At 72.2% G+C, this 56,225-nt stretch carries 55 protein-coding genes (2 of these 55 only partly in view); 26 read left to right on the forward strand and 29 right to left on the reverse strand.

The genetic code is table 11. From position 1 onward, the window contains the following. Both JYK18_RS30335 and JYK18_RS30340 read right to left on the reverse strand, forming a co-directional pair. Positions 1-194: the 5' portion of a ferredoxin gene (locus JYK18_RS30335; protein ID WP_206806855.1), read on the reverse strand. It extends 22 nt beyond the left edge of the window; only the first 194 of its 216 coding nucleotides appear in the window; it begins with the start codon at positions 192-194; the stop codon falls past the left edge of the window. 1 nt (position 195) lies between these two features. Continuing rightward, positions 196-1,380, reverse strand: coding sequence for a cytochrome P450 (locus tag JYK18_RS30340; protein WP_206806856.1), 1,185 nt, complete (start codon positions 1,378-1,380; stop codon positions 196-198). Positions 1,381-1,505: 125 nt separating this feature from the next. On the opposite strand from JYK18_RS30340, the gene JYK18_RS30345 reads away from it, so the two are divergent. Beyond that, the gene (locus JYK18_RS30345) at positions 1,506-2,069 is read left to right on the forward strand and encodes a TetR/AcrR family transcriptional regulator (RefSeq protein WP_206806857.1); all 564 of its coding nucleotides are present in this window, start codon (positions 1,506-1,508) and stop codon (positions 2,067-2,069) included. Positions 2,070-2,080: 11 nt separating this feature from the next. On the opposite strand, the gene JYK18_RS30350 is transcribed toward JYK18_RS30345, so the two are convergent. From JYK18_RS30350 to JYK18_RS30375, 6 genes are all read right to left on the reverse strand, one after another. Continuing rightward, positions 2,081-4,273 carry a helix-turn-helix domain-containing protein gene (locus JYK18_RS30350; RefSeq protein ID WP_206806858.1) on the reverse strand — a complete coding sequence of 731 codons (2,193 nt, stop codon included), beginning with the start codon at positions 4,271-4,273 and terminating at the stop codon, positions 2,081-2,083. A gap of 59 nt (positions 4,274-4,332) precedes the next feature. Continuing rightward, positions 4,333-4,482 (reverse strand): hypothetical protein, encoded by a 150-nt coding sequence (locus JYK18_RS30355; protein WP_206806859.1) that lies wholly within the window; start codon positions 4,480-4,482, stop codon positions 4,333-4,335. Between the two features lie 13 nt (positions 4,483-4,495). Further along, a complete protein-coding gene (locus JYK18_RS30360) occupies positions 4,496-7,696 on the reverse strand; it encodes a tetratricopeptide repeat protein (protein ID WP_206806860.1) in 3,201 nt (1,066 codons plus the stop codon). Between the two features lie 173 nt (positions 7,697-7,869). Then, positions 7,870-9,312 (reverse strand): alkaline phosphatase family protein, encoded by a 1,443-nt coding sequence (locus JYK18_RS30365; RefSeq protein WP_206806861.1) that lies wholly within the window; start codon positions 9,310-9,312, stop codon positions 7,870-7,872. A gap of 77 nt (positions 9,313-9,389) precedes the next feature. Next, entirely contained in the window at positions 9,390-10,082 is a 693-nt protein-coding gene (locus tag JYK18_RS30370) for a choice-of-anchor P family protein (RefSeq protein ID WP_242582234.1), read from the reverse strand. A 25-nt stretch (positions 10,083-10,107) separates the two neighbouring features. Then, entirely contained in the window at positions 10,108-10,932 is an 825-nt protein-coding gene (locus JYK18_RS30375; protein ID WP_206806862.1) for a L,D-transpeptidase, read from the reverse strand. 284 nt (positions 10,933-11,216) lie between these two features. On the opposite strand from JYK18_RS30375, the gene JYK18_RS30380 reads away from it, so the two are divergent. From JYK18_RS30380 to JYK18_RS30395, 4 genes are read left to right on the forward strand one after another with little or no spacing between them, the layout of a single operon-like run. Continuing rightward, positions 11,217-11,585, forward strand: a complete 369-nt coding sequence (locus tag JYK18_RS30380) for a GntR family transcriptional regulator (protein ID WP_206806863.1) — start codon at positions 11,217-11,219, stop codon at positions 11,583-11,585. Beyond that, on the forward strand, positions 11,582-12,445 hold the full coding sequence (locus JYK18_RS30385; RefSeq protein WP_206806864.1) for an ATP-binding cassette domain-containing protein: 864 nt from the start codon (positions 11,582-11,584) through the stop codon (positions 12,443-12,445). Before JYK18_RS30380 ends, JYK18_RS30385 begins: the two co-directional genes overlap by 4 nt. A gap of 2 nt (positions 12,446-12,447) precedes the next feature. Further along, positions 12,448-13,395, forward strand: a complete 948-nt coding sequence (locus tag JYK18_RS30390) for an ABC transporter permease subunit (RefSeq protein ID WP_206806865.1) — start codon at positions 12,448-12,450, stop codon at positions 13,393-13,395. Positions 13,396-13,416: 21 nt separating this feature from the next. Then, positions 13,417-14,235: a phosphotransferase family protein gene (locus JYK18_RS30395; protein WP_206806866.1), complete on the forward strand. Its 819-nt coding sequence runs from the start codon at positions 13,417-13,419 to the stop codon at positions 14,233-14,235. Here the strand turns inward: JYK18_RS30395 and JYK18_RS30400 are convergent. Next, entirely contained in the window at positions 14,202-14,945 is a 744-nt protein-coding gene (locus JYK18_RS30400; protein WP_242582237.1) for a hypothetical protein, read from the reverse strand. The genes JYK18_RS30395 and JYK18_RS30400 overlap by 34 nt on opposite strands. Positions 14,946-15,047: 102 nt before the next feature. Here JYK18_RS30400 and JYK18_RS30405 point away from each other — a divergent pair, with 102 nt between their 5' ends. Beyond that, positions 15,048-16,289 carry a phosphotransferase gene (locus tag JYK18_RS30405; protein ID WP_206806867.1) on the forward strand — a complete coding sequence of 414 codons (1,242 nt, stop codon included), beginning with the start codon at positions 15,048-15,050 and terminating at the stop codon, positions 16,287-16,289. 3 nt (positions 16,290-16,292) lie between these two features. Continuing rightward, the gene (locus JYK18_RS30410) at positions 16,293-16,598 is read left to right on the forward strand and encodes a hypothetical protein (protein ID WP_206806868.1); all 306 of its coding nucleotides are present in this window, start codon (positions 16,293-16,295) and stop codon (positions 16,596-16,598) included. A gap of 162 nt (positions 16,599-16,760) precedes the next feature. Here the strand turns inward: JYK18_RS30410 and JYK18_RS30415 are convergent, their stop codons facing one another. Further along, complete coding sequence (locus tag JYK18_RS30415; protein WP_206806869.1) at positions 16,761-17,573, reverse strand: pentapeptide repeat-containing protein; 813 nt, start codon at positions 17,571-17,573, stop codon at positions 16,761-16,763. A gap of 43 nt (positions 17,574-17,616) precedes the next feature. Continuing rightward, positions 17,617-18,222 carry a TetR/AcrR family transcriptional regulator gene (locus JYK18_RS30420; protein ID WP_206806870.1) on the reverse strand — a complete coding sequence of 202 codons (606 nt, stop codon included), beginning with the start codon at positions 18,220-18,222 and terminating at the stop codon, positions 17,617-17,619. A 75-nt stretch (positions 18,223-18,297) separates the two neighbouring features. Here JYK18_RS30420 and JYK18_RS30425 point away from each other — a divergent pair, with 75 nt between their 5' ends. The 7 genes from JYK18_RS30425 (at position 18,298) to JYK18_RS30455 (ending at position 23,272) form a co-directional block, all read left to right on the forward strand. Then, positions 18,298-19,098: an oxygenase MpaB family protein gene (locus JYK18_RS30425; protein WP_206806871.1), complete on the forward strand. Its 801-nt coding sequence runs from the start codon at positions 18,298-18,300 to the stop codon at positions 19,096-19,098. A gap of 19 nt (positions 19,099-19,117) precedes the next feature. Further along, positions 19,118-20,218, forward strand: a complete 1,101-nt coding sequence (locus tag JYK18_RS30430; protein WP_206806872.1) for an acyl-CoA dehydrogenase family protein — start codon at positions 19,118-19,120, stop codon at positions 20,216-20,218. A 111-nt stretch (positions 20,219-20,329) separates the two neighbouring features. Continuing rightward, a complete protein-coding gene (locus JYK18_RS30435) occupies positions 20,330-20,698 on the forward strand; it encodes a hypothetical protein (protein ID WP_206806873.1) in 369 nt (122 codons plus the stop codon). 16 nt (positions 20,699-20,714) lie between these two features. Continuing rightward, complete coding sequence (locus JYK18_RS30440) at positions 20,715-21,260, forward strand: TetR/AcrR family transcriptional regulator (RefSeq protein ID WP_206806874.1); 546 nt, start codon at positions 20,715-20,717, stop codon at positions 21,258-21,260. Positions 21,261-21,324: 64 nt separating this feature from the next. Then, the gene (locus tag JYK18_RS30445) at positions 21,325-21,792 is read left to right on the forward strand and encodes a DUF1348 family protein (protein ID WP_206806875.1); all 468 of its coding nucleotides are present in this window, start codon (positions 21,325-21,327) and stop codon (positions 21,790-21,792) included. A 79-nt stretch (positions 21,793-21,871) separates the two neighbouring features. Continuing rightward, positions 21,872-22,069, forward strand: coding sequence for a PspC domain-containing protein (locus JYK18_RS30450; protein WP_206806876.1), 198 nt, complete (start codon positions 21,872-21,874; stop codon positions 22,067-22,069). A 90-nt stretch (positions 22,070-22,159) separates the two neighbouring features. Continuing rightward, positions 22,160-23,272, forward strand: a complete 1,113-nt coding sequence (locus JYK18_RS30455) for an NAD(P)/FAD-dependent oxidoreductase (protein ID WP_206806877.1) — start codon at positions 22,160-22,162, stop codon at positions 23,270-23,272. On the opposite strand, the gene JYK18_RS30460 is transcribed toward JYK18_RS30455, so the two are convergent. The 5 genes from JYK18_RS30460 to JYK18_RS30480 all read right to left on the reverse strand — a co-directional run bounded on the left by JYK18_RS30460 (position 23,269) and on the right by JYK18_RS30480 (position 29,757). After that, positions 23,269-23,973 carry an FHA domain-containing protein gene (locus JYK18_RS30460; protein ID WP_206806878.1) on the reverse strand — a complete coding sequence of 235 codons (705 nt, stop codon included), beginning with the start codon at positions 23,971-23,973 and terminating at the stop codon, positions 23,269-23,271. The two genes, JYK18_RS30455 and JYK18_RS30460, sit on opposite strands and share 4 nt — an antisense overlap. A 73-nt stretch (positions 23,974-24,046) precedes the next feature. Then, complete coding sequence (locus JYK18_RS30465; protein ID WP_206806879.1) at positions 24,047-25,630, reverse strand: amidase; 1,584 nt, start codon at positions 25,628-25,630, stop codon at positions 24,047-24,049. A 92-nt stretch (positions 25,631-25,722) separates the two neighbouring features. Further along, positions 25,723-27,159, reverse strand: coding sequence for a S1 family peptidase (locus JYK18_RS30470; RefSeq protein ID WP_206806880.1), 1,437 nt, complete (start codon positions 27,157-27,159; stop codon positions 25,723-25,725). A 79-nt stretch (positions 27,160-27,238) separates the two neighbouring features. After that, a complete protein-coding gene (locus tag JYK18_RS30475) occupies positions 27,239-28,222 on the reverse strand; it encodes a LysR family transcriptional regulator (protein ID WP_206806881.1) in 984 nt (327 codons plus the stop codon). 170 nt (positions 28,223-28,392) lie between these two features. Continuing rightward, positions 28,393-29,757: an MFS transporter gene (locus tag JYK18_RS30480; protein ID WP_206806882.1), complete on the reverse strand. Its 1,365-nt coding sequence runs from the start codon at positions 29,755-29,757 to the stop codon at positions 28,393-28,395. A 371-nt stretch (positions 29,758-30,128) separates the two neighbouring features. On the opposite strand from JYK18_RS30480, the gene JYK18_RS30485 reads away from it, so the two are divergent. Next, positions 30,129-30,719 carry a TIGR03086 family metal-binding protein gene (locus tag JYK18_RS30485; protein WP_206806883.1) on the forward strand — a complete coding sequence of 197 codons (591 nt, stop codon included), beginning with the start codon at positions 30,129-30,131 and terminating at the stop codon, positions 30,717-30,719. Here JYK18_RS30485 and JYK18_RS30490 read toward each other — a convergent pair. Further along, complete coding sequence (locus JYK18_RS30490) at positions 30,716-31,609, reverse strand: RNA polymerase sigma-70 factor (RefSeq protein ID WP_206806884.1); 894 nt, start codon at positions 31,607-31,609, stop codon at positions 30,716-30,718. The two genes, JYK18_RS30485 and JYK18_RS30490, sit on opposite strands and share 4 nt — an antisense overlap. 260 nt (positions 31,610-31,869) lie before the next feature. On the opposite strand from JYK18_RS30490, the gene JYK18_RS30495 reads away from it, so the two are divergent. Further along, positions 31,870-32,961: a S1 family peptidase gene (locus tag JYK18_RS30495; RefSeq protein ID WP_206806885.1), complete on the forward strand. Its 1,092-nt coding sequence runs from the start codon at positions 31,870-31,872 to the stop codon at positions 32,959-32,961. A 111-nt stretch (positions 32,962-33,072) separates the two neighbouring features. Beyond that, entirely contained in the window at positions 33,073-33,960 is an 888-nt protein-coding gene (locus tag JYK18_RS30500) for a hypothetical protein (RefSeq protein WP_206806886.1), read from the forward strand. Here JYK18_RS30500 and JYK18_RS30505 read toward each other — a convergent pair. Together JYK18_RS30505 and JYK18_RS47670 are read right to left on the reverse strand one after the other, a co-directional pair. Next, the gene (locus JYK18_RS30505) at positions 33,957-34,733 is read right to left on the reverse strand and encodes an FHA domain-containing protein (protein ID WP_206806887.1); all 777 of its coding nucleotides are present in this window, start codon (positions 34,731-34,733) and stop codon (positions 33,957-33,959) included. The genes JYK18_RS30500 and JYK18_RS30505 overlap by 4 nt on opposite strands. A 71-nt stretch (positions 34,734-34,804) precedes the next feature. Next, a complete protein-coding gene (locus JYK18_RS47670; RefSeq protein WP_307796127.1) occupies positions 34,805-35,284 on the reverse strand; it encodes a protein kinase in 480 nt (159 codons plus the stop codon). A gap of 166 nt (positions 35,285-35,450) precedes the next feature. On the opposite strand from JYK18_RS47670, the gene JYK18_RS30515 reads away from it, so the two are divergent. Then, on the forward strand, positions 35,451-36,356 hold the full coding sequence (locus JYK18_RS30515) for an alpha/beta fold hydrolase (RefSeq protein ID WP_206806888.1): 906 nt from the start codon (positions 35,451-35,453) through the stop codon (positions 36,354-36,356). Here JYK18_RS30515 and JYK18_RS30520 read toward each other — a convergent pair. The 4 genes from JYK18_RS30520 to JYK18_RS30535 all read right to left on the reverse strand — a co-directional run bounded on the left by JYK18_RS30520 (position 36,342) and on the right by JYK18_RS30535 (position 40,118). Beyond that, on the reverse strand, positions 36,342-36,983 hold the full coding sequence (locus JYK18_RS30520; protein ID WP_206806889.1) for a DUF742 domain-containing protein: 642 nt from the start codon (positions 36,981-36,983) through the stop codon (positions 36,342-36,344). The two genes, JYK18_RS30515 and JYK18_RS30520, sit on opposite strands and share 15 nt — an antisense overlap. An 80-nt stretch (positions 36,984-37,063) precedes the next feature. Continuing rightward, positions 37,064-38,125 carry a hypothetical protein gene (locus tag JYK18_RS30525; protein WP_206806890.1) on the reverse strand — a complete coding sequence of 354 codons (1,062 nt, stop codon included), beginning with the start codon at positions 38,123-38,125 and terminating at the stop codon, positions 37,064-37,066. Positions 38,126-38,298: 173 nt separating this feature from the next. Next, the gene (locus tag JYK18_RS30530; RefSeq protein WP_206806891.1) at positions 38,299-38,955 is read right to left on the reverse strand and encodes a response regulator transcription factor; all 657 of its coding nucleotides are present in this window, start codon (positions 38,953-38,955) and stop codon (positions 38,299-38,301) included. After that, positions 38,952-40,118, reverse strand: coding sequence for a sensor histidine kinase (locus JYK18_RS30535; RefSeq protein ID WP_206806892.1), 1,167 nt, complete (start codon positions 40,116-40,118; stop codon positions 38,952-38,954). Before JYK18_RS30535 ends, JYK18_RS30530 begins: the two co-directional genes overlap by 4 nt. A 131-nt stretch (positions 40,119-40,249) precedes the next feature. On the opposite strand from JYK18_RS30535, the gene JYK18_RS30540 reads away from it, so the two are divergent. From JYK18_RS30540 to JYK18_RS30555, 4 genes are all read left to right on the forward strand, one after another. After that, complete coding sequence (locus JYK18_RS30540) at positions 40,250-40,864, forward strand: class I SAM-dependent methyltransferase (protein ID WP_206806893.1); 615 nt, start codon at positions 40,250-40,252, stop codon at positions 40,862-40,864. Further along, entirely contained in the window at positions 40,836-41,327 is a 492-nt protein-coding gene (locus JYK18_RS30545; protein WP_206806894.1) for a DedA family protein, read from the forward strand. Before JYK18_RS30540 ends, JYK18_RS30545 begins: the two co-directional genes overlap by 29 nt. Before the next feature lie 118 nt (positions 41,328-41,445). After that, the gene (locus JYK18_RS30550; RefSeq protein ID WP_206806895.1) at positions 41,446-42,318 is read left to right on the forward strand and encodes an NAD(P)-dependent oxidoreductase; all 873 of its coding nucleotides are present in this window, start codon (positions 41,446-41,448) and stop codon (positions 42,316-42,318) included. 20 nt (positions 42,319-42,338) lie between these two features. After that, entirely contained in the window at positions 42,339-42,836 is a 498-nt protein-coding gene (locus tag JYK18_RS30555) for a DUF1992 domain-containing protein (RefSeq protein ID WP_206806896.1), read from the forward strand. On the opposite strand, the gene JYK18_RS30560 is transcribed toward JYK18_RS30555, so the two are convergent. Beyond that, positions 42,802-43,452: a hypothetical protein gene (locus tag JYK18_RS30560; RefSeq protein WP_206806897.1), complete on the reverse strand. Its 651-nt coding sequence runs from the start codon at positions 43,450-43,452 to the stop codon at positions 42,802-42,804. The genes JYK18_RS30555 and JYK18_RS30560 overlap by 35 nt on opposite strands. A 258-nt stretch (positions 43,453-43,710) precedes the next feature. On the opposite strand from JYK18_RS30560, the gene dinB reads away from it, so the two are divergent. From dinB to JYK18_RS30580, 4 genes are all read left to right on the forward strand, one after another. Continuing rightward, positions 43,711-44,907, forward strand: coding sequence for a DNA polymerase IV (dinB, locus tag JYK18_RS30565; RefSeq protein WP_206806898.1), 1,197 nt, complete (start codon positions 43,711-43,713; stop codon positions 44,905-44,907). Between the two features lie 47 nt (positions 44,908-44,954). Next, positions 44,955-46,163, forward strand: a complete 1,209-nt coding sequence (locus tag JYK18_RS48085; RefSeq protein WP_206806899.1) for a sensor histidine kinase — start codon at positions 44,955-44,957, stop codon at positions 46,161-46,163. Next, entirely contained in the window at positions 46,160-46,813 is a 654-nt protein-coding gene (locus tag JYK18_RS30575) for a response regulator transcription factor (RefSeq protein WP_206806900.1), read from the forward strand. The genes JYK18_RS48085 and JYK18_RS30575 overlap by 4 nt, the downstream gene beginning before the upstream one ends. Positions 46,814-46,906: 93 nt before the next feature. After that, positions 46,907-47,953, forward strand: coding sequence for a glycosyltransferase 87 family protein (locus tag JYK18_RS30580; RefSeq protein WP_206806901.1), 1,047 nt, complete (start codon positions 46,907-46,909; stop codon positions 47,951-47,953). On the opposite strand, the gene JYK18_RS30585 is transcribed toward JYK18_RS30580, so the two are convergent. The 5 genes from JYK18_RS30585 to JYK18_RS30605 form a co-directional block, all read right to left on the reverse strand. Beyond that, complete coding sequence (locus tag JYK18_RS30585) at positions 47,928-53,405, reverse strand: biotin carboxylase N-terminal domain-containing protein (RefSeq protein WP_206806902.1); 5,478 nt, start codon at positions 53,403-53,405, stop codon at positions 47,928-47,930. The genes JYK18_RS30580 and JYK18_RS30585 overlap by 26 nt on opposite strands. 143 nt (positions 53,406-53,548) lie before the next feature. Beyond that, the gene (locus JYK18_RS30590; protein ID WP_206806903.1) at positions 53,549-54,256 is read right to left on the reverse strand and encodes a response regulator transcription factor; all 708 of its coding nucleotides are present in this window, start codon (positions 54,254-54,256) and stop codon (positions 53,549-53,551) included. Continuing rightward, positions 54,253-55,434: a sensor histidine kinase gene (locus JYK18_RS30595; RefSeq protein WP_206806904.1), complete on the reverse strand. Its 1,182-nt coding sequence runs from the start codon at positions 55,432-55,434 to the stop codon at positions 54,253-54,255. Before JYK18_RS30595 ends, JYK18_RS30590 begins: the two co-directional genes overlap by 4 nt. A gap of 12 nt (positions 55,435-55,446) precedes the next feature. Next, the gene (locus tag JYK18_RS30600; protein ID WP_206806905.1) at positions 55,447-56,160 is read right to left on the reverse strand and encodes a hypothetical protein; all 714 of its coding nucleotides are present in this window, start codon (positions 56,158-56,160) and stop codon (positions 55,447-55,449) included. A 2-nt stretch (positions 56,161-56,162) separates the two neighbouring features. Next, positions 56,163-56,225, reverse strand: the 3' end of a protein-coding gene (locus JYK18_RS30605; RefSeq protein ID WP_206806906.1) for an ATP-binding cassette domain-containing protein. 837 nt of this gene lie beyond the right edge of the window; only the last 63 of its 900 coding nucleotides appear in the window; the start codon falls outside the window, past its right edge — the gene reads right to left on this strand; it ends in the stop codon at positions 56,163-56,165.

Here is a 56,225-nt window from a genome sequence, read left to right on the forward strand (position 1 = left end):
CGGTCGCCGTCGCGGATGAGGATTGCTTGGACCGGGCAGGAATCGGCGGCGTCGAGCAGGACCTCGTCGGGGTCCACCTCGCTGGTGATCGGTTCCGCGTGCTCGGTTTCCAGTTCGAAATATTCCGGCGCCAGCGCCGCGCACATGCCCGAAGCGATGCAGTCCGCGCCCGAAACCTCCACGTGCCAGGTCATTTCACCACCCCACCGGCATGGTGCGCGGACCCCGCACGATCATCTGGCTCTTCCACACGATGTCCCCGGCGAGGCGCAGGCCGGGGAACCGGTGCACCAGCGCGCCCAGCGCCTCCTGCAACTCCAGCCGCGCGAGCTGGGCGCCGAGGCAGTGGTGCACCCCGTGCCCGAAACCGAGGTGCTGCCCCACTTCCCGGTCGATCCGCACCTCGTCCGGCGTGCCGAAGCGGAGCGCGTCCCGGTTGGCCGCGCCGACCGCGACCAGCACCGGCTCGCCCGCCCGGACCACCACCCCGCCGACTTCCACGTCCTCCGTCGCATAACGCGGGAACGCCGCCCCGGCGCCGAGCGGCACGTAGCGCAGCAGTTCCTCGACGGCGTTGTCCAGCAACTCCGGATTCGCGCGCAGTTTGGCCAGCTCGCCGGGGTTCTCACACAGCACGTAGACGAAGTTCGGGATCTGCGAGGCGGTGGTTTCGTGCCCCGCCACCAGAATCCCGACGCACAGGTCGACAAGTTCCAGCTCCGACAACCGATCGCGGACGTCGCGCGCCTCGATCAACGCGGTCATCAGGTCGTCGGCCGGCTCGGCGCGGTGCAGCTCGATCAGTCCGGCCATGTACTCGCGGATCTCTTCCTGATTCCGGTCGAACTGCTCCAGGGTGAGCCCGGCGGTGGACAGCAGCCGGTCGCTCCACACCCGGAAGCGCGGCCGGTCCTCGGCAGGCACGCCGAGCAGTTCGCAGATCACCGCGACCGGGATCGGCAGCGCGTAGTTCTCCACCAGGTCCACCGGCGGGCCCGCGGCCTCCATCTCGTCCAGCAGGGAATGGGCGAGCTCCCGGACCCGGGGCCGCAGCGACTCGACCCGGTGCTTGGTGAACGCCTTCGCCACCAGCGTGCGCAGCCGCGTGTGGTCCGGCGGGTCCATCGCGAGGATCCCGTTGGTGCGCTGGGCGGGGGCGCTGCGCGGCGCGTCGTGGAACTCGGCCGCGGCCCGGCTGAACCGGCGGTCGCCGAGCACCAGGCGCGCGTCGGCGTACCGCGTGGCCAGCCAGGCGGGCTCGCCGTAGGGCAGTTTCACCCGCAGCAGGCCCTCGCTCTCGCGGGCCGCGGCGTAGGCGCGGTCGAGGTCGAGGCCTTCGGACTGGTTGAAGGGGTAGGCGACGGGTTCGAGGCTGGTCATCGGTGGACCCCCGTTGATCGTTGTTGTAAGCACCTGCTTACAACGTACGACCGGTCACGGATCGCGTCAACGTGATCACCGAAAGCAGACGCGTTACCGTGTGCGCCTGAGGTGGAGGGGGTTCGGTGACCGGACGGCAACGACGTCGCCGCGACGCGACGGCGACCCGGCGGGCCCTGCTCGACGCAGCCGAGCAGCTCTTCGCCGAGCGCGGTTTCGACCGCACCACGGTGCGCGAGATCGCGCGGCAGGCCGACGCGAACCAGGCGCTGCTCTTCCGCTACTTCGGTTCCAAGGAAGCCCTGTTCGAGGCCGTGGTCGCCCGCCGGGGCAGGCAGCGGCTGGCGAAGGGCGCGCCGGAGACCCTGGTCGAGGACACGCTGCGCGGCATCCTGTCGCGGGAGTCGACCGCGCACCACTCGCTCGAGACGCTGCTCCGCTCCACCGGCAACGACAACGCCGCCGCCGCCATCCGGCGCGAGGTGGGGGAGGAGTACAGCCACGCGCTGGCCGCCCTCACCGAAGCGGACGACGCCGACCTGCGGGCGGACCTGGTGCTCGCGTGGATCCTGGGCATCGGCCTGCTGCGGCACGTCGCCCAGAAGGACCCCCTGGCCGACGCCGACCCGGACCGGGTGGTCGACCTCGTCCTGGCCCCGGTGCGCACCCTCCTGGAACGCTCCGGCTGACCGCCCGGCGCCTAGCGGGATTCCAGGGCGCGCCTGCGGGTTTCGGCTTCCGGCACCATGAGCGGGTCCAACGCCGGGTGCAGGTCGGCCGCGCGGCGCCAGTGTTCCGCGGCGTCCGCCTCCCTGGCGTCCGAGGCGGCCACGTTCCCGAGGCCCGTTTCGGCGCGGGCGGCCTCGTAGGTGCTCCCGCATTCGAGGCTCCGGTCGCGCGCCGCCGAGTACGCTGCTGTCGCTTCGGGGAGGCGGCCCGCCAGGTGGTGGATGTGCGCCCGCGCGTTCAACGTCATCGCGGCGTCCATGTCGAGGCCGAGCCGCTCGAAGGCGGCCAGCGCGTCGCCGGTGTTCTGCAGCGCGCTCGCGTAGTCGGCCAGCGCGGTCTCGACGATCGCGATGCCGCGTGTGGTGATGGCGGCGTTGCGCTGGTTGCCGATCCGCTCGTAGTACTCGCGCGCCGCGAGCAGTCCGCGCAACGCCGCGTCGTGGTCACCCCGGTAGTGCTCGACCCAGGCGAGGTTGCTCAGTCCGGTGTGGACACCGTGCTGATCGTCGATCCGTTGGTGCAGAGCCAAAGCACGACGATAGCTCTCCGCGGCCTCGTCGAGCTCACCGCGATCGCTGAACGCCGTGCCGAGGTTGTTCAGCGTGACCGCTTCCGCCCAGCCGTCGCCGTCGGCGCGCGCGGAATCCACCGCACGCAGGCAGGTTTCGATCCACGGATCCCAGAGCTTGGCGAGGAAGAAGTACCCGCGCAGGGCGAACGCGAGCCGCCAGCAATGCGAATGGAAGCCGCGTTCGCCGGCCAGCAGGCACAACGCCACCAGGTTCGGCCATTCCTCGCGCAGCCATGCAACGGCCGCCGCCTCGTCGTGGATTTCCGGCGCGGGTGGTTCCGGATCGAAGGTGCACTCCGGCCGGAACCGCTGGGGCGCGACGAAACGGTCGGCGCGCATGGCGGCGAAGAGGCCGGCGTCGAGCAACCTGCTCAGCGCGGCATCGCTTTCGGCGGCGGGGATTTCGGTTTGGGCGCGGACGAAGGTGCGGAGGAGGTCGTGCATTCGGTACCGTCCATCGAGTTCGCTGAGCAGGTGGGAGGCGAGCAGGTGCTCGAGCGCGCCCTCCACCTCACCCCCGGCGAGCGCGGCGGCGGCCCAGTGACCGATTTCGGTACCGGGGAACAGGGTGAGCAGCTCGAGCAGGCGCCGCCGGGGCGCCGGGAGGTCTTCGCAGGAGAGCCGGAACGCCGCGGCGACGTCCCGTTCACCGTCGTCGAGCACGGCCAGGCGGGCGGGTTCGTCGGCCAGGCGCCGGTTCAGCTCGGCCACCCGCCACGACGGCCGCGTGCGCAGCTTCGCCGCGGCGATCCGGATGGCCAGCGGCAGCCTGCCGCAGCGTTCGACCACCGAACCGATCTCGGGGCTCGCCCCGTCGCGCGGGCAGACCGCGCGGAACAGTGCGGCCGCTTCAGCCGGAGAGGGCAGGTCGAGCGCGACGTGGTGCGCCTCGTCCAGCGCCGCGAGCTGGTGGCGGCTGGTGACCAGCACCCGGCAGGCGGGTTCGGCGGGCACCAGCAGCCGGACCTGTTCGGCGCTGCGGGCGTTGTCCAGCACCAGCAGCAGTTCCCGGCCGCGGGTGCGGTCGCGGAAGAGCGCGGCGCGGTCGTCGGTGTCGGCGGGGATCTGCTCGCCGCGCACGCCGAGCAACCGGAGGAACCGGTCGAGCGCGGCCCCGGCCCCGACCGGCGTTGCCCCCGGCGTGTGCCCCCGCAGATCGAGGAACAGCGTGCCGTCGGCGAAACCGCCCTGGATCCGGTGTGCCGCCCGGATGGCGAGCGCGGTCTTCCCCACACCCGCCATCCCGTGCACCACGCACACCGGCGGCCCGCCGAAAACCGGCTTCTCCAGCGCGGTCTCGATTTCGGCGAGTTCGGCCGCCCGCCCGACGAACTGCGCGGTCGCGGGTGGCAGGGTGGACAGCGCGGCCCCGGGCGCGACCGGGAGCGGTACCAGCTCGGCCAGCGTGCTGCCCGAGCCGAGTTCGGTGTCGCACAGGCCCGCCAGCGTGCGGTTCGGGTTCGCCAGGCCGGTTTCGACCTTGCTCAGATAACCCTTGCTGTAGTGCACCCGGCCGGCGAGTTCGGTCAGCGACAGTCCCGCATCGAGGCGGAGGCGGCGCAGTTCCGCACCGAACGCCGGATCGCCAGCCATACCACTCCCGCCCTCGCCCCTGGCCCATTATGGCCGGTGGGCCAGGGGGACGACAGCGTTCATTCCGCACCGCGCACCGAAACCCGGGTGGTTTCCGCGGGCGCGGAGGCGGCGGGTTCCCCGCTCAGCGCGACCCCGGCCACCATGCCGAGCGCGGTCAGCCAGACCGCGATCCGGACCAGCGTGGACAACGGGCAGAGGATTTTCATCGCTCACTCCAGACTAGTGGGAAGATCCCAGCGTCCCGTCCGGAGTGCTTGGCGCAGAAGGGGTTTCGTGTTTCCAGCTGGACAGGAAACGGGCCCGGTCGCCGAGGCCGAGCCGGTGGTAGGTGACCACCGCGTCGTGCAGCAGCCGCTTGCCGTCACCACCGCGGCCCGCCATGGTCAGGCACCGCCCGAGCCCGGACTGCGCGTCCGCGATGGACATCGCCGCGCCGATCTGGCGGGAGAGTGCGAGCGCGTCGGTGAAATCCCGTTCGGCGGCGGCGAGTTCACCCAGGTCCAGGCGGATGCTGCCGAGGCGGCACAGCACCTCGGCGTGCCCGGCCCGGTCCCCGCCGAACAGCTGCCGCGCCCGGGCGAGCGCGGTGAGCGCGGCGTCGAAGTCCGCGGTCGCGTGCCGTACCCCGCCGAGGTAGGTCAGCGCGTTGGCCTGGCCGTTGAGCGAGCCGACCTCCTGGTAGATCTCCAGCGCCTCGGTCAGGCAGCTGATCGAGTTCTCGTAGTCGCCGAGCGCCACCGCGGTCCGCCCGAGGTTGCACAGCGAATGCGCGCGCCCGATGCGGTCACCGAGCTCGGTGTGCAGCACCAGCGCCCGGATGTGCTTGGCCGCGGCGGCCGCGTACTGGCCGAGGCTGTGCTGGACGCGGCCGAGGTTGTTCAGCGACTGCGCCTGCCCCAGCCGGTCACCGAGCTTGCGGTAACCGGTGTAGGCGCGGCGGTGGTGCTCCAGCGCGGTGTCGAAGTTGCCGGTGCGGTGCTGCAGCCGCCCCATCGTGGTCAGCGTGTGCGCCTGGCCCTGGCGATCGCCCAGCTCGACGTAGAGGTGGTAGGCCAGGGTGACCCCGGCGCCCGCCTTGGCGTAGCTGCCGCTGCGGCCCTGCACGTTGGCCAGGCGGTCGAGCGAATGCGCCTGCCCGAGCCGGTGCCCGAGCTTGCCGAACAGGCGGTAGGCCTCGGTCAGGCAGGTGGTCGCCGCCTCGAAGTTCTCCACCCGGTAGTACACGTGCCCGAGCTCGATCAGCACGTGCCCGGTGCCCGGCCGCTCGTGGTGCTCGTCGCACAGCTTGAGCGCGTGGGTGAAGGTGGTGATGGCGTCCGGGTAGTCGCCGCGCCGGTAGTGGGCCCGGCCGAGTTCGGTCAGCGCCTGCGCGTGCCCGAGCGGATCGTTCAGCTCGGCGAACAGCTCGCAGGCGCGGAGCAGGCCCGTGGTGGCCGCTTCGTAGTCACCGGTGAGCACCTGCATCGCGCCGAGATCGGTCAGTGCCCACGCCTCGCCGGCGGGGCAGCCGTTGCGGCGGGCCACGCGCACGGCCGTCCGGTGGATCGCCAGCGCGCGGTCCCAGTGCCCGTAACGGCGCAGGAACGGGTGCAGCGCGTGCGACAGGCAGATCGCGTACTCGGCGCACCCGTGCGTGGTGGCGTCCTCCACGCAGACCGCGAAGTTCGTCAGCTCGGCGGCCAGCCACTCCGCGGCCCGCCGGTCCGAGCGCAGGTCGGGCTTGCTCGCTGGCCGGTCGAAGGCGACGGCGTAGGGCGGTTTGCGGTGCGGGGCCATCGCCGCGCCCGCCTCGGCCGCGGTGTGGGCGTAGTACCCGAGCAGGCGGCCGACCGCCGCCGAATCCGCGGTGTCCGTGCCGACCAGCGACTCCGCGTACTGCCGGATCAGGTCGTGCAGCCGGTAGCGGCCGGGGCTCGGCTCGTCGATCAGGTGGTTCAGGTACAGCGTGTCGAGGCGGAACCGGGTCTCGTACGGATCGGCGTCGTCGAGCGCGGCGGCGGCGTAGACGTCGAACTCGGTGCCGGGGTGCAGCCCGAGCCTGCGGAAGAGCCGCTGCTGGCCGGCGGTCAGGTCCCGGTACGACAGCTCGAAGGCGGCGCGGACCGACCGGCTGCCCGCGGACAGCTCGCCGAGCCGGTCGCGGGAGCCGGTCAGTTGCTCGGCCAGGTAGTCCACGGTCCAGCTGGGATGGCTGCGCAAGCGCCCGGCGGTCAGGGCGATGGCCAGCGGCAGGCGGCCGCACAACTGCATCAGCTCGGCCACCGCCGCGTGGTCGTACCGCTCGGGCGGGGTCCTGGTCAGCCGGAAGAACATCTCGCGCGCCTCGTCGACGCTGAGCAGGCCGAGGGTGAGCGGGTGCAGGTCGTCGAGCCCGGCGAGGCGCTGACGGCTGGTGAGCACCACCAGCACGCCCGGCGCGCCCGGCAGCAGCGGCCGGACCTGGTCGTGGCCGGCCGCGTTGTCCAGCAGGAGCAGCACCTTCTTGCCGGCCATCCGGTCGCGCCACATGCCGGCGCGGGCGTCCAGCCCGGCCGGGATCTGCTGGGCGGCCACCCCGCAGGCCAGCAGCAGCGCCTGCAGCGCGTCGGTGGGGTCCACCGGGCGCTGGGCGGCGCAGTGCCCGTGCAGGTCGAGGAAGTAGAGGCCGTCCGGGTAGCGCCCGGCGAGCCGGTGCGCGAGGTGGATGGCGAAGGCGGTCTTCCCGACGCCCGGCATGCCGTCGACGGCGAAGATGGTCACCGACTCGGTGGCCCGGCTGGCCGGTTCGGCCACGGTCGTGAGCAGTTCCTCGAGTTCGTCGTCACGGCCGGTGAACGCGGGCACGTCCCTGGGCAGGGTCACCGTGGTGGCGAGCAGCGGCTGCGGCGCGGTGCCCGGCACCGGCAGCAGTACCGGTTTCGGGCCCAGTTCGGGGCGCGGGTGCGTGGGCAGGCCGTGGAACAGGCGCAGCAGTTCCTCGATCCCGGCGCCGGTGAGTTCGGTGACCGGGAAATGGTCGGCGCAGCGGGGCTGGAGAAAGTGCGGTATTTCGGCGATCGAGCGGCCGGGCAGGACCACCGGGAACAGTTTGCGGACCCAGGTCTCGCGATCGGAGTGCAGCCGGTCGCGCAGTTCGGCGGCTTCGCTGCGGACGCCGGGATTGCGGTGGCATGCGCCGATTCCGTCCCCGGCGGACCGATAACCCGGTGACGCGATCACCACCACGAAGTCGGCCAGGTCGATCTGTTCGTGCATCCACGCGAACCAATCCCGCCGCTGCCCGCTGTACCAGGCGTCGACGTGCACTTCGACGCCGAATCGGCTGAGCAGTTCGCAGAACTCGAGCACGTGTTCCTGGTGCGCGGTGGAATCGTGCGCATAGGAAACGAATACCCTCGGTGTTTCCGGTTCCGGGCCGGTGTCCGCGTTCGTGGCGTCCACGGCGCCCCCTCGTTTTTCCCCTCGGTGCCGACGCAGCGAGGGGGAACTTAGCAAGGCAGCGGCGGCGGGGCCAATTCTTCACCGAATAACACCCACGGGTGCCGAAGCTCATCCGAATGTCGTAGTGCTTTCTGCACCGGGTCACGGGTGGCCGAGGCCGCCTGCCATTCCGGTCAGTCGAAGTGGCTGAGCACGGTTTTCACCGCTTCACCCGCGGCCGGGGTGAGCCTGCCTTCGCGGGCGGCCTGTGCCAGTGCCGGATCGGGGTGGAATTCCGGTGGCCCGCCGGTTTCGGTGCTGAGCGGCCGTTCCAGCCGGTTCTTCACCGCGCCGCCGAGGCGCAGGAGGCTGGCTTCGAAGTCGTTGAGGGTGTCCGGGGTTTCGGTGGTGGCGGCGCTCGGCGGGACCGGTACGCGCCGGTAATCCGAGCGGGGGCGGGAAAGCAGGGGCAGCGCGGCCAGCGGGTCGTTGGCGTCGCGGTCACGGGCGGTGAGCGGGGCCAGGCCGGGCGCGAACCGGTTCCGCAGCATTTTCGGGATCGACGCGTGTTCGTAGAAAGTGCTGTCGATCGTACCCCGCGGAATGAGCGGGGAGATCGCCACCGCCGGTACGCGCACCCCGCTCAACCGGAAATCGAATCCGTTGTCCGCCGGGGGCAGCGGGCTCAGGCCCTGCCGGGCCGGTACGTGGTCGAAGAAACCGCCGTGCTCGTCGTAGGTGACCAGGAACAGGGTCTTCGCGAAAACCGCCGGATTGGTGGCGAGCGCGTTGTAGATGCGCGCGATCAGGGCCTCCCCACCGGTGAAACTGGCGTCGCCGGTGGTGTTGTTCGCCGGGTGCTGGCTGTTGCCGGGGCCCGCGCCGTACCCGTGATCGGGTTCGACGAACGAATATTCGGGCAGCGCGTCGTTCTCGATGTCGTCGAGGAGGTCGCGCATGCCGTGGAAGTTGTCCCGCGTGCCGGCCCAGAGCCGCCAGAACGCCCACACCTGGGCGATTCCGTCGTGGTAGACCGACCACCGGCGCCCGGCCTCGGACAACTGCTCGAAAATCGTGCGATCGCCGTAGAAGCGGGGTTCGATGTCGACCGTGCCCCCGGAGGTGGCCGCGTGCGCGAAGTTGCGGTTCGGCCAGGTCTCGCCGGGGACGGAGGCGAACCACCTGGTCAGCACCGCGAACTCGGTGGCCAGCGCGGACAGCACCGGCGCCTCGGCGGCGGGCAGGCAGCGCATGATGTCGGTGGCCCGCGCGGGGATCGGCGCGGGACGGCCGGTGAGCCAGCGCCAGAACCGGGCGAGCGGGCCGTCCCCGCCGGGGCGGCCGAGGGTGTCCGCATAGGACTGGATGAACCCGCGCATCCTCGGCAGGCCGGGGGTGTTGGCGTAGATCTGCCGGAGCACGGCCTCGTGGGAGTGCCCGGGATCCACCCCGAGCGCGGCGGTCGCGTCCGGGGTGGCGGGCACCAGTTCGCTCCGGCGCGCGGCGGGGTCCACCGGGCACAGCGACCCGGCGGCACCCTCGTACCCGGGATCGGGGTGGTCGAGGAACCCCAGCAGGTGGTCGAAGGACCGGTTCTCCAGCATCAGCACGATGACGTGGTCGACTTGGGCGTTCACACCCGCTGAGTCGCCCGCGGCACCGCACTTGTGACGCCGGGGGTGGTCTTCCGGCCGGAAGACCACCCCCGGCCGGGTCAGCCGGTGACGTCCAGGTGGGCGGGCACCGGGGTGGGCTTGGGTGCCTTGCCGCCCGGCTGGGGCTTGTCACCGCCCGGCTTGGTGGGCGGTTCCGGGGTGTTCTCGCCGGGAGCCTTGGCGCAGGTGGCCGAGGCGATGTCCAGGGTCTGCGTCTGGCCGAGCAGCTTCGCCGACACCGCGGTCACGGTGAGCGTGCCGTCGTCGTTCTTGGCCTGCTTGTTCACCACCAGCTCCAGCAGCGGGGCCAGCGGCACGGTGGTGTTCGGCGGCACCTGGTCGAGCTTGACCGCCTTGCCGCCGACCTTCAGGTTCGCGATCGACACCGAACCCTTGCCGTCGCGGCATTCGGCCTTGATCACCTCGGCGCTGAGCCCGGGCAGGGTGGCCGCGGCGGGCAGCACGCCGAGGTCCAGCGAGAGGCCGGCGACGCTGGACTTGGCGTGGCCGGGCTTAACCTCGGCGTTCAGCGCCTTCGCGCTGACCAGCGACGGCCCGGAGGCCGGCAGCGCCACCGAGGCGAGCGATTCCTGTCCGGACCCGGAAACCGAGGGCGTGCGCGGGATCTTGACCAGCCCGGCGGCGGCGATGGCGTACGCGGATTCGGCGGGGGCGGCCGCGGCGGGGGAGACGGCGACGGCCAGGCAGGCGGCCACCGAGCAGGCGAGCACACCGGTTGTGCGTGGGGACAAAGGAAACTACCTCCGTTATCGGGGATCAGGAAATCAGCACGACGGTGCCGAGCGGCAACTCCACGAGGCGGTCCAGCGCCTCGCGGGTGACCCGGACGCACCCGTCGCTGGTGGCCTTGCCGACGAAGCTGTCGTCCGGCCAGGTGTGCAGGCCGACCGTGCCGGGCCCGCCGCCGAAGGTCTCGTGCGAATCGGAATGGCTGCTCAGCGGCAGCACGATCGGGCTGTAGGTGTTCACGCTCTCCTGGATCGAGGCCAGGATGAACGCGCGGCCGGTGGGCGTGGGGTGCTCCGGCTTGCCGATGCCGACCGTCCACGAGCCGGTCGGCCTGCCCGCTTCGAGGATCTCCAGCCGGAACTCCTCCAGGTCCACGGTGACCTGGAAGTCGTTGTGCGCCGATTCGACCGCCTCCGGCGTGGCGTGCAGCCAGCCGGTGGCGCCGTTGGGGCGGGCGGGCAGCAGCACCTGCGCCCAGTCGCCCTGCCGGGCGATCACCGGCACCCAGGTCGGCGAGCCGATCTGGGTCTGGGGCAGCCGGGCGATCGGTTCCGCGCCGGGCGCGCGGTAGACCACCGCGTCCGCCTTGGGGTGCAGCACCTCGCCGCCGGTGGGAATGGTCGGGGACGGGTCGGCGGGCGCGGTGGCCAGTTCGCCGAAGGTGTTCGCTTCGGGCAGCGCGGCCAGCGCTTCGGGGGACGGCGGTGGCGGGGCCGCGGGGGCGGCGGCCCCGCCACCCTCGTCCCCGGTGGTGCCGCAGCCGGACAGCGGCAGCACCACCAGCACCAGTGCGATGAGCGCGAGCACCGCACGAGGGCGTGCGCCACCGCAGGAGGTCTGCAGATCGGTCATCAGGGCCTGTCCTTGCGCAGAGTCATCCGCAACGGGATGCGAATCCGGGACGGCCATTGCTAACACCACGGCAGTGCGTGAATCAATGCGCACGATCGGTATTCGAATCGCGCCTGCCTGCGGTTTCCCGTTGTTTTCCCAGGTCGCGCGGGCTGCTCGGGTTCACTCGATCGGGGCGGGAAAACAATTTCCGTAACGCCGCCGGAAAACACACTCTGCGTATCTGTTCCTGCGTCCATTTAGGAGAGAACGCGGCGGCCGCCGGGCCGGGCCGATCACAGGCGGTGGCCGAAGTGCTCCCGGCGTACCTGCAGCTGGTGCGCCAGGTCAGGGAGGCGCTGCGGCTCGGCTGGCTGCGGCCGGGCGACCGGCTGCCCACGGTGCGGGACGTGGTCGCCAGCAGCGGGGTCAACGCCAACACCGTGCTCAAGGCGTACCGCGAACTCGAGCACGCGGGGCTGGTGGAGGCCCGGCAGGGCTCGGGCACCTTCGTCCGCGCCTCACTCGGCTCCGCCGATCCCGAGGTGCTGGCCGGTCTGCGGGACCGGCTCACCGAATGGGTGACGGCGGCGCGGGCGGCCGGACTGGAGGACGAGGACGTGGACGCACTGGTGCGGGCGGCACTCGCCGAGGACAAGAAGGAGGGCGCATGAGCGCAGTGGTGGACCGGACGGGCACCGCGATCGAGGTGGACCGGCTGGGGAAGGACTTCCGCGGCGGGCGGGGCAGGGTCACCCACGCGTTGCGGGACTGCTCCTTCGAGCTGCCCGCCGGCAAGGTGGCCGCGCTCGTCGGCGCGAACGGGGCGGGCAAGACCACCCTGCTCACCGTGCTCGCGGGCCTGCGGCAGGCCGGCACCGGCAAGGTCGTGGTCACCGGCCGCGCCTCGTTCGTGGCGCAGGACAAGCCGGTGTACCGGCACCTGACCGCGCTGGACATGCTCGCCGTGGGCGCCCGGCTGAACCTGGTCTGGGACCAGGACCGGGCGCGGAGCTGGCTCGACCGGTTCCGCGTGCCGCTGGACCGCCCGTGCGGCCGGTTGTCCGGCGGGGAGCGCTCGCAGGTTGCCTTCGCGGTGGCGCTGGGGTCGCGGCCGGACGTGCTGCTGCTCGACGAGCCGCTGTCCGAACTGGACCCGGTGGTGCGCCGCGAGATGATGGCCGAACTGCTGGTCGGGGTGGCGGCGACCGGGATGACCGTGGTGCTGTCCACGCACGTGGTCGGCGAACTCAGCGGGGTGGCCGACCACCTGCTGCTGCTCAGCGTGGGGCGGCTGGTGCTCGCCGGGGAACTGGACGACCTGCTCGCCCGGCACGTCCGCTACACCGGTCCGCGCGCGGACGCCCCGCCGGGACCGGGCGTCGTGCTCGAGGCCGCCCACCACACCCGGCAGTCGAGCTTCCTGGTCGAACTACCCGGCGGCGCGCCGCGTGGGAGCGCCGAGCCGTGGACCGTGCGGCCGGTGAACGTCGAAGAACTGGTGCTGGCGCGGCTGGCGCGCCGGGTGGAGTGAAGATGACCGTCACCACCGGGCGGAGCGCGACTTCGAGAAGCCGGGTCCCCTGGCCCGATCTGCTCCGGCTCACCTGGCGGCAGCACCGCGCGCTGCTGCTCACCTCGATCCTGCTGACGCTGGCGGCCATCGCCTTCGCGTTGTCGACGACCGCGGCGCGGGGCACGCCGTTGCTGCCCGTCTTCGCCGACACCGACGCCGACCCCGCGCGCTGGATCCTGCTGGCGGAACAGGGGTTCGGGGTGTTCATCGCGGTCTTCTGGGCGCTGATTTCGCTGGAGTACGAGCGGCGGACGAACCTGCTGGCGTGGAGCCAGGACGTGTCCCCGCGACGCTGGCTCGCGGGCAAGCTCGCGCTGCTGGTGCCGGTGGCGGTGGTGCTCGCGGTGGCGGTCGGCGTCACCGGCGGGGTGGTGGCCGGCCGCTACAACGAGCAAGGGTTCGACTTCGGGCCGGGGTTCGCGGCGAACTTCGAGGCTTCACCGGCGCTCCAGGCCGCGTACGTGCTGTTCGGGTTCGCACTCGGGCTCGTGCTGAGCGCGCTCACCCGCCGCACGGTGCTGTCGATGGCACTGACGCTGGGGATCTACGCGGTGGTCCGGTTCGCGCTGATCCCCTGGCGCCTGCATTACCTGCCCGCCGTCCGGGAGGCCACGCCGTTCGGTTCGGGGGACGGCCGCCCGACGCAGCCGGACGACCTCTGGATCACCTCCGGTTACCTGACCACCTCCGGGGAGGGGGTCGACTTCCCGCAGGTGTGCCTCAACCTGCCGCCCGGTCCGCCCGAGGCGCCCCGGACCTGCATGATCGAAAACGGGATCGTGGGCAGCTTCGTCGACTACCAGCCGGTGACCAGGGTGCCGGCGCTCCAGTTCATCGAGGTCGGCATCTTCGCTGTGCTGGCCGCGGTGCTCTTCGCGGTGCTGTGGCGGGTGATGCGCCGAGCCTAGGGGCGTGGTTGGGTGATCGGCATGACCATTGCCGGCCAGCGGGAGCTGGAACGCGCGCTCGGCGTGCCGGTCACCGCCTGGCGGCGGCCGGGGGAGTTCCACAACCAGCACTTCCGGGCGGACGGGATCTTCGTCAAGGTCCTGGACAACCCGGTGTGCCACCGCCACGCGATCCAGGCCGCGCCGCTCGCCGAAGAGCTGGTGCCGCGCACGCCGCGGTTGCTCGGGCACGGGGAACTGGGGCCCGATCGCTGGTGGCTGTCCTACGAATGGGTCGAGCTGGCGCCCTTCGACCCGACGCCCGAGGCGGTCGAGACGGCGGGGGAGATGCTCGGCCGCCTGCACCGGGCCTCGGCCGGGCTCGATCTCGGCGCGCAGCTGGAACCGTTGGAGCTGCGCACCGAGATCGAGCACCGGCTGTCCGTACTGGACCGGATCGACGCGGACGCCGCGGCCAGGGTGCGCAAGGTGCTGACGGCCTTCGACGGCGTCGAGCTGACCGGGGAACCGGTACTGCTGCACGGGGACGTGCACTGGAAGAACTTCGGCGTGGACGACGACGGCGCCATCTGGTGGTTCGACTGGGAGGACGCCGGGTACGGGCACCCGCTGCTCGATTTCGGGGAACTGGCGGCGTTCCCGCTCTCCGAACCGGCCGTGCGCGAGGACTTCCTCCGCGGGTACCACCGGCACGCCGGACCGGTGTACCCGTGGCCCGAGGCGATGTCGCTGGTCCGGCTGCACACCGCGACCGGGGTGCTGGTCTACGCGCTCGCCCGCGACCTGCCGAAGTTCGCGCGGCAGGGTCACGCCCTGCTCGACGCACTCGAAACCCCGTAGGCCTCCACGTCGAAGCCGTGCGAATGCCGCGTGACGATCACCGAGCGCGCGGCCGCGGCCAGCATCAGCAGCACGCCGAGGTTCTCGCCCAGTTCCTCGGCGTGGTAGGTGAGCACGTACAGCGGCCCGCTCTCGCCGGCGGCGATCAGCAGACCCTGCAACGCTTCCCCGCCCAGCGCCGCGGCGAGCAGGAGCGCGCAGCCGCCGACCATGCACCAGCGCGCGGCCCCGCGCAGCCGCCCGGCGAGCAGCAGCAGCGCGGTGGCCACCACCGCGCCGGCGACGATGCCGGGAAGCAGCCAGTAGAACGGGAAACCGTCGTCGTAGGTGACCAGTTGCCTGCCGATGCGGTCGAGGCGTTCGTGCAGCTGCGTGTGGTCGTCGAGGGAGAGCGCGCCGAGCATGAGCGCGCTGCCGAACCACGCCCACGCCCCGCGCGGGCCCCTGGCGCGGGCGAGCAGCCCGACCACCAGATGCGCGACGGTCGCGGTGACCAGGAGCCCGGTGCTCCACCAGGTCGGCAGGTTGCCCTCGACGAAGACGTCCAGGTAGAGCTGCACCTCACCGCGGTCGTTGGTCAGCGGGTGGTCGATCAGCGCGGGCACCGCCATGCTCGCCACGTTCAGGGCGACGGTGATCGCGAGCACCACCCAGCCCGCCCGGCGGAAGCGGACCCGCCGGAACTGCACGGTCGTCTCGGCTCTGGACACAACGGGCAGATTAGCCAGGGCGGGGGCCGGACCGGCCCTGGATGAAAGTTCTCTCATCCGCCGCTCACCGGGCCGTCATGCGAGGTCAGGACGGTGGACGGGGTGAGTACCGAGCTGAGCCTGCTCACCGGGGAACCGGCGGGCGAGATGCTGACCGCGGTGGTCGGCGAGGCGGGCGGCACGCTGCTGCGCTGGTCCGCCACGCAGGTCGACCACCAGCCCCGCGGCCGGACCACGGTCGGCTACACCGCGCGCGTGCGCTGGGGTGACGGGACCGAGACCGGCGAGACCTTCGGCGCGTGCTCCGGCCCGCTGCCCGACGGGGTGGTCCGGTTGAGCGACGGGGTGACCGACATCGGTGTCTGGCGGTTCCCGTTCGACCCCGAACTCCCCGCGCTGCCCACGGCGTTCGACGCGGTGAGCATGCGGCGGCTGGTCGAGGGCGCCGGACTCCGCTGCGACGGCGAGGTCCGGTTGCGCGTGCGGTCGTACCGGCCGCGGCGGCGGGCGGTGATCGAGGTGACCACACCCGACCGGCGCCAGGTCTTCGTCAAGGTGGTGCGCCCGGCGCGGGCCCGCGACCTGCACGAACGGCACCGGCTGGCGGCTTCGGCCGCGGTGCCGCAGTCGCTCGGCTGGACCGACGACGGACTGGTGCTGCTGGCGGGGTTGCCGGGGCGGACGCTGCGGCAGGCGCTGCTCAACGAGGAGTCCGTCGCACTGGACGCCGGCAGCGTGGTGTCCGCTTTGGACGGTCTGCCGCCGGAGCTGGCGACCGGTGAGCGCCGCCGCACCTGGGGGCAGAAAGCCGGGCACTACGCCGAGGTGATCGCCGCGGCCGCCCCGGAATTCGCCGGTGCGGCCAGGGAAATCGCGCGGTCGGTGGACCACGACCGTCCACAAGGGCCGGACGTGCCGGTGCACGGCGATCTGTACGAGAACCAGCTGATGGTGCGGGACGGCCGGGTGACCGGCCTGCTCGACATCGACGGCGCCGGCCGCGGGGAACGGCTCGACGACGCCGGTTGCCTGCTCGGCCACCTCGCCGTGCTCGCGCAGCTCCGGCCGGACCGCGCGGCCTCGATTCTGGCCGTCGGCACCGCGCTGGAGGAGCGGTTCACCGCGGACCTCGACCCGGCCGCGCTGGCCGGTCGTGCGGCGGCCGTGGTGCTTTCGCTGGCCACCGGGCCGCATCGCGTGCAGGAACCGGGCTGGCGGGAACAGACCGGCAGGCGGCTCGCGCTCGCGCGGGGGCTGCTGGATGAAAAGTCCTTCACCCGCGGGGCGGCCCTGGCTTCATCTTCGGGCGGCATCGTGGATCTTGTCAGCACAGAGAAGGAGTGATCGATGAACAAGCGACCGTGGATCATCGCCGGGGCGACCATCGCGCTGGCCGGGTTCGGCACCGCGGTGGCCGCCGCCGACGGGGGCACCTCGCTCAACGACCCGCAGCCCGCGCCGGTGGTGCAGCAGGTCGACGGGGCGGGTGCGGCCCCGGCCGCGGTGGACCAGTCGCCGGAGTCCGCCGACTCGCCCGCCGCCTCGCCGGTGGACTCGGCCGATTCCGCCGCGGACTCGCCGGACGACGTGGCCCAGCAGAACCAGGCCCCCGACACGGCGAACACCGCGGACACCGCCGACAGCCCCAACTGACCCGCGACTCCGCCGATCGCGGGAGGCCCCTCCGGGGCGATGCTGTGAATGTGGCTTTCACAGCGGAATCCGCAGTGAAAGCCACATTCACAGCACCCGGGCGACCCGTAGCCCACTGAGACCGGTGACCGGGGTGTCTCCTCCCCTCGACGACCGCCCCGGTCACCCCCAGTGGGCGGGCGCGGCCAGCGACGGCGGCAGCCCCGTGCTGCCGTCGCCCCTGGCCGAGTCCACTTGGGACTGGATGAGGAACACGGCTTCGGTGAGCTCGGCGCCACGCAGGTCCGCGTCGCGGAAGTCGGCACCGATCACGTCGGCGAGCCGCAGGTCCGCGCCGCGCAGATCGGCCCCGATCAGGTAGGCGCCCCGCAGGTTGGCCCCGGCCAGCTTGGCGTTCTTCAGCCGCGCGCCGATGAGGTCGGCGCCGCGGTGGTTCTTCTTCTTGCCCGCCACCGAAGCACGGGCGAGTTCACTGGCCCGCGACAGCAGCACGTTCGCCTCTTCGCGCAACCCGGCGACGTCGGTTTCCAGCAGCGTTTCCGGATTTTCCCCGGTACGCAGGTCGATCCGCTCGCGGATCTCGTGCAATCCACTGTGGACCTTCTTCGCCTGCGGCAGGGCGAGCGCTTCGGTCAGGTAGTAGAGCAACTCGTGCAGGTGCCGCATAACCGGGAAGACCTCGAACATCTCCTTCGCGGTTTCCGGGGCCCGGCGCCAGTCGCGCCCGCCGTAGGTGAGCTGCGCGACCTTCTGACCCGCGCCGAAGCAGTCGTAGACCGTGCAGCCGGGGAAACCCCGCGGCCGCAGCTCGGTGTGGATCCCGCAGCGGAAGTCTTCGAGCAGGTTGGGGCACGCGCGCCCGGCCGGTTTGTCGATGGCGAAATCAGCGGATTTCGCGAACGCGGGTGCCACGCAGCACAACGCGAAGCACTGTGCGCAGTCGGCCCGCAGCGCACTGCGGTCTAGCTCGGGCAAAACGGGCTCCAGCCGGGGTTCTCACGAGGACGTCCGGCCGAGTTTACTCGCTGACCAGGAGGAAGATCGCGGTGCAGCGGGCGATCACCTGCTCCTCGGTGAAGTCGAGGTCGCCGTCGAGCCACGCGGTCAGCGTCTGCGACAGCCCGCCGACCAGGAATTCGGTGTCCAGTTCCAGTGTGGCGTCCTTGGCGGCCCCGTAGAACACCCTGGCTTGCGTGCCGAGCAACCCGGCGAACATGCGGGCCGACGCCGCGCGCCGCTCGGCCAGTACCGCGAGGGTGAGCTTCGGCGAGAACAGCAGCCTGCCCCGGCGCGGGTCCTCGGCGACCAGCCGGACGATGTTGGCCAGCCCGGCCCGGACCTTGGTGTGCGCGTCGTCGGGCGCGCTCTGCACCGCGGCGAGCGTGGTCTCGGCGATCTCGGCGACGACGTGGTCGAACACCGCGGCGGCCAGCGCGTCCCGGTCGGCGAAGCTCTCGTAGAAGTACCTGGCCGCGAGCCCGGCCGCCTTGCACGCGCCACGCACGGTCAGCGTGCCCTCGGTGCCGAGCAGGTCGAAGCCGGCCGCGACGAACTGCGCCCGGCGCTCGGCCTGGCGGTCCCCGCCGGCCACCCCGCCGTAGACGCGCAGGGGTGAAGTCTCCATGGCCCCATCTTGACAGGTTCCGTCCCCAGCCGGTCTGATATCTGCGAACGGACGTGAGCAGAATTGGAGCCGAGCATGCCCGATCTGGACGACGCCGTGATCGGCGCCGGCTTGCTGGCCGGTACCGCGAACGTGATCATGCAGCTCAGCCGCCCCGGCGTCGGCTACGGCGTGGCCGAGAGCCGGGTGCACGGCGGGAACGTGTTCAAGCACCCGGTCAAGCGCACCCGGACCACGCTGACCTACCTCGCCGTGGCCGCGCTCGGCACGGACGAGGAGCGGCGGGCCTACCGGCGAGGGGTGAACCGGCAGCACGCCCAGGTGCGCTCGACCGAGGCGAGCCCGGTCCAGTACAACGCCTTCGACGAGGACCTCCAGCTGTGGGTCGCGGCCTGCCTGTACAAGGGCTTCGAGGACACCTACACGCTGTTCGGCAGGCCGATGGACGAGGAGACCGCCGAGGCGATCTACCAGTCGTCGGCCGCCTTCGGCACCACGCTGCAGGTGCGCCGCGAGAGCTGGCCCGCCGACCGGACCGCCTTCGCCGAGTACTGGGAGAAGTCGCTGGACCGGGTCGAGCTCGACGACCGCATCCGGGCCTACCTGACCGACCTGGTCGAGCTGCGCTTCCTGCCCGGGATCGCCCGCCCCTTCGCCCCGCTGCACCGGTTCGTCACCACCGGGTTCCTGCCGCCGCGGTTCCGCGAGGAGATGCGGTTGCCGTGGAGCCACCGCCACCAGCGCCGGTTCGACGCCCTGATGCGCGCCCTCGCGGTGGTGGTCCGGCTCTCGCCGACGCCGCTGCGGCGGTTCCCCTACAACCTCTGCCTGTGGGACCTGCGGCGGCGCCTCGCCGCCGGCCGCCCACTCGTCTGAACCCCGAAAGGTGCCCGAAATGACCGACCAGGACGACTTCGTCAAGGCCATCGGCGAGTTCTGCCGTCGCGAGGTGGACCGCAAGCAGCGCGTCTCGCACGACGACGAGCTCTACCGCAAGCTCGCCGACCTCGGCTGGCTCGGCCTGGCGCTGCCGGAGGAGTACGGCGGGGCCGGCCGCGGCATGGCCGACCTGGTGCTCTTCCTGGAGGAGACGGCGTACTGGCGGGCACCGATCGGCGGGTTCGCCACCACGATCATCGCCGCCGCGGCGTACGAGAAGTTCGGTTCGGCCGAGCAGAAGCGCGAGATCCTGCCCGCGGTGGCGAGCGGCTCGGTGCTGTCCATCTCGATGTCCGAGCCGGAGGCCGGGTCCGACGTCGGCGCGCTGAGCTGCCGGGCCGAGCGCGGCGGTGACGGGTGGGTGCTCAACGGGCAGAAGACCTGGTGCTCGAACGCGCACTTCGCCGAGCACATCCTGCTGGTCGCGCGCACCTCGCCCGGGGAGGGCAAGCACGCGGGCATGACCATGTTCTCGGTGCCCTCGACGGTGGACGGGCTGGCCGTGCGCGGGATCGAGACGATGGGCGGCAAGGAGGTCAACGACCTCTACCTGACCGACGTGGTGCTGCCCGCCGACGCCGTGGTCGGCACCGTCGACCAGGGCTGGAAGCAGCTGATGACCGGGCTGAACCTGGAGCGGATGATCCTGGCCGCGGTGATGCTGGGCACCGCCCGCCGCGCCTTCGACGACGCGCTGGCCTACGTCCGCGAGCGCCACCAGTTCGGGCAGCCGATCGGCAGCTTCCAGGCGCTGCGGCACCGGCTCGCCGACCACGCCACCGAACTGGAGTGCACCCGGCTGCTGGTGCACGACGTGGCCGCCAAGATCGACGCGAACCCGGACCAGAGCCTGCCGAGGGAGGCGTCCATGGCCAAGCTGAAGGCCACCGAGTTCGCCAAGGCGATGGCGCTGGACGGCATGCAGATGCTCGGCGGGTACGGGTACGCCACCGAATACGGCATGGAGGGTTTGCTGCGCTCGGCCGTGGTGTCCACTGTGTACGGTGGAACCAGCGAGATCCAGCGGGACATCATCGGCAAGACCTACGGTTTGTGATCCACTTTCCCGGAGATGAGTGGAAACGAACCGCGGATGCTTTTCCCCGCGGCGAAAGCACATTCTCCCCCGAATCGGTAATGGGCGGCACGCATTGTTAGGGTGCGTGTCATGTGGAGCCGCGGAGTGGCCGCTGCCGTGCTCGTGCTCGGCGTGGCCGCGGTACCCGGGGATCGCGTCGGCACGGTGGCCGCCGAGAACGACGCCGAAGTCAGGCAGCTGCTCGCCGGGGTGCAGGAGCTGAACGACGCCGTGCTGGCGCAGAAGGACAAGCTGGTCGCCATGGTCGGGGTGCTGGGCTCGATCGCCGACCAGCGCGAGGCCGTTTCCGCCATGCTCGGTGACGTGAACGAGCTGACCGCCGCGGCCGCCCGCCTGCTTTCCGAGAACGGCCCGGAGTTCGGCACGCTGCTCGACCAACTGCGCACCATCACCGAGCGAGTGGGTCCGGGCGAAGTGGACCTGGCGGGACGCATCTAGGTGTAGCCTGCGCCCCGTGGAAGACGAGGTCGCGGCCGGTCTGGTCCTCGATGCCGCCGAGGAACTGTTCTACGGGCGCGGGATCCAGGCGGTCGGCATGGACGCCGTGCGCACGCGCTCCGGGATTTCGCTCAAACGCCTGTACCGCCTGTTCGCCTCCAAGGATGAACTGGTCGAGGCGTACCTGACCCGGCGGGACGAACGCTGGCGCGCGCGGTTGCAGGCGCACGTCTCGGCGGTCGCCGAACCGGGGGAGCGGGTGCTCGCGGTGTTCGACTGGCTGGCGATCTGGTTCGCCGAACCCGATTTCCGCGGGTGCGCGTTCATCAATTCCTACGGTGAACTCGGCCCCACCTCGGCGCGGATCGCGGAGATTTCCCGGTCGCACAAACGCCGGTTCCGCGAATACGTGGAATCGCTGGCCGCCGAGGCCGGGCTGGCCGCCGAGCTCGCCGCGCAACTGGTGCTGCTGGCCGAGGGCGCGATGGTGGTGGCGGGCATGGAGCCGGGGCCCGCGCCCGCCCGGGACGCCCGCCGTGCCGCCGAGGCCCTCTTGCGCTGACGGTCGCCGCCCTCGTAGGGTCCACCACGCGGAGAACGAGCGTTCTCCGACGTCTGGAGGGAACATGACCGACCGCCCGCCGCTGCCGCCGTTCACCCGTGAGACGGCGATCGAGAAGATCCGGCTCGCGGAGGACGCGTGGAACACCCGCGACCCGGAGCGGGTCTCGCTCGCCTACACCACCGGCACGCGGTGGCGGAACCGCGCCGAGTTCGCGCACGGCCGTGAGGAGGTGGTCGCCCTGCTCCGCCGGAAGTGGGCCGCGGAACTGGAGTACCGGCTGATCAAGGAACTCTGGGCCTTCGGCGGCAACCGGATCGCGGTGCGCTACGCCTACGAATGCCGCGACGACGCGGGGAACTGGAGCCGGAACTACGGCAACGAGAACTGGGAGTTCGACGACCACGGCCTGATGGCGGTGCGGCACGCCTCGATCAACACGCTGCCGATCGCGGAGGCCGACCGCAAGTACTTCTGGCCCCTCGGCCGCCGCCCCGACGATCACCCCGGGTTGTCCGACCTGGGGTTGTGATTACCCGGAGCGGACGAATCGGGGTCTTCTCGGGGGTGTCACCGATGCGAACCACGCGCCGAGGCCGCATGGTGGAGGTATGACAACACCGACGAGGACATTGGCCAGGTCGAGGGACAACCGGGTGATCGCGGGTGTCTGCGCCGGGATCGCCCGCAAGATGGGGTGGAAGCCGCGGACCGTGCGGATCCTTTTTGTGGTCTCCTGCGTCCTGCCGGGCCCGCAGTTCCTCATCTACCTGGCCCTCTGGCTCCTGATCCCCCAGGACAAGTACTGAGCCCCACGCCGGTGTGACCGCGTTCACCCCGGTGGGTCGTCACAGCTGGGCCGGTTCGCCGGTTCAGGGTGACGACGGAAGGGGAACGAAATGGCAGCGAAGATCGTGGTACTCGGCGCGGGTTACGCGGGGCTGATGGCGGCGAAGTTGGTCGCCAAGCGCGCCGGCGCCCAGGTGACGCTGGTCAACGCGGGCACGCGGTTCGTCGAGCGGGTGCGCCTGCACCAGCTGGCCTCCGGGCAGCCGATGCGCGACCTGCCGCTGGCGGACCTGCTGGCGGGCACCCGCATCCAGCTGGTGGTCGACCGGGTCACCCGCATCGACGCCCAGCGGCGCGAGGTGGAACTGGCCGCGGGCGAACCCATCGGCTACGACGTGCTGGTCTACGCGCTGGGCAGCCGCGCCGATCTGGGCGCGGTGCCCGGCGCGGCCGAGCACGCCCACGCCGTGGCGGGCGGCGAGGACGCCGTCCGCCTGCGGGACCGGCTGCGCGACAGCCAGGTGGTTGCGGTCGCCGGCGGCGGGCTCACCGGCCTCGAAGCGGCCACCGAACTGGCCGAGACCCACCCGCACCTCAAGGTCCGGCTGGTGACCGGCGGCAAGCTCGGCGCCGCGCTGTCGGAACGCGGCAGGCGCCACGTGTGGAACACCTTCACCCGGCTCGGCATCGAGGTGCGCGACGAGGTGCGGATCGCCGAGGTGGGAAAGGACGGGCTGGTGCTCGGCGACGGCGAGCACGTGGCCGCCGACACGGTCGTCTGGACCACCGGATTCCAGGTCTCACCACTGGCCCGCGAGGCCGGGCTCGCCGTGGAGGACAACGGTCGGCTGGTGGTGGACGAGACGCTGCGCTCGGTGTCGCACCCGGAGATCTACGGCATCGGTGACGCCGCCGCGGCCCGTCGCCCGGACGGCCAGGAACTGCGCATGGCTTGTGCTACCGGCATTCCCGCCGCGGTCTACGCGAGCAAGGCGATCACCGACCGGCTGGCCGGGCGCACGCCGAAACCGCTGGAGTTCCGGTTCTTCAACCAGTGCATCAGCCTCGGCCGCCGCGACGGCCTGATCCAGTTCGTCCGCGCCGACGACAGCCCGGTCGAGAAGGTGCTCACCGGCAGGCTGGCGGCGGTCTACAAGGAAGCCGTCGTGCGCAGCACGATCCTCGGCGCCCGGCGTCCCGGTTTGGTGGCCGCGGTCGCTTAGGCCGTGAGCAGGGCGAGATCCGGTGGCACCAGCGTGGCCGAGGTGACCAGTTCGCGGAGGAGGCCGTGGTCGTCGGCGTTCTCCGCGAGCGGGCCCTCGGCGGCCAGCCGGGCCCGCACGGTGGTCAGCACGAACTCCACGCGTGCCACCGGCCACGCCTCGGCCGGACGCAGTTCGGCCAGCAGGACGGCGGCTTCCCGCTTCGGCATGGGGCGCGGGCCCGCTTCGTGGAGCAGGTACCGGCAACCGCAGGCGACCAGCACCAGCCGCTCGGTGGCGCTCAGCCGGGACGGCCGGGGTGCCGCCCCGGCCGGGCCGCCGCCGACGTAGAGCTCCAGCAGGTGTTCCCGCCCGTTCGCCCCGCGGACGAACAGCGGGGTGTAACCGCCGGGCAGCGCGACGGGCTCCTCCTCCGGCCCGAGCAGCCGCGACCGCGGCAACCGCACCGCCACCCGGCCGGTGTTGCGCACGCACCACCGGCCGTCACGTCGGGACAGCACGCCCTGGCGGCGGCTGACCCGGACGTCGTGCTCACCCACGCACACGTCGACCTCGGGCCGGTTGCGGCCGAACACCACCACGCGGTCCTCCGCCGCGTCGATCGTCACGCCGCCGATCGCGCTCAGTGCGTGCAGCGACCCGGGCTCCGACGGCACCCCCAGCGCCAAACTCGCGTGCCCGGCCGCGAGCACTCCGGCCATCGCGGCCTCCCAACCCCCTGCCGATCCCGACTCCGGCGGCAGTTTCGCAGGGGCGTCCGGGACCGATCCCGGGCTAGCCGGGCAGGTAACGCGGGGCCCGCCGGACCGGAGCGGCCTGCTCGAAGGCGGCGGCCAGCGACAGCACCTCGGCGTCGGCCCAGCGGCCGGCGAACAGCGAGACCCCGATCGGCAGTTCCCCGGCGTACCCGGCGGGCACGCTGACGTTCGGGTAGCCCGCGACCGCGGCCGGGGTCGACGAGCCCAGTTCGAACGCGTCCCCGGAGCCGTACGCGGTCTTCCACGCCGGGCTGTTGGTGGGGGAGAGGATCGCGTCGAGGTCGTGCGCGGCCAGCGTTTCGTCGATGGACTTGCGCGCCAGCGAGGTGGCCGTCGTCCGCTGCTCGCGGTAGCCGGGGTCGTCGGTGCCGGGCGCGGTCAGCGCCTGCTCGAACAGCTCCTGCCCGAACTTGCTCAGCTCCACCGGGTCCCGCCGGTTGAACTCGACCAGTTCGGCGATGCTCTGCGGCACCCCGGGCCGGGTCTTCAGGTATGCGGGCAGATCCCTGGCGAACTCGCTGAGCAGCGCCGCGCCTTCGGCCGCGCCCACCTGGTCCTGGTAGGGCAGTTCGACGTCGACCACCTCGGCCCCGCGCGACCGCAGGACTCCGGCCGCCTCTTCGACCACGCGGTCCACGTCGGCGTTGATCCCGCTCTGGCGCCACAACCCGATCCGCGCGCCCTTCACCGCATCCCGCCGGAGCTCACCCGAGTAACCGAGTGAGTCCGAAGTGGACGGATCGGCGGGATCGCGGCCCTGCAAGACCGACAGCGTGAGCGCGGTGTCCACCACGTTGCGCGCCATCGGTCCCGCGGTGTCCTGCTCGGCCGAGATCGGCACCACCCCGGTGCGGCTGACCAGCCCCAGCGTCGGTTTCGCGCCGACCACGCCGTTCGCCCCGGCCGGGCAGACGATCGAACCGTCGGTCTCGGTGCCGATCGCCACCTGGGCCAGCGAAGCCGCCACGGCCGCGCCCGAACCGGACGAGGAACCACACGGATTCCGGTCCAGCACATAGGGGTTGTGCGTCTGACCGCCCACCCCGGACCAGCCCGAAGTGGACTTCGTCGAGCGGTAGTTGGCCCATTCGGACAGGTTCGCCTTGCCGAGCACCACGGCCCCGGCCGCCCGCAGCTTCCGCACCAGCGTCGCGTCCGCGACCGGTGGTTTGCCGCTCAGCGCACGGGAGCCGGCCGTGGTGTCCTGGCCCCGGGTGTCGATGTTGTCCTTCAACAGCACGGGAATGCCTTCGAGCGGCCCGCGCGCGTGCCCGGTGCGGCGCCGCAGATCACTGGCGGCGGCCTGCGCGAGCGCGGTCGGATCGACGGCCAGCACCGAGCGCACCTCGCGGTCGACGGTGCGGATCCGGCCCAGGTACTGGCCGGTGAGCCGGACCGAGCTGAGCTTTCCGCGGTCCATCAGTTTCTGCAGCTGCGGGATCGTGCTGCGGTCGAGGTCGAGCGCGGCCGAGGCGGGCGCCGGAACGGCGGAACCGACCGCGAGCACGAGGGACAGCGTGATCACCCGGAGAATGCGCACACCGCACCCAACCTTCCCGGCCGCACGGCCGTCAAGTGCGCGAGCACGGGAAAAGGCCATGGGTAGGGCGTTCCCTGGTCGTCCACCGGTCGGAACGCCCCACCCACGGCCCCGATGCGAGGAGGCTGCTCGGGGGTGCCTCCTCGCGGGCTTTACGGCGTGGTCGTGCCCAGCGTGTAGGCGCCCGAACCGCTGTAGGCGTGCACGCGCCAGCGGTAGGTGCCCGCCGTGCCGGTGTAGTTCACCGTCTCGCTCGCCTCGGGGGTGGTGCCGCTGGCCACGTTGGTCCACGTGGTGCCGTTGCGCTTCTGCAGGTACAGGTCGTAGTCGGTGCCGGACGGACCGGCCAGGCAGCCCTGGTGGGCGCCGGTCGTGGTGGTGGTGTACGAACCGCCGTTGGGCTGGTAGGCACTGCTGCCGCTGGTCAGGTTCCCGGTGTAGGTGTTCTCCGCGTCGTCGCAGCCGCCCGGCGGGTTGCCGCCGCCGTCGGTGACCAGGGTCAGCCCGTAGGTCTGCAGGATCTCGTTGACCGGCTGGAAGTAGGTGGTGCCACCGGAACTGCAGTTGCCGGAACCGCCCGAGGTCACGCCCTGGGCCTGGCTGCCGGAGATGGCCGAACCGCCGGAGTCACCGGGTTCGGCGCAGGCGCTGGTGCGGATCAGCCCGCTGACCGTGCCCTGGGGGTAGGTGACCGAGGAGTTGCGGGCCTGGATGGTGCCGCAGCGCCAGCCGGTGGTCGAGCCGGACCGGCAGATCGAGGAGTTCACCGGGGCGTCCTGCGAACCCGCCACCGCGACCCGGCCACCGGAGTAGTTGTTCACCGCGCCGACCGGGGTGTTGCCCGCGGCGACCCGGACGTAGGCGTAGTCGTTGCCGGGGAAGCTGGAGCCGACGAACTGCCCGGTCGGCTGGCTGGTGGAGGCGCCGGTGTTGCCGCAGTGCCCGGCGGTGACGAAGCCGTCGGTCACCGAGAAGCCGATCGAGCAGCGGGTGCCCGCGCCGATGTAGTAGGCGTTGCCGCCGACCACGTCGATCAGCGGGCGCGGGGATTCGGTGGAGGCGAGCACGCGGACCGCGTCCGCGGGCACCCCGCTGTCCGCGACGAAGGAGTGCGCCGCGCCGAGCGCCTCCCCGCGGGACAGCAGCACGATCTTGTTGCTGGGCACGTCCACGTACCAGCCCGCCACCGTGCGCGGGCTGGCCTTGCCGCGGTTGTCCAACTGGGACTTGAGCGCGTCCAGCTGGGCCTCGGTCCGGCTGACCACCACCGCCTCGGCGCCGTCGGCCCGCGCGGTGTGCGCGGCGGCCTCCCCGGTCACCGCGACGACCAGCTTCGCCTTGGCCGGGTCGTACCAGGAGCCGCCGTAGCCGTGGGAGAGCTTCTTGCGCAGCAGGCGATCGGTCTTCGCCGCACGGTCCTCATCGGACAGTCGCGTGGCGGCTTGACCCGCGGTGAGGCCGAGGTCTCGCTGCATGGCGGAGAGTACCTCGGCCGAGGTGCCCGCGACGGCGGCGGTGACCGTCATCGCGGTGATCACGCCGGAGGCCGCGACCGCGGCTCCGAGCAGGGCGACCAGACGTCTGGCCATGGTGGTGCTCCTAGCGGGTGAGGGGGCGGGTTAAGCGACGTTAACCTCGGCTTCCACCCGGCGGGAGATACCGTTTACGTCATACCACCGGCGTCGGGTCCGCGACGCCGAACTCGGGGTGCTCGCGCAGGAAAGCCGCGTAGCGGGGGCTGCGCGCGGTCACGTCCCGGTAGGCCGCGCGGGCCAGTTCGAGCAGGCGCGCGGCGAACCCCGCCGCCGGGGCCTCCGGGTGCCAGCCGAGCAGATTGCGCCAGCGCAACGGGTTCCCGGCGATCGGCACCGCCCGCACGCCGGGCATCCGGCGGAACATCGGCTGGCACAGCACCACCGCGTCCCCGGACTCGACCAGATCGATGCAGCTGGTCACGTCGGTTTCGTAGAGTGACCGCGGCGCGAACCCGGCGCGGGCGCAGGCGGCGGCGAAGCAGTCGCCGAAACAGCCGTCGCCGGGCGTGGCGCCCCAGTTCTCCCCGGCCAGGTCGGCCAGCTCGACCGCCTGCGCACCGGCCAGCGGGTGGTCGTCGGAGAGGAGGACGAACACCGGATCGGTGGCGAGGGTGCGCCAGTCGAGGCCGGGCTGCGCCGGGGGCTGGGCGTCCCCGCAGACGCCGACCAGGGTGAAGTCGAGCCGGGCCTCGGCGACCATCGCGGCGAGCTCGTCCGCCGACCACGAGACGTGGGTGGTGATGCGGAGGCCCGGGAGGCTGGTGTTGAGCTGGTGCACCAGGCCGCCGAGCACGTGCCCGTTGGCCGAGCCGAGCCGCAGCCGTCCCGGGGTGTCACCGGATTCGGCGGCGTTGGCCAGCCGCGCGGCCTCCTCCTTGAGCGTGGACACCGCGGGCAGCAGCAGCCGGGCGCGGGAGAGCACGAGTTCGCCGAGCTGGGTGGGCCGCACGCCCCGGCGGTCGCGGTCGAAGAGCGGGCCGCCGAGCGTGCGTTCGATGCGGTGGAGCTGCGCGGTGAGCGCGGGCTGCGCCAGCCCCAGCGCCGAGGCGGCCTTGGTGATGCTCCCGGCTTCGGCGACGGTGCAGATGATCCGGAAATGGCGCAGTTCCAGCTCCATACGCCAACGTTAGGTGCCCGGGGCGGGCGACGACAGTCCTGCCGCTACTGCACTCTGACGGCGTGGCCTACGTAGGCCAAACAGAGCAACCGCCCCCGCCCTCAACGCTATGAGTGGGGCATTACTTGCGTTGAACGCTAGTAATGCCCCACTCATGGCAATGGGCTGTGCTACTTCTTGCCGACCGGCTCGGCGAGGGTGTCGATGCCGGGCACGCCCCGGCCGCGGAGCGAGACGCCCTTCGTCTCCGGGGTGAAGATCAGCGCGATACCACCGACCACGCAGGCCGCCATCATGTAGTACGCCGGGAAGATGTTGTCCCCGGTGGCGTCGATCAGCGCCTCGTTGATCACCGGCGCGGTCCCGCCGAACAGCGCCGTCGAGACGTTGTAGGCGATGGCGAACCCGGCGTAGCGCACGTGCGTCGGGAACATCGCCGGGAACATCGCCGAGATGGTGCTCAGCTGCGGCACGTAGAGCAGGCCGAGAATGGCGAAGGCCAGGATCGCCGCGCCGAAACCGGTGCCCATCAGCTTGAACAACGGGATGGCCAGCACGAACAGGCCGACGATGGAGATCCACCACATGGTCTTGCGGCCCAGCCGGTCCGACAGCGCGCCGGCGAACGGCAGCAGGCACATCATCGCCAGCTGGCCGATGATGATCAGCGTCAGCGAGTCGCTGGTGCTGAGCTTGATCTGGCCCTCCAGGTAGGTGGGCATGTAGGCCAGCAGCGTGTAGTTGACCACGTTCAGCGTGACCACCAGGCCGATCAGCAGCACCAGCGGCTTCCAGAAGGCACCGAGGTCGCGCAGCTGCGTCTTGGTCTTCTTGGCGGTCTCGCCCTTGTTCTCCAGCTCGCGGAAGACCGGCGTCTCCTCGAGCTTGCTCCGCAGGTAGAGCCCGATCAGCCCGAGCGGGGCGGCGATCAGGAACGGCAGGCGCCAGCCCCAGTCGCCCATCGCCTCGGCGCTGAGCGTCTTCTCGAACACCAGCACCAGCAGGGCGCCGAGGGTGAACCCGGCCAGCGTGCCGAACTCGAGGAAGCTGCCGTACTTGCCGCGCTTCTTGTCCGGCGCGTACTCGGCCATGAAGGTGGCCGCGCCGCCGTACTCACCGCCGGTGGAGAAGCCCTGGATCATCCGCAGCAGGATCAGCAGGATCGGCGCGGCGATGCCGAGCGTGGCGTAACCGGGCAGCAGGCCGACGCAGAAGGTGGCCGCCGCCATCAGCAGGATGGTGGTGGCGAGCACGCGCTGGCGGCCGAGGCGGTCGCCCAGCGGGCCCCAGACCATGCCGCCGAGCGGGCGGATCAGGAAGGAGACGGCGAACACCAGCAGGGTGCCCAGGGTGGAGGCGGTCGGGTCCTCGCTGGGGAAGAACGCGTCCCCGATGTAACTCGCGGTGTACGCGTAGACACCGTAGTCGAACCACTCCGTGGCGTTACCGATCGCCGAGGCGGCGATCGCCTTGCGCAGTGTTTTCTTATCCGGTTCCGCCACCGGGCCGGCGGTACCGTCTTGCTGGCTGACCATGAAAGATCCTCCGAAATCTCACCATTGCAGTGTCCGCACCCCGTTCGGCCCCCGATACCGGTCGAACGCTGTTCATGGCCGTCACCGCGCCCTCGCGTGTCCGTGCGGCTTGTCGATTCAAGCACCTCACCAGCTGTTTCGCTGGCCGAACTTCCTCCCCGTCCGTTCCTGCCTCTAGCGTTGGGAAGGGACCTTGGTCAAGGAGCAGGTGTCTTGTCAAGTTCACCCGCCGATAATCCGCTTTGCACGGTGCGGAAATCACGTCGTCCGGTCCGGACTGTCCATTGTGGAATTTTGCGGGAAATGCGGCGTGGCAACGGTATTCAGCCGGTGCGCTAGGGTTGACCGCACCACTGGGCACTGGAGGGACCATGACGCAGGTGTTCGATCTCGGCCCCGCGGCCGGGCGGCTGTCCGCGCTGGTGGCGGGCTTGCGCGACGACCAGCTCGGCGCGCCGACCCCGTGCGGGAGTTATTCGATCGAGATACTGCTGGACCACATCGACGGCCTGGCGCGGGGATTCCTGGCCGCCGCGCGCAAGGAGGACGGGGCGCTGACCGCGGCCCCGCCCGCCCCGGCGGCGGGCAGGCTCGGCGCGGACTGGCGCACCCGGATCCCGGCGCGGCTGGAAGAACTGGCCGGTGCGTGGCGCGAACCGGCGGCGTGGGAGGGTATGACCAAGGCGGGCGGCGTGGAGCTGCCGGGCGCGGTCGCGGGCCAGGTCGCGCTCGACGAACTGGTCCTGCACGGCTGGGACCTGGCCAAGGCCAGCGGGCAGCCGTTCGACTGCGACGCCGAGTCGATCGAGGCGGCCACCGGATTGGTGCGCATGATCGCCCCGCCGGACCAGCCGCGGGATCCCGGCCTGTTCGGCCCGGCGGTCGAGGTACCCGACGAGGCCGGTCCGCTGGACAAACTGCTCGGTCTCAGCGGCCGGGATCCGGCTTGGAGTCCCGCTTAGACGCCGGTTCCACGGGCTCGTTGTGCCAGTTGACCGGCGGCATAGGCGAGTTTGTCCGGATTCACCACGTTCCGGAGGGCGGCGATGCGGCCGTCGTGCCATTCGAGGAGCGAGATCGCGGTCAGCTCGCCCGCCTCGAACGTGAGCAGCGCGGGCTCGTCGTTGACCACGTCGACGGCGAACTCGGCCGCCGCGGCACGCGGGTGGTGGCCGATCCCGGCCAGGAAGCGCAGCACCTTGGCGCGGCCGGTGATCGGGCGCCGTCCGGCGGTGACCTTGCCGCCGCCGTCGGACCAGGACACCACGTCCTCGGTGAGCACCTGCTCCAGTTCGGCCAGGTCGCCGGTCAGCGCGGCGGCGAGGAACCGCTCGATCACCTTGCGCTGCTCGTCGGCCGAGGCCTCGAACCGCTTGCGCGGCTCGCCGACGTGTTCTCGCGCACGCCGGTAGAGCTGCCGCGCGTTCGCCTCGGTGACGCCGAGGATGCCGGCGATGTCGCGGTGGCTGTACTCGAAGCCCTCCCGGAGCACGAACGCCGCGCGCTCAGGTGGGGTGAGCCGCTCCAGCAGGACCAGCACACCGAAGCGGAGCGAGTCGCGCTGTTCGGCAGTTTCCAACGGGCCGGGCCCGGTCATCACCGGCTCGGGCAGCCAGGGGCCGGCGTAGCGCTCGCGGCGGGCCCTGGCCGAGGTGAGCCGGTTGAGGCAGAGGTTCGTGGCGACCCGGGTGAGCCACGCGGGCGGGGTGTCCACCGGCTCGCTCTTCTCCCAGCGGAGATAGGCCTCCTGCACCACGTCCTCGGCCTCCGCGGCCTCGCCGAGCATCCGGTAGGCGAGGGAGAACAGGCGCGGCCGCGCGGCCTCGAACTGCTCCAGGGTTCCTGCGGTCACGGCCTCAGCTAACCACGCGGCCCCGGTGGTGATCAGGCACCACTACGACACTCGGGGTGGGTCATTCACCACTACGTCCGCCTTCGAAGGTCGGTTCAGTCACCGAGGGTGACAGTGTGACGTGGAACACGAGTAGTTTTCACGCTGTCGGGAGCGCTCAAATAGCCGCTACCGGTGGCACTGGGCTTGCCGTAGCGTCCTCCGGCAGGTGTACACCGTCGCTTTTCCGGCCCTTTCCTTCCCTGCCTTGGAGGCCGTTCGTGAGTCGACGTTCCCTGCGTTCCATCCTGGCGCTGATCGGTTCCGCCGCAGCCGCGGCCGCCGTCGCCAGCCCCGCTTCCGCCACCGAAGCATCCACTTTGGACTCCACTGCCGATCCGGCCGCGCTGGCCGCCGCGCAGCAGTCGCTGAGCCAGCGCCTCGGCGAGTCCTACGCCAGCTCCTGGCTCGACGGCAACGGCAAGTTCGTCGTCGGCACCACCGATGCCGCCCGTTCCGGCGAGATCCGCTCGGCCGGCGCGGTGGCGAAGGTGGTCAAGCACAGCGCCGCGAAACTGGCCGGCGTGCACTCCACATTGGACAACAGAGCGAGTTCGGTGCCGGACTCGGTCACCGGCTGGTACGTCGACGTGACCACCAACGACGTGGTGGTCTCGGTGCTGCACAACGATCCCGCCGGGGTCGCCTGGGCGAACTCGGCCGGCTCGGACGCGGTGCGCGTGGAGCCGACCACCCAGGCCAACCATCCGAAGTGGAACCTGATCGGCGGCCAGGCCATCTACTTCGGCGGCGGCCGCTGCTCGATCGGGTTCAACGCGCGCAACTCCGCGGGCACCCGGTACGTCATCACCGCCGGGCACTGCACCGAACTGGGCGGCAGCGTCACCGGCACCGGTGGCGCGATCGGCTCGGTGTCGGGCAGTTCCTTCCCCGGCAACGACTACGGCGTGATCCGGGTGACCAGCTCCTCGGCCGTGTCCACCCCGCTGGTGGACCGCTGGTCCAGCGGTTCGGACGTGACCGTGGCCGGTAGCTCGGTCAGCCCGGTGGGCAGCCGGATCTGCCGCTCCGGCTCGACCACCGGCTGGCGCTGCGGCACCGTGGGCGCGTTCAACCAGACCGTGAACTACGGCGGCGGTGACATCGTCTACGGCCTGACCCGCACCAGCGCCTGCGCCGAACCCGGCGACTCCGGCGGTTCCGTGGTCAGCGACCCCGGTTCCGGCACCCGCGTGCAGGCCCAGGGCATGACCTCGGGTGGCTCCGGCAACTGCAGCGTCGGTGGCACGACCTTCTTCCAGCCGGTCAACGAAGCGCTCAGCGCCTACGGCCTGACCCTGTACACCGGCTAGTTCCACGACACGAAGGTGGCTTTCGGGGCGAATTCCGCTCCGAAAGCCACCTTCGTGTCCGCGTGCGGAAATCGAATGGCGGGGGAGAGTCCGGCGGCGCCACAATGCGCCATGGCCGACGGACCCCTGCCCCGCGTACTGGCGAAAGCCGATGGTGCCTTCGAACTGCTTTCCGGACTGCCGGGCGCGGACCTGACCACCCTGATGCTGGCCGTCATGCGTGAGCGCGCGGCCCGCGTCTCCGGGCCGGAGTTGTTGCGCCGCAGCCGGACCGACCGGTTCGTGGCTTCGTCCGACCTGCCGTTCGACCGGTTGCGGGCCGCCGAAACGGCCGCGCTCGACGCGCTCCCGCCGGAGTTCGACAAGGTGACCCTGTCCCCGCTGGCGCCGCTCGGCCTGCACTCGGTGCTCGGCACGGTGCACCAGAACAAGGTGGTCTCCACCGTGCGTGGCAGCGAGGCGGCCGCCGACCCGACCAACGGGCTCGCCCTCGAAGCCGCGCTCCGGCGGCAGCACTCCGAGGACGTGGTGCGCCTGGCGGCCAGCCAGCGCGTGGTGCGGGCGCAGCGCGTCGACGGGCCCGCGTTGTTCGCCCACTTCACCTTGCTCGGGCTGGTGATAGCGGGCCGTGACACGGGGAACCTGGCGTTCGAACGCCGGTACGCGGCGGAGGTCATCCAGGCGATGGCCGCCGCGGTGCGCGCCCGGCTGGACGCGCCGCTGGAGGTCCGGCTGACCGTGCTGGACCCGAGGTTCACCGCGGTCGCCGACGCCATCCGGGCCGCGATGCCCGGCCAGGTCACCGAGGACCCGGACCGCGAATCCGGCCGCGGCTACTACACGGGACTCTGCTTCAAACTGGCGTGCCGCACCGAGCACGAACGCTTCGAACTCGGCGACGGCGGTTTTGTGCCGTGGACACAGGAACTGCTCGGCAACCGCAAGGAACGCCTGTTCATCGGCGGCCTCGGCATCGACCGCCTCGCCACCTTGGACTAGGCAGGATCCAGCGCCGCCAGGTCCGGCGGGACCAGCGTGGTGGACAGCATCAGTTCGCGCAGCAGGTTGTCGTTGAGCGCGTTGCCCACCGGCTCGCCGACCTCCTCCTTGGTCAGCCCGGCCACGCCCGCCTTCGACAGGCGACGGCGGACCCCGGCGATCAGGTGTTCCAGGCGTTTCGGCCCCCAGTTCTGCCCGGGCCGCAGTTCGGCGAGCTGGTCGGCGGCCTGCCGCCACGGCAGCGGCTGCGGCCGCGCCTCGTGGAGCAGGTACCGCTGGCCGAGCACGATCAGCGCCAGCCGCTCGTCACCGCTGAGCCGCCAGGTGCGCGGCGGCTCGGTGATCTCCTGGTGCCGGGAGATCGGGCGCCCCCCTTCGGCGCCCGAGACGTACAGCTCCAGCAGGTGCTCGCGGCCACTGGAGCCGCGGACGAACAGCGGGGTGTAGCCCTCGGCCAGCGGTAGCGGCTCTTCCTCGGGGAACAGCAGCCGCGACCGCGGCAGCCGCAACGGCAGCCGCCCGGTGTTGCGCACCCACCAGCGGTCGGCGGTGTGCACCAGTTCGCCATGGCGGCGGCTGACCTTGCGGTCGTCCTCCCCGACACAGACGTGCACGTCGGGCCGGTTGCGGCCGAACAGCACCTGCCGCCCGTCGCGCGGGGCCATGGTGATGCCCCCGGACACGGCGAGCGCGAACATGGTGCCCGGCCGGGAAGCGGGCACCCCGAAGGCGAGGCTTTCCCTGGCGGGCAACCGCGTTCCTGCTGTTTCCACTGGACACTCCCGATCTCCGGCTTGCCGCCGGCAGTCAAGCACGCCCCCGGCGGGACCCCTCCCGGAAGTGATCAGCCGGGGAGTTTCCCGGCGATGACCGCGGCCATCGCCGAGGTGGTGGCGCACAGCTGGTCGACCGGCTGGTCCCCGTCGAGCGCCAGGTGCACCAGTTCGACCAGCGGGCGGCCGTCGCGGTCGCGGTAGTGGCGCTGGACCACGCGGGCCACGCAGGTGCCCGCGCCCTCGTCCTCGGGATCGAGCCGGACCTCGTGCCCGTTGACCTCGGTCGCGGTGCCGTGGCGTACCAGCACCAGCGGGTTTTCCGCCTCACCGAAGGCAGAACCGCCCTCGGTCGCGAGGGACAGCAGCGCGCCCAAGGAGAACACGTCCGACGCGGTGGTCGGGGTGACCTCGCGCCAGACCGGCCGGGAAATGCCGAAGTCGGTCAGCTTCGCCGTGCCGTCCTCGGTGATCAACGCGTTCGCGGGAGTGACGTCGCGGTGCGCGATCCCGGCCGCGTGCACGGCGTCGAGCGCACCGGCCAGCTGCACACCGATACGCGTACCGGCCGGAGATCAGCTGCCCTCGCCGCACCCGCGCAACCTACTGCACTGCGCCGATCGGCCCACCGCGTGGTGGCCGATAGGAGGCGCCTATCCCCAGGGGACGTGATCAGGTATTGGACGCCACCGGTCCGCGCCTGGTGCCATCGGGACCATGAGCGTTCCACTGCCCGAGTACTTCCGCTACGCCGCACCCGAGGTCGGCGGCGTCCGGATCAACTGCGCGATCGCGGGGGAGGGGCCACCGGTCCTGCTCCTGCACGGGTATCCGCAGACGCACCTGATCTGGCATCACGTGGCGCCCGCGCTCGCCGGCGAGTTCACCGTGGTGCTCGCGGACCTGCGCGGGTACGGCGACAGCGCGAAACCGGCCGGCGGGACCAACAGCGCCGCCTATGCCAAGCGCGCGATGGCCGCGGACCAGGTCGGCCTGATGCGGCAGTTCGGGTTCGACCGGTTCGGCGTGGCGGGCCACGACCGCGGCGGTCGCGTCGGGCACCGGATGGCACTGGACCACCCGGACGCCGTCAGCCGCCTCGCCGTGCTCGACATCGTGCCCACCCGGCACACCTTCGCCCACGCCGACGCCGGGTTCGGCCTGGGGTACTACCACTGGTTCTTCCTGGCCGCGGGCAACGGCATCCCGGAACGGCTGATCGGCGGGGACCCGGAGTTCTGGATCCGGGCCAGGATGACCTCGCGGCACCGCGGCGGGGTGCCCTTCGACCCGGCGGCGATGGCCGAGTACGTCCGGTGCTTCGCCGATCCCGCCGCGATCAGCGCCTCCTGCGCCGACTACCGCGCCGCCGCGTCGGTCGATCTGGAGCACGACAACGCCGACTTCGACGCGGGGCGCCGGGTGCGCTGCCCGGTGCTGGCGTTGTGGGGCGCGGAAAGCTTCGTCGGGCGGACCTACGACGTCACCTCGGTGTGGCGCGCCTACGCTCCCGACGTCCGCGGCGAGCCCCTGCCCGCCGACCACTACCTCCCCGAAGAAGCACCGCGGGAGACCACCGACGCGTTGCGGGCATTCTTCCTCGAGAGCTCACAACCGGCGTAGGCCGTCGAGCACGCGGTGCATCAGGGCCAGATCGGGACGGCCGTTGTCGGCGGTGGCGGTGGCGTGCACGGTGACGCGCCCGGCGTCGGCCAGGTCGCCGATCAGCACCTGCGCCACCCCGAGCGGTACCGACAACTGCGCGGCGATCTCGGCCACCGACCGCGGTTGCAGGCAGATCGAGAGCAGCCGCTCGGACTCCGGTGTGGTGAACCCCCGCCGCCCGCCGGGATCCGCCGCGATCAGCGTCTCGATGGCCAGCTTGCGCCTGCTCCTGGTGCGCCCGCCGGTGAGCACGTACGGGCGCACCCGCAGGCCGTCGTCGGCGGGGAGCCACACCTGTTCGGGCTCGGGTTCCGGCAGCGGCGGTGGCGGCGGAGGCGGTGGTGGCGGGGGTTCGGGTTCCGGCTCGGGTTCGGCGTACTTCTCCAGCACGCTGGCCGACGGGAACCGCGCCCCCGACCGGCCGACGCGGTCGCGGTCGTGACGCCGCCGCTTCTTCCCGTTGCGGCCAAGGCCGCTCTCGGTTTCGTCCTCGCCGTCCAGCTTCGCGCGCTGCCGCGCGGTCGGGAAGCGCGCACCGGACAGCCCGACCACCGGTTCGTCCGGCGCCGGTTCGGGTTCACCCATGAGAATCGATACTTTCGACAGTTTCGAAGGCGACCCATGTTACCGGGGGAATCGGCGTTGTCACCCGCCCTTCGGGGGAATCACCCACCCTGGTGCAAGGCGGCGTAAATGCGATCACGGAGCCCATTCGCCTCGGCGGCGGAAAGGGTGCGGTCGAGGTGGCGCAGCACGATCCGGACGAGCAGATTCTGCTGCCCCGGGCGGGCGCCGAGCCGTTCCCTGGCCACTTCCGGCAGGTCCGCGTACTCGGTGGCGTGCCGGATCTCGACCGCCTCGACGCAGTCGGCGTCGGGGCCGAGCGCCTCGCGTACACGGTCGCCGAGGTCCTCGGCGGCATCACCGGAGTCCACCACGATCGAGACGTCCCTGCTGGTCGACGGCCTGGTGGAGACCGGTCGGTACGGCCGGAGATCGGTCATCTGGGCCTGGACGGCCGGTTCGGCGGACCGCAGCAGCCGGATGTCGGGAACACCCTTGGCCAGCATCAGGAGGCGGTCGAGCCCCAGCCCGAGCGCGAGCCCGCCCCAGCCGGGACCGAGTCCGGCGCGGGCCAGCACGGCCGGGTGGATCAGGCCGCATTCGCCGATTTCGATCCCGTCCACATCGAGTTGACAACCGGATCGGGTATAAGAATGTTTCCGTGGTGTTTTCGATTCGATCGAGCCGGGTAACACGGCCGAAACAATTGCCGCGGTCATCGCGGCGAGTTCGGCCTCGCCGATTTCCGCCCGGGTGACTCGCCAGAGGTCGAGCTGGTGCGGTGTCCCGGTGTGCAGCCGGTCGATGGAATCGCGGCGGTAGACGATTCCCGGGCACACCAGCAGCACGTCGTCCACCGGATCGGCGGCGAGCTCACGCAGCGCGGCCGGGATCAGCGCGCTGGAGTGACTGCGCAGCACCCGATCGTGGCCTGCGTAACGGGTGTAGCGCGCGTCCCTGGTCACCGCGGCGCGGTCGTAGCCGAGGTTGTCGTAGTTGTCGGCGACGGTGACCACGCGCTCGCCGCGGCGGACGCGGACTTCGCACGGCCAGAGCGCGCGCAGGGCATCGACCGCGCGATCGACGACGAGTTGAAGCGCGTGCGGGCCGGCGGCGGGATCGGTGAGGTCGCGAAGGGACAGCAGGTCTTCGAGCGTGGACATGACGGGCTCCTCGGGCGAGTCGGCTGGGGTGCGGGATCCCCCTGGCCGCTCGCCGCGCGGGCACCGGTCAGCGCAGCCGGGCCCCGTGGCGCTGGATGGCCAGGGGGCCGGCAAATCGGCGCGTGCTCATGCCCCGAAGGTAACCCGGACCCGCCCGCGGGCGCGCGTGGTTTTCAGCCGCCCGGCCGGACAACCCCGCTCTCGTAGGCGAAAACCACGGCGTGCACCCGATCCCGCAGGCCGAGCTTGGCCAGGATGCGCCCCACGTGCGTCTTCACCGTGGTCTCCCCGATGTACAGCTCACCGGCGATCTCGCCGTTCGACCGGCCGCGGCCGATCAGGCCCAGCACGTCCTTTTCGCGCTCGGTCAGCAGATCGAGCTTGGCCGCGTGCTCGGCGCCGCCCCGCTCGCCGAGGTAGCGGTCGAGCAGCCGCCGCGTCACCGAGGGCGAGACCATCGCGTCCCCGCGGAGCACGCCGCGCACGGCCACCAGCATCTCGTCCGCGGGCGCGTCCTTGACCAGGAACCCGCTCGCCCCGGCCCGCAGCCCGGAATAGGCGTACTCGTCCAGGTCGAAGGTGGTGATGATGAGCACGCGGGTTTCCGGCAGCGCGGCGCAGATCCGGGCGGTGGCGGCGATCCCGTCCATCCCGGGCATGCGGACGTCCATCAGCACGAGGTCCGGGCGCAGCCGCCCGGCCAGTTCCACCGCGGTGGCGCCGTCGGTGGCTTCGCCGACGACGGTCAGGTCCGGCTGGCTGTCCACGATCATCCGGACGCCGACGCGCACCAGCTCCTGGTCGTCGCAGATGAGCACCCGCCCCGTCACGGGCCGACCACCAGCGTCGCGGCCACCCGGTAGCCACCGTCCTCTGTGGACCCGGTGTGCAACCTGCCGTGGTACATCTCCACCCGCTGCGCCATTCCGGCCAGGCCGCGGCCCGACGACGGCAACGCGGGGGCGGGTGGGGCGGTGCCGCCGGAGTTGGTCACCTCGATCCGGATCTCGCGCCTCGGCTCATGCCCGCCGAAGTGGACGGTCACCCGGCCGTCCGCGTCGGCCGGGGCGTGCTTGATCATGTTGGTCAGCGCCTCCTGCACGATCCGGTAGGCCTGGAGCGCGGCGCTGGCGGGCAGGCCGCCGTCGTCGCCGGTGACCTCGATCTCGATCCGCCGCCGGTCGGTGGTCAGCTGCGCGACCAGGTCCCGCAACTCGGCCGTGGTCGGCTGCGGGGCGCGCGCGGCTTCACCGGCGTGCAGCACTTCGAGCAGCCGCCGGAGTTCGGCCAGCGCGCCGCGGCCGGTCTGGCTGATCGTGTCGAGCGTGCGGTCGACGGCACCGGGATCCTGGTGGCGCATCAGCTTCGCGCCCTCGGCGTTGAGCACGATCACGCTGACGCTGTGCGCCAGCACGTCGTGCAGTTCGCGGGCGATGTTCGCGCGTTCCTCGGCGACGGCGGCCCTGGCGAGCGCGTGCCGTTCGTTCTCGGCTTGAACGGCGCGCAACGCGACTTCGGCGTCGAGCCTGCGGCGGGAGCGCACGTACTCACCGAGTGCCCAGGCGGCCACCTGCATGGTGAGCGCGGTGAGGATCTCCAGCGTCGGCCCGTTCGCCGAATCCCCGCCCCAGGTGGTTTCCCAGGCGACGCGCAGCACCGCGTTCACCGCGAACACCGCCGCGCCGAACCGGCGGTCGCCGTGGACGGCCAAGGTGTACAGCGCCACGGCGACGGCCACGTCGGTGCGGAGGCGGTCGTCGGCGAAACCGTCGTTCGTGTACTGGACCAGCGCGATCACCAGCACGGCGACCGCGGCGGCGCGCGGGTGCCGCCGCCGCAGCGCGAGCGCGCCGATCAACGCGGCGATCGGCAGCCACAGCAGCGCCACCGGCCAGCCGGGCGCCCGGCCGGGCGGGTAGCTGACGAGCAGCGCGTAGACGGGGAGGTCCAGCACCCACGGATGGGCGCGGAACCACAGGTTGAGCCGTTGCACCGGACGAACCTAGCCCGGCGTCCGGTGCCGCCGCGTCCTCCCGCGGTACCCGGCGGGTCCACCCGGAGGCGGAGCGGACCGGTCGATCCGACGGATGTGCGGCCACGGCCGTCGCTCCTAGCGTCCGGGGTATGTCGATCACCACTGAATTCCTCCGCCACCCGGTGCTGACCGGGGCGATCGCGCCGAGTTCGCGGCGGCTGGCCGCGGCGATGACCGCCGGGCTCGGCCTGGCGCACGCGCGCACCGTGGTCGAACTCGGCCCGGGCACGGGCGTGTTCACCGAGGCGGTGCTGCACCGGCTGCGGCCGGGGGCGCGGCTGGTCGCGGTCGAGCTGAACGAGCGGCTGGCCACCCCGCTGCGGGCGCGGTACGGCCGCGGCCCGGTGACCGTGGTGCGGGACTCGGCCGAGGCGCTGTCGTCCTATGTGGACGGACCGGTGGACGTGGTGGTCTCCGGCCTGCCCTGGGCGGCGATGGGCGGGGAGCGGCAGGACCGCATCCTCGACCAGATCACCGCGGTGCTCGCGCCGGAAGGCCGGTTCACCACCTTCGCCTACGGGCACACCGCGTGGACCCCGCCCGCGCGCCGGTTCGCCGCGTCGCTGCGGGAGCGGTTCGCGGTGGTGACCCGGGGGCCGCTGGTCTGGCCGAACCTGCCACCCGCCTTCGTGTACCGGGCGGCGCTGCCGCTGGTGGCCGCCGGGGAGGTCCGGGGTGGACAGCCTGCTGCGGCCGCTTCTTGACCTGCCGCCACCGCTGGTCTACCTGGCGTGCGGGCTGTTGGTCGCGCTGGAGACCGCGGTGCTGCCCGGGGCGGTGCTGCCGACGCTGTCGGCGTTGCTGCTGATGGGCGGGCTCGCCGCGCACGGGGTGCTCGACCTGCCGCTCGCGCTGGCGGTGGCGGTGCTCGCCGCGGTGGCCGGGGACCAGCTGGCCTACCTGGAGGGCAGGCGGTGGGGACCGCGGCTGCGGGCGCGCGTGGGTCCCGCCCGCTGGGCGAAGGCGGAGGCGTTCGTGGCGCGGTACGGGGTGCCGGGCGTGATCGCCGGGCGGTGCCTGGCCGGGGTGCTGACGTTGGGCCCGCGCGTGGCGGGCTCGGCGGCGATGCCGCACCGGCGGTTCACCGCGGGGAGCGCCTGCGCGGCCGTGCTCTGGGCGGGCGCGGAACTGCTGGCCGGGCACGCCGGCGCGGCCGCGTTCGGCTGACCGGGCCGCGCTGACCTGGACTTTCGATGGGCCGTGCGTGGACCGGAAGTGATCCGCAGGTGCGGGCGGGCAGCGTGGGGACCAGCACAGCCGATCGACGGACAAGGACAGGAAACCCATGACGAACAACCCCACCCCGGTCACCTTCATCGGCCTCGGCCCGATGGGCCAGGCCATGGTGCGCTCCCTGCTCGCCGGCGGCCACCCGGTGACCGTGTGGAACCGGACCGCGAGCCGCGCCGACGGTGTGGTCGGCGACGGGGCGAAACTGGCCGAGAGCGCGGCGGCCGCGATCGCCGAGAACGAGCTGGTCATCCTCAGCCTCACCGATTACCAGGCCATGTACGACATCCTCGGCCCGGCGAGCGACGCGCTGAAGGGCCGCGTCGTGGTCAACCTCAGCTCGGACACCCCGAGCCGCACCCGCGAGGCGGCCGGATGGCTCGCCGAGCGCGGTGCGGAGCTCATCGCCGGCGGCGTGATGGTGCCCGCCGAATGGGTCGGGCAGGAGGGCTCGTACGTCTTCTACAGCGGCCCGGAGGCGTCGTTCGAGCGGTTCCGCGAGCCGCTCGCGCTGATCGGCCGCACCGACTACCTCGGCGAGGACCACGCGCTGGCCCAGCTGTTCTACCAGGCCCAGCTGGACATCTTCCTTACCTCGCTGTCGGCCTACCTGCACGCGAACGCGCTGCTGGAGGCGCACGGGGTGTCGGCCGAGAAGTTCTGGCCCTACGCCGAGAGCAACTTCAACACCATCGCGCCGATGATGGTCGAGGCGCCGAAGCAGCTCGACACCGGTGACTACCCGGGCGACCAGGCCAACGCGAAGATGATGGGCGCCACCGCCGACCACATCGTGCAGGCCAGCTACGAGGCCGGGATCGACACCGGGCTGCCGAGGGCGGTCAAGGACCAGTACGACCGGGCCATCGCGGCCGGCGACGGCGGCAAGAGCTGGACCAGCCTGTTCGAGCAGCTCCGCCGCCGCTGAGGATCCGGGATACTGGCGGCATGACCGAACGGAAGCCGCCGGGGGTCGACTTCGAAAGCTGGGTGGACCGCCAGATCAGGGTCGCGCAGGCGCGCGGCGAGTTCGACGACCTCCCCGGCCAGGGGAAGCCGCTGCCCGGGCTGCGCGGACCCCGCGACGAGCACTGGTGGCTGAAGGACTACCTGCGCCGCGAGGGCGTGTCGGCCGGGGCGCTGCTGCCGGAGTCGCTCCTGCTCCGCAAGGAACTGGAGCGGCTCCCGGAGGTGGTGCGCGAACTGCGGACCGAGGCGGAGGTGCGTGAGCACGTGCGCGTCCTCAACCGCCGGATCGCCGAGTGGATGCGGATGCCGACCGGGCCGGCGGTCCCGGTCGGCATGGCCGACGCCGACGAGGTCGTCGAGACCTGGCGGGCCGCCAGGGTGGTGCCCGCGCCGCCCGAACCCGAGCCCGATCCCGGGCCGGAGCCGCGGCGGGCGTCGTGGTTCAGCAGGTTACGTCGACGTCGGCACCGGACTTGAACGACACGTGCACGTGGTCGTAGTGGTTCGCGGTGTCGCCACCGCGGTCCTCCATCGCCGACCAGCCGCTGCCGTCGTTGTACCGCTGCCGCCAGATCACGTAGGTGATGCCGAAGTCCTTCTGGTTCTCCAGCAGGTAGGCGGCGATCTCGTTGCCCTGCGCGGTGCCCACCATGAAGTCCAGCGCGAGGCCGGCCGGGTGGTCGCTGGCACCGGACCGCCCGGCGGCGCCGCCGATGTCGTCGACGCCGAACTTGGCCTTGATGTGGTTGCCGACCTGGGCCACGTGGGGCTTGGTGCCGGCCAGGCTGGTGCCGCACTTCTCGGGTTCGGGGGTCTTCTCCGAGGTGGTGGTCGGCGGCGGGGTGGTGGTCGTGGTCGACGAGGTCGGGGGAGTCGTCGTGGTGACCGGTGGCGGCGGGGTGGTGCTCAGCGCGGGGGCGGGGAGCGCGGGCGGCGGCGGTGGGGCCTGCATGGCCAGGGCGACCCCGTTCTCCGGGGCTTCCCACGGCCCGCCGATGAGCCACACGGGCACCACCAGCGCGGCGGCCACGCCCGCGCCGAGCCCGGCGGGGGCCTTCCACGACGCGACCTTCTTGCGATGTCTTCCGGACATTTCTGCTGCTCACTCACTGGTTCGGGGGTACCGGTGGGTAGCTCTTCGCCAGAGCCGACGGCCACATTACGAAACGGCAACGGCAGAGTCACGCCGGAGTGTCGAGCGCCACAAATCGGTCAAGCAACCCTTTCGTGCTGTATACGTATGCGCACGTCCAGCGGTTTTCCGTGACGTACCGGCAACTCTCCGCAATCGCGACACGAATCGAACAGGTGAGCGATTGTGGTCGATTTCGGCCGGTCCGGATGCGAACATGTGTTCGTGCGAACCGAGGCCACGATTCTCCACGCCGACCTGGACGCGTTCTACGCCTCCGTCGAGCAGCGCGACGACGCGAGCCTGCGCGGGCGGCCGGTGATCGTCGGCGGGGGAGTGGTGCTGGCGGCCAGTTACGAGGCGAAGGCACGCGGCGTGCGCACCGCGATGGGCGGCTGGCAGGCGCGGGCGCTCTGCCCGGACGCGATCGTGGTGCCGCCGCGGATGAAGGCCTATTCGGCGGCCAGCAAGGCGGTGTTCGCGGTCTTCCGTGACACCACGCCACTGGTCGAGGGCATCTCCATCGACGAGGCGTTCCTCGACGTGGCGGGGCTGAAGCGGCTGCGCGGCGACCCGGCGGGCATCGCGGTGAAGCTGCGGGAGGACGTGCTGCGCGAGGTCGGCCTGCCGATCACCGTCGGCGTGGCGCGGACCAAGTTCCTGGCCAAGGTGGCCAGCGCGGTGGCCAAACCGGACGGGCTGCTGGTGGTGCCGCCCGACGGCGAGCTGGATTTCCTGCACCCGCTGCCGGTCGAGCGGCTCTGGGGCGTCGGCCGGGTGACCGCCGAGCGGCTGCACTCGCGCGGCATCACCACCGTCGCGCAGGTGGCCGAGCTGCCGGAGGCGCGGCTGGTGTCCATGCTGGGCCGGGCGTCGGGGCACCACCTGCACGCGCTGGCGCACAACCGCGACCCGCGCCCGGTGCGGGTCGGCAAGCGGCGCGGGTCGATCGGCTCGCAGCGCGCGCTCGGACGGCGCCCGCGCACCGCCGAGGACCTCGACGCGATCCTGCTGGGCATCGTCGACCGGCTCGGCAGGCGGCTGCGCGCGGCGCACCGCGTGTGCCGGACGGTGGTGCTGCGCCTGCGGTTCGCCGACAGCTCCCGCGCCACCCGCTCGCACACGCTGCCCGAGTCCACCGCCAGCACCCAGGTGGTGCTGACGGTCGGCCGCGACCTGCTGGCGGCCGCCATGCCGATCATCGAAAAGCAGGGCATCACCCTGCTCGGGCTCACCCTGTCCAACCTGGACGACGAGAACGCGATCCAGCTGACGCTGCCGTTCGGCCAGGCGCCGGCGGGTTCGCTGGACGCCACCCTGGACGACCTGCGCACCCGCTACGGCGCCACGGCGGTGACCCGCGCGGTCCTGCTCGGCCAGGACCAGGGCATCCAGGTCCCCCTGCTCCCGGACTGAACCGGACTGGGCCCGGGCACTGGCGGCGGGCCGTAGGCTGGACGGTTATGGCGGGGTCGCGCTGGGGCGAGTGGTGGCGGTGGACCCGCTACACCCTGTTCACCGGGAACGCGCCGCAGGTGGCGGTGACGCGGTCGCCCGCGTTGCGCCGGTTGCGCGTGGTGGCCTACTGCGGCATCGGGTTCTGGGGCGGGTTCGTCGCCCTGCTGACCGCGCCGGGGACGATGCGGGGAACGCCGCTCGCCGTGGCGCTCGCGGTCGTGGTGGTGGTGCCCGCGGTCCTCGCGCTCCGCTCCCCGCTGTGGGCGTGGCGGCTCGCGCTGGTGCTGATCGTGCTCAGCCCGCTGGTGTACCCGGGTTCGGCGCGGCAGTGGGGCTGGGCGTGGTCACCGGGGCTCGCGCTGGTCACCGCGCTCGTGCTCTACGTGGTGGCCGAGAGCCACACCCAGGGCGTGGTGGCCAGGGTCGCCGTGGTCACCGGGGCGGTGCTGCCGCTGCACGTGGGCGACTGGCGCGACTGGCTGATGCTGCTCGCGATGACGATCGTGCTGCTGGTGCTGGGCAACACCGTGCGCCAGCGGCGGATCGCCGAGGACCAGCGGGCCGCCGCGGCGACCAGGAGCGCGGTGTTCGCCGAACGCGCCAGGATCGCGCGCGAACTGCACGACGTGGTGGCGCACCACATGTCCGTGCTCACCCTGCGCACCGACTCCGCGCGCTTCCGGTTCCCCGACCTGCCCGCCGACGTGCGGGCCGAATTCGCCGAACTCAGCGAGACCGCGCGCGAGGGCATGGTCGAGATGCGCCGCCTGCTCGGCGTGCTGCGGACCGAGAGCACAGGGGAACCGGCCGAGCCCCAGCCCGGCGCGGCCCGGATCGGCGAGCTGGCCGACCGGGTCCGCGCCCTCGGCATGGACTGCGAGGTCGACCTGCGCGGCGACTTCGACGAGGTGCCCGCCGGCGTGGCGCTGTCGGTGTACCGGATCGTGCAGGAGGCGCTGAGCAACGCCGCCCGCCACGCCACCGGCAGCCGGGTCGCGGTCGAGCTGATGGTGGACGAGGTCTCGGTGCAGGCCGTGGTGCGCAACACCGCGGGCGCCGCGCCCGCCGAGCGCGGCGGTCCGGGGCACGGCCTGCTCGGCATGCGTGAGAGGGTCGCGATGCTGGGCGGCACCCTGGAAGCGGGCGCGACCGCCGACGGCGGGTTCCGGGTGGCCGCGTGGCTCCCGGTGGCGGAGCGGGAGGAACACGGGTGATCACCGTGGTCGTGGCCGACGACCAGACGATGGTCCGGCAGAGCTTCCGGGCGGCGCTCGACGCCCAGGACGACGTGCGCGTGCTCGGCGAGGCTGCCGACGGCGCGGCCGCGGTGGCGTGCTGCGCCGAACTGCGGCCGGACGTGGTGCTGATGGACGTGCGCATGCCGGAGCTGGACGGGCTGGAGGCGACCCGCCGCATCCTGGCCGATCCCGCCCAGCCCGCGCGCGTGCTGATGCTGACCACCTTCGACATCGACGAGTACGTCTACGGCGCGCTGCGCGCGGGCGCCAGCGGGTTCCTGCTCAAGGACGCGCCGCTGGACGACCTGGTCACCGCGGTGCGGGTGGTCGCCGCGGGCAACGCGCTGTTCGCCCCGTCGGTGACCCGGCGGCTGGTGCGGGAGTTCGCCGCGCGCGGCCCGGCACTCGACGCCGGGACCCGCGTCGGCGAGCTGACCGAGCGCGAGACCGAGGTGCTCCGGCTGGTCGCGAAAGGACTGTCCAATGTGGAGATCGCTGCCACGCTGGTGATCGCCGAGCAGACGGCGAAGACCCATGTCAGCCGGGTGTTCGCCAAGCTCGGCGTACGGGACCGCGCGCAGGCGGTGATCGCCGCCTACGAGGCGGGCGTGGTGATACCCGGGTAGTACGCGAGCGGAGCGGGCGTACCGGGGGAGTACGGCCGAAACCGCTCCCCGGCCGGACGATCCGCGGGCCCCGCTGCGGCATCGTCGACTCCCGTGAAAGCACTGATCACCGCGGTTTCGGTGGTGCTGGGGGCGACCGGGCTGCTCTGGTGGGGGCTCGGCCTGCCGCTGGGCGTCGACACCGCGGTCTACCGCGCGGGCGGCTGGGCGGTGGTGCACGGGCAGCCGCTGTACGAGCACCTGCGCGCGCTGCCGGACTGGACCCCCGACCTGCCGTTCACCTACCCGCCCTTCGCGGCGCTGCTGTTCGCGCCGTTCGCCCTGCTGCCCGCCCAGTGGTGCTGGTCGCTGCTCGCCGCGGCCGCGGCACCCGCGCTGCTGGTCACCGTGCGCGCGTTCACCGACGACCGGCGCTGGTGGCTGGTGCTCGGCGGGTTCGCGCTGTACCCGGTGTGGCAGGGCGTCGGGCTGGGCCAGGTGAACCTGGTGCTGATGGCGATGGTGGCCGCGGACGTGCTGGTGCTGAAGGAATCCCGGTACCGCGGCCTGCTGGTCGGGGTGGCCGCGGCGATCAAGCTGGTGCCGCTGATCTTCATCGGGCACCTGCTGCTCACCGGCCGCCGGGCCGACGCGCTGCGGGCCACCGGCGCGTTCGCGGCCGCCACCGGGCTCGGCTTCCTCGTGCTGCCCGGTGATTCCGCGCGGTACTGGACCTCGGCGATCTTCAACGACCACTTCGCCCAGATGAAGGGCTGGATCGGGAACCAGTCGTGGCAGGGATTCGTCACCAGGACCGCGCCGGAGGACTGGCGGTTCACGCTGATCGCCGGGTTCAGCGCGCTGGCCGTGGTGGCCACCGCGCTGGTGGTCCGGCGCCTGCACCTGACCGGCGACGCGCGCGGCGCCCTGCTCGCCACGGCCGGCTGCGCGCTGCTGGTGAGCCCGATTTCCTGGACGCACCACTGGGTCTGGCTCGTCCCGCTGCTGGTCCACCGGCCCGCGCTGCGGTGGCTCGCGCCGGTGTTCGCGTTGCCGGTCGTGGTCACCGGCAACGCCTACCTGTTCACCGCGGTGGTCCTGCTCGGGGCCCAGCTGCGGGCCCCGAGCAGACCGCTCAGGCCCGTTCGATCGCTTCGATGATCTTCGGGCGCAGCTGGGCCGCGGTGATGATCGCGTCCACCGAACCGGCCTCGACCGCGCGCTGCACGCTGTGCACCCGGTCGAACTCGGTGGCCACCTCGCTGAGCTTCTCCGCCCGGACCGAGGAGCGGACCTCGGCCAGCCGGGTGGTCAGCGCGGCCCGCTCGGCGCCGGTCGCCTCGGCCACGCGGGTCTCCAGCTCGGCCACCCGCGGGTCGTTGGCGGTGCGGGAGTTGACGTCACCGGCGAAGACCACCGCCGCCGCCGGGGCACCCCCGATCACCGAGGCGAACGAGCCCTCCACGGCCAGCACGGTCATGTTCGGGTTGAGCGCCTTGGAGAACACCACGAACGCGCCGCCGTGGTACCGCGAGATCACGCAGAACACGATCGGGCCGTCGAAGTTGACGATCGCCCGGCCGATCTCCGCGCCGTACTCCAGCTGCAGCTTGCGCATCGACTCCGGCGAACCGTCGAACCCGGACAGGTTCGCCAGCACCACCAGCGGCCGGTTGCCGCTGGCCGCGTTGATCGCCCGCGCCGCCTTCTTCGACGACTTGGGGAACAGCGTGCCCGCGGTGTAGGAGTCCGGGCCGTCGGTGGGCGGGAAGCCGCGGCGCGGCACCGGCCGCGACTCGATGCCGAGCAGGCACACCGGCCGCCCGCCGAGGTGCACGTCCTGCACCGCGGCGGTGTCCGCGTCGGCCATGCCCGCCCAGCGCTCCAGCACCGGGTGGTCCTGGTCGGACACCGCGCGCATCACCGTGCGGATGTCGAAGGACTTCTTGCGGTCCGGGTTGGTGGCCGGGGAGAAGATCTCGCCGACGGTGGTGAAGTCGCTGCCCTCGACCGCGTGCGGGTAGGTGCTGACGTCGCGGTCGTGCGGGTCGGTGGTGCCGATCGGCCGCGGCCCGGACTCGCCGGGCAGCACGTAGGTGTGGTCGTAGTAGGACAGCAGCAGGTCGTGCGCGGCGGCCAGGTTCGGCGCCCAGTACTGCGCCTGCCCGTTCGGCCCCATCACCCGGTCGTAGCCGCCGATGCCGAAGTTGTCCTCGGCCGAGACCCCGCCGGAGAAGTCCAGCGCCTGCTTGCCGGTCAGCACCATCGCCGAGTCCGGGGTCATCACCAGGATGCCCTTGGTGTGCATCAGCATGGTGGCCTCGGCGTTCCAGTACGGCTGGGCGCCGACGTTGATGCCGACCACCACGATGTTGATCTCGCCGCCGTCCTGGGTGAAGTGCACGATCCGCTTGAGCGCGGCCGCCACCCAGTCCATGTTCTCGGTGCCGGAGTCCATCGAGATCCGCGCCCCGGAGGACAGCGCGTACCACTCCAGCGGCACGCCGAGCCGCTCGGCGAGGTCGAGCGCGGCGATCACCCGCGCGCACTCCGGTTCGGACAGCGCGCCCAGCGACTTCGTCGGGTCGCCGAGCAGCACCACCCTGGTGATGCCCTCGGGGTGGCGGCGGGTCGGCGTGGTGACCACCCCGGCCACGATCGCCGCGGAGTTCCCGCCGCGCGGGCGGTCCACCGGCACCAGCTCGCCGTTTTCCAGGTCGTGCTCGGTGAAGCTGCCGTTCTCGCCGGTGAGCATGCCGGTCAGCTCGTACGGGTAGACCGTGCCGCGGCTGCTCGCGCGCAGCACCTTCTGCCGGTAGCTGTCCATCGGCTCGATCGGGGCGGTCTCCGGCACGCCGACGGTCAGCCGCGCGCCGCGCCCGGCGTCGTAGCCGATCCGGAACGCCGCGCTGGTCAGCTCCCCGGTCTCCGGATCGCGCTGGCGGCCGAGGAAGAGCACCTCCTCCAGCCCGGCGCCTGCCGTGGTCGGCAGCACGCGCTGGGCGATGATGTTGACCTCGGCCATGGTCAGCTCGCTCGGCGGCCACACGTAGATGACGATCCGGTTGGTGCCCAGCCGCTTGCGCGCCGGGCGCTGCACCTGCACCGTGCGGATCGCGTCCAGGCAGGTGGCCAGCACCTGCTCCAGCGCGGGCAGCGCGTACAGCCTGCCCTCGCTGTCGCGCAGCGGGGTGAGGTCGCGGACCTGGGCCAGCGCCACCAGCCGCTCGTCGGCCGGGTTCGACGGCGCCACGCACCGGAAGAGGTAGGCCTCCTCGTCCGGAGAGGGCAGCCGGGTCAGGTCGAAGTGGCTCAGCCGCTCCAGCTGCATCCGCTGCGCGATCAGCGGGTGCAGGCCGCGGATGAGGCGTTCCTCGGCGAAGCCCGCGGAGGCCGGGCGGAAGGTGAAGTGGTGGTGCATCACCGCGCCGCTGCGCCCGGCCACCGTGGTGGTCACCCGGCGCACGGTGCTCGGCAGCTCCCCGGCCGCGATCACCTTGCGCAGTTCGGCGGCCATCTCGTCGGCGTCCTCCGGCTGGCCGTCCCAGCTGAGGTAGACGTCGGCGACCAGGTCGCCGTTGGCCGACGCGAGCGCGCCGAGCGCGCGGATCGCCTCGCCGAGCGAGCTGAAGTCGACCGCGGTGGTCACCACGTGCCCGGCGCCCTCGGCGCGCTGGCTCTCCGCGGCCACGAAGGTGCAGCCGCCGACCTGCTCGGTGCGCACCCCGGTGAGCCCGCGGTTGCCGTAGTACCGGCGGGAGAGCACCTCCAGCAGCGGGGCGTGGTCCACCCCGGGACGGCCGATGCGCTGGCCGAGCAGCCGCACCAGTGGTTCGGTGCTGGCCACCATCTCGGCGATCCGCTCGGCGCGGTCGGCGGCGTCCGGGTGCTGGTCCAGGTGGCGCAGGTGCTTGCGGACCGAGGTGTAGACCGCGGCCCGGTTGCGGCGCAGCAGCGGCTGGGCGAACCAGGTGAACACCACCCCGCGCGCCAGGTCGGACAACGCCGGGAAGCGCAGCTGGGTGGCCGCGATCAGGTGCTCCAGCGCCGGGCCGGTGGTGTCGCGCAGCGCGCCACCGGGTGGGCCCTCGGTGAGCCACTGCCGCAGCAGCGCGGCCACCACGTCGGCGCCGGCGTTCGCGCGCTGCTGGGCCAGGAAGATGCGGAAGACCGCGGTCTCCAGCTCCGGCGAGCGGTCGAGGTCGGTGACCCCGTAGTGGCCGAGCACCTTGGCCAGGCGTTCCTGGAAGGTGGCCGACACCCCGGCCCGCTCGACGTCGAGGCTCTGCAGGTAGGTGTGGAAGTACTCGCGCGGGCTGTGCACGTGGGAGTCCGGAGTGGACTCCTCACCGGCCGGGCGGTTCCGGCTGAGCTCGGACAGGTCGGCGAACACGGTGAGCAGCTCGAGCTCACCGGCCAGCGGACGGCCGCCCGCCGCGACCAGTTCGGTGCGGGCCGCGAGGTAGTCCTTCAGCACGCGGCGGCCGTCGATCGGGTCCGCGTCGAAGCCGAGCAGCAGGTACCGCAGGTCCTCGAGACCACGCGAAACCCGGTCCGGCGCGGGCACCCCGGCCGGTTCGGCGGGCAGGTCGATCGACACGCCCTCGGTGCTGTCGTCCGCGGCGGCGTCCCCGTCCCCGAGCGGTTCGAGGCGCAGCAGCGGCGCCCCGGTCTCCACCTGGCTGCCGACCGAGACCGCGCACTCCTTGAGCCGCGCGCGGAACGGCGCCCGCAGCACGGTCTCCATCTTCATGCTTTCCAGCACCAGGACCGGAGCGCCGGCTTCGACCTCGGCACCGACCTCCAGCGGGGTCGCCACCACCAGCGCAGGCGCGGGGGAGCGGACCACGCCGCCCTCGTCGCGGCTGATCCGGTGCGCCACCCCGTCCACCTCGACCAGGTGGATCGGGCCGTGGCTGGCCGACACCAGCCGGAACCGCTGCCCGCTGACGGTGATCTGCCCGGAGAACCGGTCGAACCGGTCGATCTCGACGTCGGCGGTGTGCGCCTGGCCGTCCCCGCCGGAGACGCCGACGCGGAAGCGCTGCGGGCCGGTGCGCGAGACCTGCACCTTGTACCCGGCGCCGCGCAGCTTCAGCTCCAGCGGCCTGCCGCTGTCCAACTGCACCTGCGGGCGGCCGCCGTGCGCGGTGGCGAGCAGGCGCTGGCTGGCCACCTGCTCCTCGTCCTCGTAGGCCTCGATGGCGGCCGCGGCCAGCGCGATCGCGGAGTGCTGGTGGCTGACCAGCCTGCCCTCGCCGCGCACGCGGTCGATCCAGCCGGTGTCGGCCGAGGCGTCCAGCACCTCGGGCTGGTCGAGCAGGTCCAGCACGAAGCTCTTGTTCGTGGCCCCGCCCTCGATGATCACCGTGGTCTGCTTCATCGCGCGCCGCAGGCGGCCCAGCGCCTCGTCGCGGTCGCGGCCGTAGGCGATGATCTTGGCGATCATCGAGTCGAAGTCGGCCGGGATGGTGTCGCCCTCGCTGACCCCGGTGTCCACCCGGATGCCCGGCCCGGCGGGCAGGTCGAGGCGGACGATGCGGCCGGGCGACGGCGCGAAGTCGCGGTCCGGGTCCTCGGCGTTGAGCCGCGCCTCGATCGCGTGGCCCAGTTCGGCGGGCGGCTCGCCCTCCAGCTTCCCGCCCGCGGCCACGTGCAGCTGCGCCTTGACCAGGTCGATGCCGGTGGTGGCCTCGGTGATCGGGTGCTCCACCTGGAGCCGGGTGTTCACCTCGAGGAAGGCGAACAGCTTCTCGCCGGGGTGGTACAGGAATTCGACGGTGCCCGCGCCGCGGTAGTCCACCGCCAGCGCGAGCCGTTCGGCGGAGGCCTTCAGCTCGGCGGTCTGCTCGGGCGAGAGCACCGGGGAGGCGGACTCCTCGATGACCTTCTGGTTGCGCCGCTGCACCGAGCAGTCGCGCACGCCCAGCGCCCACGCGGTGCCCTGGCCGTCGGCGATCACCTGGACCTCGACGTGGCGGGCGCCGGTGACCAGGCGCTCCAGGAAGACCACCCCGCTGCCGAAGGCGCGCTCGGCCTCCATGCTGGTGCGCTCGTAGGCCTCGGTCAGCTCGTCGGCCGAGGTGATCACGCGGATGCCGCGGCCACCACCGCCGGCGGTCGCCTTGAGCATCAGCGGGTAGCCGATCCGGCCCGCCGCCTCGATCGCGGCGTCCAGGCTCTCCACCGCGCCGCGGCTCCACGGCGCGACCGGCACGCCGACCTCCTCGGCGATCAGCTTCGCGCCGATCTTGTCACCGAGGCGGCGCATGGCCTCCGGGCTCGGGCCGACGAAGGTGATGCCGAGCTTCTCGCACAGTTCGGCGAAGGCGGGGTCCTCGGCGACGAAGCCCCAGCCGACCCAGGCGGCGTCCGCGCCGGTCTCGGTCAGCGCGCGCCCGAGCACCTCGAGGTCGAGGTAGGGGCGTGCCGAAGCCGGGCCGAGGCAGTAGCCGATGTCCGCCTCCCGCACGAAGGTGGCCGTGCGATCCGCGTCCGTGTACAGGGCGACGGTCTCGATCCGCCTCCCGGTTTCGCCGGCGAGTTCGCGGACGGCGTGGATGAGCCGCATCGCGGACTCCCCACGGTTGACGATGGCGACACGACTGAACACCGAGCTGAGCCTCCCAAGTCCTGCTGAGTCCTGGTCAGCCTCCCGCATACCGCCGGGTAGGCATATGTCGTCACCGGCGCATGGCGGGCGCCTGGCTTTGTAGGGGTCCTACAAAGCACACTCGATCGCGAGGGCTGGCCAGCTCATTTCTTTGTGGCCGACCCACCACTGCCCGGTGTGAGGTTGGTCGCAGCGGGCCCGGCAGGCCCGGCAAGACCGTTGTCGTGGGCGAAGACCACCGCCTGCAGCCGGTCGCGCAGCTCCAGCTTCGCCAGTATCCGGGTCAGGTGCGTCTTCACCGTGGTGACGCTGATGAACAGGCGCCCGGCGATCTCGGCGTTGTTCAGCCCGCGCGCGACGAGCACCAGCACCTCGCGTTCGCGGCCGGTCAGCCGGGAGACCCGCGGATCGGGGTCGCGCCGCGGCGGCCCGGTCAGCTCGCGCGCCATCATCCGGTCGATCACCGAGGGCGCGAGCACGCGGTCACCCCGCAGCACCGCGCGCATGGCCACCAGCATCTCCTCGCCGCTGGCGTCCTTGAGCAGGAACCCGCCCGCCCCGGCGCGGGTCGCCGCCAGCACGTACTCGTCGAGGTCGAAGGTGGTCAGCATGAGCACCTTGACCTCCGCGTCGGCGGCGCAGATCAGCTCGGTGGCGCGGACGCCGTCGAGCACCGGCATGCGCACGTCCATCAGCACCAGGTCCGGCCGCAGCTCGGCGGCCAGGTCCACCGCCCGCTGCCCGTTCTCCGCCTCGCCGGCCACGGTCAGGTCGGGTGCGCTGGAGACCACCATGCGCAGGCCGCCGCGCATGAGCGCCTGGTCGTCGCAGATGAGCACGCGGTGGTTCAACGGTCCTCCAACGGCAGGCGCGCGGTGACCAGGAACCCGCCGTCCCCGGCCGGTTCCGCGGTGAGCTCGCCGCCGAACATCGCCACTCGTTCCCGCATCCCGAGCACACCGTAGCCGCCACCGCCCACCGGATGCGCCCTGGTGACCCCGTACCCGCCGTCGTTGGCCACCGAAACCCGGATCTCGCGGCCCTCACCGGGTTTCCCGAAGTCCACGGTCACCGCGCAGCGCGCGCCGGAGGGCGCGTACCGCAGCACGTTGGTCAGCGCCTCCTGCACGACGCGGTGCACGGTCATCGCCGCGCCCGGCGGCACGCCGTCCGCGTTGCCGAACACGTCGAGGCTCGTCGCCACCCCGGCCGTCCTGGTCTGCTCGGCGAGTCCGGCGAGTGCCCCGGCGTCCGGCTGCGGTTCGGTGCTCGCCCCGGTTTCGTTCTCCCGCAGCACGCCGAGCACGCGCCGGAGTTCGCCGATGGCCTCGCGGCCGGTACCGCTGATCGCCTTCAGCGCCTCGTCGACCGCGTCCGGGTCCTGCCTGCCGAGCAACCGGGCGCCCTCGGACTGCATCACCATGGTGCTCACCGCGTGCGCCACCACGTCGTGCATCTCGCGGGCGATCCTGGCCCGCTCCTCGGCCACCGCCGCCCTGGCCAGCGCGTCCCGCTTCTCCTGCGCTTCCCGCGCGCGGTCGCGGGCCTCGGCGACCTGCTGCGTCCGCACGCTCACGCCGTCCGCGACGGCGAGCGTGGCGATCAGGCACACCAGCAGCACGCCGAACAGGACCGGGGTGCCGGTGCTGAGGCCGCCGAGCTTGAGCGACCACAGCGCGGACAGCACCACGGCCACCCCGGCCAGCGGCCACAGCGCGCGGCGCGGCCCGTACACCGCCAGCGCGTAGACCAGCGCCACCAGCGCCAGGTTCGCCGGGAGCAGCGCGTCGCGGGAACCGGTGAACGCGATCTGCGCGGCGAACACGGCCAGCCCGAACGCGGTGGCGGGCACCGGGTGCGTGCGGCGGAACGGCACCGGCAGCACGAACAGCGCGCTGAGCACCCGCACCGGCCAGTCGGCGTACGGCGAGAGCACCACCGCGGGCAGGGACACCAGCACGAGCAGCCCGATGATGAGCCAGTCGGTCACCACCGGGTGAGCCCGTACCCAGGACAGCAGCCTCCGCACCCGGCTACCTAACTACGCGTCACGCCGTTTCGCGACCGAGATCGCGAGAGCGAACAGGACCGCGGCGAAGGCGGCGAAGTAGGCCGCGGACCCCCAGTGCCCCAGCGGCCCGCCGTCGGAGCTGACCAGGTGCGCGCCGGCGCGGAACGGCAGCCAGTCGCGCACCGCCGGGCCGAACTCCGGGATCAGGCCGAGCAGCATCTCGCCCTGCAGCACCCAGACCAGCAGCAACGCCAGCGCGCCGGCGGTCTGGCGCAGCAGCACGCCGACGGCCACCGCGACCACCGCGGAGATCGCGTACAGCAGGCCGGAGCCGAGCACGACGCGCCAGTCGCCGGCACCGGCCAGCGCCGCGGTCCGGTCCGGGGCGAGCACCTCGGCGGCCAGCCAGGCGATCGGTCCGGCGAGCAGCCCGGCCAGTCCCGCGGCCGCGGCCACCACCACCGCCTTGGCCACCAGCGCCGGACCGCGGGCCGGCGCCGCCTGGAAGGTGGCGCGGATGGTGCCGAAGCGGTACTCGGTGGTCACCGCCAGCGCGGCGAGCACCACCACCACGCCCAGCGCGAGCTTGGTGCCGCCCTGGGTGTCGGCCACGGAAAGGTCGCCCTCGCCGGCACTGGCCATCAGCACGGCGGTGCCGACCACGATGGCGAAGGCGGTGACCAGGCACCACCACGGCGACCGGGTGGAGAGCAGCTTGATGCGTTCGGAGACGAGCAGGTTCACGGTCACACCGCCTGGTATTCGACCGCGTCGCCGGTCAGCCGGAGGAACGCCTCTTCCAGCGAGCC

The sequence above is a fragment of the Amycolatopsis sp. 195334CR genome (assembly GCF_017309385.1).
Classification (GTDB): Bacteria; Actinomycetota; Actinomycetes; order Mycobacteriales; family Pseudonocardiaceae; genus Amycolatopsis.

What these genes read in the sequence shown, in the direction of transcription:
- JYK18_RS30460 (WP_206806878.1), bottom strand. Translation starts at nt 23,973, where the DNA reads ATGGCCGGAGTGCTCGCGGCCGGGCACGCGAGTTTGGCGCTGGGGGTG.
- JYK18_RS30395 (WP_206806866.1), top strand. Translation starts at nt 13,417, where the DNA reads ATGACCATTGCCGGCCAGCGGGAGCTGGAACGCGCGCTCGGCGTGCCG.
- JYK18_RS30555 (WP_206806896.1), top strand. Translation starts at nt 42,339, where the DNA reads ATGACCGAACGGAAGCCGCCGGGGGTCGACTTCGAAAGCTGGGTGGAC.
- JYK18_RS30430 (WP_206806872.1), top strand. Translation starts at nt 19,118, where the DNA reads ATGACCGACCAGGACGACTTCGTCAAGGCCATCGGCGAGTTCTGCCGT.
- JYK18_RS30540 (WP_206806893.1), top strand. Translation starts at nt 40,250, where the DNA reads ATGTCGATCACCACTGAATTCCTCCGCCACCCGGTGCTGACCGGGGCG.
- JYK18_RS30450 (WP_206806876.1), top strand. Translation starts at nt 21,872, where the DNA reads ATGACAACACCGACGAGGACATTGGCCAGGTCGAGGGACAACCGGGTG.
- JYK18_RS30340 (WP_206806856.1), bottom strand. Translation starts at nt 1,380, where the DNA reads ATGACCAGCCTCGAACCCGTCGCCTACCCCTTCAACCAGTCCGAAGGC.
- JYK18_RS30455 (WP_206806877.1), top strand. Translation starts at nt 22,160, where the DNA reads ATGGCAGCGAAGATCGTGGTACTCGGCGCGGGTTACGCGGGGCTGATG.
- JYK18_RS30560 (WP_206806897.1), bottom strand. Translation starts at nt 43,452, where the DNA reads ATGTCCGGAAGACATCGCAAGAAGGTCGCGTCGTGGAAGGCCCCCGCC.
- JYK18_RS30485 (WP_206806883.1), top strand. Translation starts at nt 30,129, where the DNA reads ATGACGCAGGTGTTCGATCTCGGCCCCGCGGCCGGGCGGCTGTCCGCG.
- JYK18_RS30350 (WP_206806858.1), bottom strand. Translation starts at nt 4,273, where the DNA reads ATGGCTGGCGATCCGGCGTTCGGTGCGGAACTGCGCCGCCTCCGCCTC.
- JYK18_RS30425 (WP_206806871.1), top strand. Translation starts at nt 18,298, where the DNA reads ATGCCCGATCTGGACGACGCCGTGATCGGCGCCGGCTTGCTGGCCGGT.
- JYK18_RS30410 (WP_206806868.1), top strand. Translation starts at nt 16,293, where the DNA reads ATGAACAAGCGACCGTGGATCATCGCCGGGGCGACCATCGCGCTGGCC.
- JYK18_RS30390 (WP_206806865.1), top strand. Translation starts at nt 12,448, where the DNA reads ATGACCGTCACCACCGGGCGGAGCGCGACTTCGAGAAGCCGGGTCCCC.
- JYK18_RS30525 (WP_206806890.1), bottom strand. Translation starts at nt 38,125, where the DNA reads ATGTCCACGCTCGAAGACCTGCTGTCCCTTCGCGACCTCACCGATCCC.
- JYK18_RS30515 (WP_206806888.1), top strand. Translation starts at nt 35,451, where the DNA reads ATGAGCGTTCCACTGCCCGAGTACTTCCGCTACGCCGCACCCGAGGTC.
- JYK18_RS30385 (WP_206806864.1), top strand. Translation starts at nt 11,582, where the DNA reads ATGAGCGCAGTGGTGGACCGGACGGGCACCGCGATCGAGGTGGACCGG.
- JYK18_RS30475 (WP_206806881.1), bottom strand. Translation starts at nt 28,222, where the DNA reads ATGGAGCTGGAACTGCGCCATTTCCGGATCATCTGCACCGTCGCCGAA.
- JYK18_RS30375 (WP_206806862.1), bottom strand. Translation starts at nt 10,932, where the DNA reads ATGACCGATCTGCAGACCTCCTGCGGTGGCGCACGCCCTCGTGCGGTG.
- JYK18_RS30550 (WP_206806895.1), top strand. Translation starts at nt 41,446, where the DNA reads ATGACGAACAACCCCACCCCGGTCACCTTCATCGGCCTCGGCCCGATG.
- JYK18_RS30520 (WP_206806889.1), bottom strand. Translation starts at nt 36,983, where the DNA reads ATGGGTGAACCCGAACCGGCGCCGGACGAACCGGTGGTCGGGCTGTCC.
- JYK18_RS48085 (WP_206806899.1), top strand. Translation starts at nt 44,955, where the DNA reads ATGGCGGGGTCGCGCTGGGGCGAGTGGTGGCGGTGGACCCGCTACACC.
- JYK18_RS30420 (WP_206806870.1), bottom strand. Translation starts at nt 18,222, where the DNA reads ATGGAGACTTCACCCCTGCGCGTCTACGGCGGGGTGGCCGGCGGGGAC.
- JYK18_RS30480 (WP_206806882.1), bottom strand. Translation starts at nt 29,757, where the DNA reads ATGGTCAGCCAGCAAGACGGTACCGCCGGCCCGGTGGCGGAACCGGAT.
- JYK18_RS30465 (WP_206806879.1), bottom strand. Translation starts at nt 25,630, where the DNA reads ATGGCCTTTTCCCGTGCTCGCGCACTTGACGGCCGTGCGGCCGGGAAG.
- JYK18_RS30500 (WP_206806886.1), top strand. Translation starts at nt 33,073, where the DNA reads ATGGCCGACGGACCCCTGCCCCGCGTACTGGCGAAAGCCGATGGTGCC.
- JYK18_RS30470 (WP_206806880.1), bottom strand. Translation starts at nt 27,159, where the DNA reads ATGGCCAGACGTCTGGTCGCCCTGCTCGGAGCCGCGGTCGCGGCCTCC.
- JYK18_RS30445 (WP_206806875.1), top strand. Translation starts at nt 21,325, where the DNA reads ATGACCGACCGCCCGCCGCTGCCGCCGTTCACCCGTGAGACGGCGATC.
- JYK18_RS30435 (WP_206806873.1), top strand. Translation starts at nt 20,330, where the DNA reads ATGTGGAGCCGCGGAGTGGCCGCTGCCGTGCTCGTGCTCGGCGTGGCC.
- JYK18_RS30355 (WP_206806859.1), bottom strand. Translation starts at nt 4,482, where the DNA reads ATGAAAATCCTCTGCCCGTTGTCCACGCTGGTCCGGATCGCGGTCTGG.